Annotated in this window: 52 protein-coding genes, 1 tRNA gene and 1 pseudogene (2 of these 54 running past the window's edge); 29 read left to right on the plus strand and 25 right to left on the minus strand. The window is 71.0% G+C overall.

Annotation, left to right across the window (positions count from 1 at the left end; all coding sequences use genetic code 11):
• A protein-coding gene (locus ACGFZA_RS23280) for a D-alanyl-D-alanine carboxypeptidase family protein (protein WP_393681611.1) crosses the window boundary here: on the plus strand, window positions 1–32 show its 3' portion. The gene continues 868 nt to the left of window position 1, outside the view; the window shows 32 of its 900 coding nt (coding positions 869–900); the start codon falls outside the window, past its left edge; its stop codon occupies window positions 30–32.
• A 203-nt stretch (window positions 33–235) separates the two neighbouring features.
• On the opposite strand, the gene ACGFZA_RS23285 is transcribed toward ACGFZA_RS23280, so the two are convergent.
• The gene (locus ACGFZA_RS23285; RefSeq protein ID WP_393681613.1) at window positions 236–886 is read right to left on the minus strand and encodes a TetR/AcrR family transcriptional regulator; all 651 of its coding nucleotides are present in this window, start codon (window positions 884–886) and stop codon (window positions 236–238) included.
• A 141-nt stretch (window positions 887–1,027) separates the two neighbouring features.
• Between ACGFZA_RS23285 and ACGFZA_RS23290 the strand changes: the two genes are divergently transcribed.
• Together ACGFZA_RS23290 and ACGFZA_RS23295 are read left to right on the plus strand one after the other, a co-directional pair.
• Window positions 1,028–1,861: an SDR family NAD(P)-dependent oxidoreductase gene (locus ACGFZA_RS23290; protein WP_393681615.1), complete on the plus strand. Its 834-nt coding sequence runs from the start codon at window positions 1,028–1,030 to the stop codon at window positions 1,859–1,861.
• A complete protein-coding gene (locus ACGFZA_RS23295) occupies window positions 1,858–2,796 on the plus strand; it encodes an EamA family transporter (RefSeq protein WP_393681617.1) in 939 nt (312 codons plus the stop codon). Before ACGFZA_RS23290 ends, ACGFZA_RS23295 begins: the two co-directional genes overlap by 4 nt.
• Here ACGFZA_RS23295 and ACGFZA_RS23300 read toward each other — a convergent pair.
• The 3 genes and pseudogenes from ACGFZA_RS23300 to ACGFZA_RS23310 all read right to left on the minus strand — a co-directional run.
• Window positions 2,770–3,981: a serine hydrolase domain-containing protein gene (locus ACGFZA_RS23300; RefSeq protein WP_393681619.1), complete on the minus strand. Its 1,212-nt coding sequence runs from the start codon at window positions 3,979–3,981 to the stop codon at window positions 2,770–2,772. The two genes, ACGFZA_RS23295 and ACGFZA_RS23300, sit on opposite strands and share 27 nt — an antisense overlap.
• 206 nt (window positions 3,982–4,187) lie before the next feature.
• Entirely contained in the window at window positions 4,188–4,856 is a 669-nt protein-coding gene (locus tag ACGFZA_RS23305) for a DUF4232 domain-containing protein (protein ID WP_393681621.1), read from the minus strand.
• Between the two features lie 315 nt (window positions 4,857–5,171).
• Window positions 5,172–5,550 (minus strand): annotated as a pseudogene (locus ACGFZA_RS23310) (S41 family peptidase); the annotation flags it as partial.
• A 210-nt stretch (window positions 5,551–5,760) separates the two neighbouring features.
• On the opposite strand from ACGFZA_RS23310, the gene ACGFZA_RS23315 reads away from it, so the two are divergent.
• Window positions 5,761–6,804 (plus strand): SGNH/GDSL hydrolase family protein, encoded by a 1,044-nt coding sequence (locus tag ACGFZA_RS23315; RefSeq protein ID WP_393681623.1) that lies wholly within the window; start codon window positions 5,761–5,763, stop codon window positions 6,802–6,804.
• 194 nt (window positions 6,805–6,998) lie between these two features.
• Here ACGFZA_RS23315 and ACGFZA_RS23320 read toward each other — a convergent pair whose 3' ends face one another.
• Window positions 6,999–7,556, minus strand: coding sequence for a hypothetical protein (locus ACGFZA_RS23320; protein ID WP_393681625.1), 558 nt, complete (start codon window positions 7,554–7,556; stop codon window positions 6,999–7,001).
• A gap of 196 nt (window positions 7,557–7,752) precedes the next feature.
• Here ACGFZA_RS23320 and ACGFZA_RS23325 point away from each other — a divergent pair, with 196 nt between their 5' ends.
• From ACGFZA_RS23325 to ACGFZA_RS23335, 3 genes are all read left to right on the plus strand, one after another.
• Complete coding sequence (locus ACGFZA_RS23325) at window positions 7,753–8,517, plus strand: DUF4097 family beta strand repeat-containing protein (RefSeq protein WP_393681627.1); 765 nt, start codon at window positions 7,753–7,755, stop codon at window positions 8,515–8,517.
• Window positions 8,518–8,589: 72 nt separating this feature from the next.
• The gene (locus tag ACGFZA_RS23330) at window positions 8,590–8,946 is read left to right on the plus strand and encodes a MerR family transcriptional regulator (protein ID WP_385277869.1); all 357 of its coding nucleotides are present in this window, start codon (window positions 8,590–8,592) and stop codon (window positions 8,944–8,946) included.
• 46 nt (window positions 8,947–8,992) lie between these two features.
• Window positions 8,993–10,006, plus strand: coding sequence for an NADPH:quinone oxidoreductase family protein (locus tag ACGFZA_RS23335; protein ID WP_393681629.1), 1,014 nt, complete (start codon window positions 8,993–8,995; stop codon window positions 10,004–10,006).
• Between the two features lie 266 nt (window positions 10,007–10,272).
• Here the strand turns inward: ACGFZA_RS23335 and ACGFZA_RS23340 are convergent, their stop codons facing one another.
• The 3 genes from ACGFZA_RS23340 to pdhA (ACGFZA_RS23350) are packed head-to-tail and all read right to left on the minus strand — an operon-like array spanning window position 10,273 to window position 13,866.
• Window positions 10,273–11,709: a dihydrolipoamide acetyltransferase family protein gene (locus ACGFZA_RS23340; protein ID WP_393681631.1), complete on the minus strand. Its 1,437-nt coding sequence runs from the start codon at window positions 11,707–11,709 to the stop codon at window positions 10,273–10,275.
• 10 nt (window positions 11,710–11,719) lie between these two features.
• Window positions 11,720–12,700 (minus strand): alpha-ketoacid dehydrogenase subunit beta, encoded by a 981-nt coding sequence (locus ACGFZA_RS23345; RefSeq protein WP_385277863.1) that lies wholly within the window; start codon window positions 12,698–12,700, stop codon window positions 11,720–11,722.
• 2 nt (window positions 12,701–12,702) lie between these two features.
• Window positions 12,703–13,866, minus strand: coding sequence for a pyruvate dehydrogenase (acetyl-transferring) E1 component subunit alpha (pdhA, locus tag ACGFZA_RS23350; RefSeq protein WP_385277861.1), 1,164 nt, complete (start codon window positions 13,864–13,866; stop codon window positions 12,703–12,705).
• Window positions 13,867–14,206: 340 nt separating this feature from the next.
• Here pdhA (ACGFZA_RS23350) and ACGFZA_RS23355 point away from each other — a divergent pair, with 340 nt between their 5' ends.
• From ACGFZA_RS23355 to ACGFZA_RS23365, 3 genes are all read left to right on the plus strand, one after another.
• Window positions 14,207–14,866: a response regulator gene (locus ACGFZA_RS23355; protein ID WP_385277859.1), complete on the plus strand. Its 660-nt coding sequence runs from the start codon at window positions 14,207–14,209 to the stop codon at window positions 14,864–14,866.
• Between the two features lie 99 nt (window positions 14,867–14,965).
• The gene (locus ACGFZA_RS23360; protein WP_385277856.1) at window positions 14,966–15,394 is read left to right on the plus strand and encodes a pyridoxamine 5'-phosphate oxidase family protein; all 429 of its coding nucleotides are present in this window, start codon (window positions 14,966–14,968) and stop codon (window positions 15,392–15,394) included.
• A 63-nt stretch (window positions 15,395–15,457) separates the two neighbouring features.
• Window positions 15,458–16,459 (plus strand): phosphotransferase enzyme family protein, encoded by a 1,002-nt coding sequence (locus tag ACGFZA_RS23365; RefSeq protein WP_385277854.1) that lies wholly within the window; start codon window positions 15,458–15,460, stop codon window positions 16,457–16,459.
• A gap of 3 nt (window positions 16,460–16,462) precedes the next feature.
• On the opposite strand, the gene ACGFZA_RS23370 is transcribed toward ACGFZA_RS23365, so the two are convergent.
• Window positions 16,463–18,073, minus strand: coding sequence for a protein kinase (locus ACGFZA_RS23370; RefSeq protein WP_385277852.1), 1,611 nt, complete (start codon window positions 18,071–18,073; stop codon window positions 16,463–16,465).
• 295 nt (window positions 18,074–18,368) lie between these two features.
• On the opposite strand from ACGFZA_RS23370, the gene ACGFZA_RS23375 reads away from it, so the two are divergent.
• The 6 genes from ACGFZA_RS23375 (at window position 18,369) to ACGFZA_RS23400 (ending at window position 26,139) form a co-directional block, all read left to right on the plus strand.
• Complete coding sequence (locus tag ACGFZA_RS23375) at window positions 18,369–20,021, plus strand: protein kinase (protein ID WP_393681636.1); 1,653 nt, start codon at window positions 18,369–18,371, stop codon at window positions 20,019–20,021.
• Window positions 20,022–20,532: 511 nt separating this feature from the next.
• On the plus strand, window positions 20,533–21,063 hold the full coding sequence (locus ACGFZA_RS23380; RefSeq protein WP_393681638.1) for a hypothetical protein: 531 nt from the start codon (window positions 20,533–20,535) through the stop codon (window positions 21,061–21,063).
• 85 nt (window positions 21,064–21,148) lie between these two features.
• On the plus strand, window positions 21,149–21,760 hold the full coding sequence (locus ACGFZA_RS23385) for a PadR family transcriptional regulator (protein ID WP_393681640.1): 612 nt from the start codon (window positions 21,149–21,151) through the stop codon (window positions 21,758–21,760).
• Between the two features lie 85 nt (window positions 21,761–21,845).
• The gene (locus tag ACGFZA_RS23390; protein WP_393681642.1) at window positions 21,846–22,619 is read left to right on the plus strand and encodes an ABC transporter ATP-binding protein; all 774 of its coding nucleotides are present in this window, start codon (window positions 21,846–21,848) and stop codon (window positions 22,617–22,619) included.
• Window positions 22,616–25,459: an FtsX-like permease family protein gene (locus ACGFZA_RS23395; RefSeq protein ID WP_393681644.1), complete on the plus strand. Its 2,844-nt coding sequence runs from the start codon at window positions 22,616–22,618 to the stop codon at window positions 25,457–25,459. Before ACGFZA_RS23390 ends, ACGFZA_RS23395 begins: the two co-directional genes overlap by 4 nt.
• A gap of 131 nt (window positions 25,460–25,590) precedes the next feature.
• Entirely contained in the window at window positions 25,591–26,139 is a 549-nt protein-coding gene (locus ACGFZA_RS23400; RefSeq protein WP_148019789.1) for a bacterial proteasome activator family protein, read from the plus strand.
• Between the two features lie 169 nt (window positions 26,140–26,308).
• Here the strand turns inward: ACGFZA_RS23400 and ACGFZA_RS23405 are convergent, their stop codons facing one another.
• From ACGFZA_RS23405 to pdhA (ACGFZA_RS23435), 7 genes are all read right to left on the minus strand, one after another.
• A complete protein-coding gene (locus ACGFZA_RS23405; RefSeq protein ID WP_385277840.1) occupies window positions 26,309–27,298 on the minus strand; it encodes an NAD(P)H-quinone oxidoreductase in 990 nt (329 codons plus the stop codon).
• Between the two features lie 130 nt (window positions 27,299–27,428).
• Complete coding sequence (locus ACGFZA_RS23410) at window positions 27,429–28,502, minus strand: potassium channel family protein (protein ID WP_385278015.1); 1,074 nt, start codon at window positions 28,500–28,502, stop codon at window positions 27,429–27,431.
• A 20-nt stretch (window positions 28,503–28,522) separates the two neighbouring features.
• Complete coding sequence (locus tag ACGFZA_RS23415) at window positions 28,523–30,157, minus strand: molybdopterin-binding protein (RefSeq protein ID WP_393681913.1); 1,635 nt, start codon at window positions 30,155–30,157, stop codon at window positions 28,523–28,525.
• Between the two features lie 302 nt (window positions 30,158–30,459).
• Window positions 30,460–31,308: an NTP transferase domain-containing protein gene (locus ACGFZA_RS23420; RefSeq protein WP_385277838.1), complete on the minus strand. Its 849-nt coding sequence runs from the start codon at window positions 31,306–31,308 to the stop codon at window positions 30,460–30,462.
• Between the two features lie 142 nt (window positions 31,309–31,450).
• A complete protein-coding gene (locus ACGFZA_RS23425; protein ID WP_393681648.1) occupies window positions 31,451–32,953 on the minus strand; it encodes a dihydrolipoamide acetyltransferase family protein in 1,503 nt (500 codons plus the stop codon).
• Window positions 32,953–33,984, minus strand: coding sequence for an alpha-ketoacid dehydrogenase subunit beta (locus ACGFZA_RS23430; RefSeq protein WP_385277834.1), 1,032 nt, complete (start codon window positions 33,982–33,984; stop codon window positions 32,953–32,955). The genes ACGFZA_RS23425 and ACGFZA_RS23430 overlap by 1 nt, the downstream gene beginning before the upstream one ends.
• Window positions 33,981–35,153 (minus strand): pyruvate dehydrogenase (acetyl-transferring) E1 component subunit alpha, encoded by a 1,173-nt coding sequence (pdhA, locus tag ACGFZA_RS23435; RefSeq protein ID WP_393681651.1) that lies wholly within the window; start codon window positions 35,151–35,153, stop codon window positions 33,981–33,983. The genes ACGFZA_RS23430 and pdhA (ACGFZA_RS23435) overlap by 4 nt, the downstream gene beginning before the upstream one ends.
• A gap of 264 nt (window positions 35,154–35,417) precedes the next feature.
• Here pdhA (ACGFZA_RS23435) and ACGFZA_RS23440 point away from each other — a divergent pair, with 264 nt between their 5' ends.
• Window positions 35,418–35,924 carry an Lrp/AsnC family transcriptional regulator gene (locus tag ACGFZA_RS23440; RefSeq protein ID WP_393681915.1) on the plus strand — a complete coding sequence of 169 codons (507 nt, stop codon included), beginning with the start codon at window positions 35,418–35,420 and terminating at the stop codon, window positions 35,922–35,924.
• A gap of 30 nt (window positions 35,925–35,954) precedes the next feature.
• Here ACGFZA_RS23440 and ACGFZA_RS23445 read toward each other — a convergent pair whose 3' ends face one another.
• Window positions 35,955–36,548, minus strand: a complete 594-nt coding sequence (locus ACGFZA_RS23445; protein WP_385277830.1) for a TetR/AcrR family transcriptional regulator — start codon at window positions 36,546–36,548, stop codon at window positions 35,955–35,957.
• Window positions 36,549–36,699: 151 nt separating this feature from the next.
• On the opposite strand from ACGFZA_RS23445, the gene paaN reads away from it, so the two are divergent.
• Complete coding sequence (gene paaN, locus ACGFZA_RS23450; RefSeq protein WP_393681653.1) at window positions 36,700–38,400, plus strand: phenylacetic acid degradation protein PaaN; 1,701 nt, start codon at window positions 36,700–36,702, stop codon at window positions 38,398–38,400.
• Between the two features lie 275 nt (window positions 38,401–38,675).
• On the opposite strand, the gene ACGFZA_RS23455 is transcribed toward paaN, so the two are convergent.
• Genes ACGFZA_RS23455 through ACGFZA_RS23465 form a run of 3 tightly spaced genes read right to left on the minus strand, consistent with a single transcriptional unit; the run spans window position 38,676 to window position 41,682 of the window.
• The gene (locus ACGFZA_RS23455) at window positions 38,676–39,422 is read right to left on the minus strand and encodes a TrmH family RNA methyltransferase (RefSeq protein ID WP_385277826.1); all 747 of its coding nucleotides are present in this window, start codon (window positions 39,420–39,422) and stop codon (window positions 38,676–38,678) included.
• Window positions 39,419–40,684 (minus strand): HTTM domain-containing protein, encoded by a 1,266-nt coding sequence (locus ACGFZA_RS23460; protein WP_393681656.1) that lies wholly within the window; start codon window positions 40,682–40,684, stop codon window positions 39,419–39,421. The genes ACGFZA_RS23455 and ACGFZA_RS23460 overlap by 4 nt, the downstream gene beginning before the upstream one ends.
• Complete coding sequence (locus ACGFZA_RS23465; RefSeq protein ID WP_393681658.1) at window positions 40,681–41,682, minus strand: DUF5819 family protein; 1,002 nt, start codon at window positions 41,680–41,682, stop codon at window positions 40,681–40,683. Before ACGFZA_RS23465 ends, ACGFZA_RS23460 begins: the two co-directional genes overlap by 4 nt.
• A gap of 114 nt (window positions 41,683–41,796) precedes the next feature.
• Here ACGFZA_RS23465 and paaA point away from each other — a divergent pair, with 114 nt between their 5' ends.
• From paaA to ACGFZA_RS23495, 6 genes are all read left to right on the plus strand, one after another.
• On the plus strand, window positions 41,797–42,801 hold the full coding sequence (paaA, locus tag ACGFZA_RS23470; protein ID WP_385277822.1) for a 1,2-phenylacetyl-CoA epoxidase subunit PaaA: 1,005 nt from the start codon (window positions 41,797–41,799) through the stop codon (window positions 42,799–42,801).
• Window positions 42,798–43,088, plus strand: coding sequence for a 1,2-phenylacetyl-CoA epoxidase subunit PaaB (gene paaB, locus ACGFZA_RS23475; protein WP_393681660.1), 291 nt, complete (start codon window positions 42,798–42,800; stop codon window positions 43,086–43,088). The genes paaA and paaB overlap by 4 nt, the downstream gene beginning before the upstream one ends.
• Window positions 43,085–43,786: a 1,2-phenylacetyl-CoA epoxidase subunit PaaC gene (gene paaC, locus ACGFZA_RS23480; RefSeq protein ID WP_385277818.1), complete on the plus strand. Its 702-nt coding sequence runs from the start codon at window positions 43,085–43,087 to the stop codon at window positions 43,784–43,786. Before paaB ends, paaC begins: the two co-directional genes overlap by 4 nt.
• Window positions 43,780–44,286: a 1,2-phenylacetyl-CoA epoxidase subunit PaaD gene (gene paaD / locus ACGFZA_RS23485; protein WP_393681663.1), complete on the plus strand. Its 507-nt coding sequence runs from the start codon at window positions 43,780–43,782 to the stop codon at window positions 44,284–44,286. The genes paaC and paaD overlap by 7 nt, the downstream gene beginning before the upstream one ends.
• Window positions 44,287–45,345, plus strand: coding sequence for a 2Fe-2S iron-sulfur cluster-binding protein (locus ACGFZA_RS23490; protein ID WP_385277814.1), 1,059 nt, complete (start codon window positions 44,287–44,289; stop codon window positions 45,343–45,345). It begins immediately after the preceding gene.
• A gap of 312 nt (window positions 45,346–45,657) precedes the next feature.
• Window positions 45,658–46,815, plus strand: coding sequence for an acyl-CoA dehydrogenase family protein (locus ACGFZA_RS23495; RefSeq protein WP_393681666.1), 1,158 nt, complete (start codon window positions 45,658–45,660; stop codon window positions 46,813–46,815).
• 203 nt (window positions 46,816–47,018) lie between these two features.
• Here ACGFZA_RS23495 and ACGFZA_RS23500 read toward each other — a convergent pair whose 3' ends face one another.
• The 4 genes from ACGFZA_RS23500 to ACGFZA_RS23515 all read right to left on the minus strand — a co-directional run bounded on the left by ACGFZA_RS23500 (window position 47,019) and on the right by ACGFZA_RS23515 (window position 50,446).
• Complete coding sequence (locus tag ACGFZA_RS23500) at window positions 47,019–47,363, minus strand: rhodanese-like domain-containing protein (RefSeq protein WP_385277810.1); 345 nt, start codon at window positions 47,361–47,363, stop codon at window positions 47,019–47,021.
• A 46-nt stretch (window positions 47,364–47,409) separates the two neighbouring features.
• Window positions 47,410–48,369 carry a J domain-containing protein gene (locus ACGFZA_RS23505; protein ID WP_393681668.1) on the minus strand — a complete coding sequence of 320 codons (960 nt, stop codon included), beginning with the start codon at window positions 48,367–48,369 and terminating at the stop codon, window positions 47,410–47,412.
• A 161-nt stretch (window positions 48,370–48,530) separates the two neighbouring features.
• Entirely contained in the window at window positions 48,531–49,982 is a 1,452-nt protein-coding gene (locus ACGFZA_RS23510; protein ID WP_393681670.1) for a DUF2252 domain-containing protein, read from the minus strand.
• 116 nt (window positions 49,983–50,098) lie between these two features.
• Window positions 50,099–50,446 carry a winged helix-turn-helix transcriptional regulator gene (locus tag ACGFZA_RS23515; RefSeq protein ID WP_385277804.1) on the minus strand — a complete coding sequence of 116 codons (348 nt, stop codon included), beginning with the start codon at window positions 50,444–50,446 and terminating at the stop codon, window positions 50,099–50,101.
• 124 nt (window positions 50,447–50,570) lie between these two features.
• Here ACGFZA_RS23515 and ACGFZA_RS23520 point away from each other — a divergent pair, with 124 nt between their 5' ends.
• Entirely contained in the window at window positions 50,571–51,182 is a 612-nt protein-coding gene (locus ACGFZA_RS23520) for an FMN-dependent NADH-azoreductase (protein ID WP_385277802.1), read from the plus strand.
• 321 nt (window positions 51,183–51,503) lie between these two features.
• On the opposite strand, the gene ACGFZA_RS23525 is transcribed toward ACGFZA_RS23520, so the two are convergent.
• A tRNA-Leu gene (locus tag ACGFZA_RS23525) sits at window positions 51,504–51,586 on the minus strand.
• 314 nt (window positions 51,587–51,900) lie between these two features.
• Here ACGFZA_RS23525 and ACGFZA_RS23530 point away from each other — a divergent pair.
• From ACGFZA_RS23530 to ACGFZA_RS23545, 4 genes are all read left to right on the plus strand, one after another.
• The gene (locus ACGFZA_RS23530) at window positions 51,901–52,824 is read left to right on the plus strand and encodes an FhaA domain-containing protein (RefSeq protein WP_393681673.1); all 924 of its coding nucleotides are present in this window, start codon (window positions 51,901–51,903) and stop codon (window positions 52,822–52,824) included.
• A 10-nt stretch (window positions 52,825–52,834) separates the two neighbouring features.
• Window positions 52,835–53,350, plus strand: a complete 516-nt coding sequence (locus tag ACGFZA_RS23535; RefSeq protein WP_148019768.1) for an FHA domain-containing protein — start codon at window positions 52,835–52,837, stop codon at window positions 53,348–53,350.
• A 129-nt stretch (window positions 53,351–53,479) separates the two neighbouring features.
• Complete coding sequence (locus tag ACGFZA_RS23540) at window positions 53,480–54,976, plus strand: PP2C family protein-serine/threonine phosphatase (RefSeq protein ID WP_385277798.1); 1,497 nt, start codon at window positions 53,480–53,482, stop codon at window positions 54,974–54,976.
• Window positions 54,977–54,998: 22 nt separating this feature from the next.
• On the plus strand, window positions 54,999–55,771 hold the 5' portion of the coding sequence (locus ACGFZA_RS23545; protein WP_385277796.1) for an FtsW/RodA/SpoVE family cell cycle protein. Its footprint extends 640 nt past the window's final position; only the first 773 of its 1,413 coding nucleotides appear in the window; the start codon lies at window positions 54,999–55,001; the stop codon falls past the right edge of the window.

The following is a 55,771-nucleotide window of genomic DNA, read 5'->3' on the forward strand; positions in this document are numbered from 1 at the left end:
AGAAGCTCATGGACTACGGCTTCAAGAAGTAGCCCTGCGGCACGACGGTGCCCGGCGCGTGCGGCCTCGCATGCGCCGGGCACTTTCGCGTTCCCGGACGGGGCGACCGCGCAAGCGCCCGGCACCGCCGCTCAGCCACCCGAGGCCCGTCCCGTGCAGCCCCCGGCCCGACCCGTCGAGGCCCGGCCCGTCGAGGCACCGGCCCTGCCGGTGAAGCCTCCCGGCCGCTCCCGGTTCAGGCGCGCGGGCCCGCGCCGTGCAGCAAGGTGTCGATGATCCGCGCAGCGAGCGCGTCCGGGTCGGAACCGCCCCCGCCCGGACCGCCCGCGTCCGGACCGCCCCCGTCCGGACCGCCCCCGTCGGATCCGTCCGGGCCGGGGCCTTCCGCGCCGCCGCGCAGGGACTCCCCGATGAGCGCGTAGTAGACCCGGCGCACCCACTCCAGGTCGGCCGCCGCGTCGATGACGTTTTCCGCCTGGGCCCGCCGCAGCACGGCGACGCAGCGGCGGTCGATGTCCTGCTGGAGGACGGCGGCCTCGCTGTCCGGATCCGCCGGCAACCCCAGGGCGAACGCCCAGGCGCCCTTGACCTGAAGCACGTTGGCCGTGATCCGGTGCATCGCCACCAGCGGCGGCGCGGTGTCCGGACGGCCGTCGTCCACCGCCTGGGCGAGCTGGCGGGCCGCGGACAACGCCAGCGCCTCGATCAGCGACTGCCGATTGGCGAACCGGCGGTGGATCGTCGTCCTGGCCACTCCCGCCGCCGCGGCGATCTGCTCCATGGACGCGCCGGGGTCCTCGGCGAGCACCCGCTCGGCCGCTTCCAGGACCGCACGCACGCTGCGCTCCGCGTCCGCCCTCAGCGGTCGTGCCGCCACGTCGCCCATTACGCCTCCTACTCGACCACTTGTCCTGCAACACAGTACATCCAGGATGCGATCTCAGCCTTAATTGCATCATTGATGTTGCCTTTCATCCAGTTACTAGTACTGTCACGTCCTACTTGCCACCGATCAAAGGAGGAACTCATGCACAGCACCGCCCTCATCACCGGAGCGTCGTCCGGCCTCGGCGCGGAGTTCGCCGAGCAGCTGGCCGCCCGGGGGCACGACGTGATCCTGGTGGCGCGGTCCGGCGAACGGCTCGTCGCGCTCGCCGAGCGCCTGATCGTCCAGCACGGGGTCCGCGCCCACGTGCTGGTCCAGGACCTCGCCGAGCCGGACGCGGCCCGCCACATCGCCGACGAGCTGACGGACCGCGGTCTCGGCGTCGACCTGCTGGTCAACAACGCCGGCTTCGGCACCTGCGGCCGGTTCGAGGACATCGCCTGGACCCGCGACCACGACCAGCTCATGGTCAACGTCGTCGCCCTGGTCGATCTCACCCACCTTCTACTGCCCGGCATGCTGGAGCGCGGCGGCGGCGCGGTCGTCAACGTCGCCTCCAACGCCGCCTTCCAGCCGTCCCCGTACTTCGCCGTCTACAGCGCTTCCAAGGCCTTCGTGCTCAACTTCGGCCTCGCCCTGCGCCAGGAGTACCGCCGACGCGGCATCCGCGTGCTCACCCTGTGCCCCGGACCGGTCGAGACGGCCTTCTTCGAGACCATCGGCACCCGCAAGGCCGCCGTCACCGGTTCCATGACCACCCCGGAGCCCGTCGTACGCGCCGCCCTGCGCGCCCTGGACCGCGACCGCGGCTATGTCGCCCCCGGCTTCGGCAACGCCCTCGGCGCCCACCTGACACCCCGGCGCCCCCGCACCGTGGTCGCCGCCCTCGCCGAACGCGTCACCCGCAGGGTCCTCACCGCCCCGTCGGCCGCACCCCCGGCCGCCGCCCCGACGCGGCGGGAGCACGCAGCATGAGATCCGCCTCCGTCGGCGCCGCATCGGCCATGCTGCTCGTCGGCACCTCGACGGCCGTGTCCGCCACCATCGCCGACTACCCGGTCTTAGCGGGACAGGCCCTGCGCTACGCGCTCGCCGCGGCGATTCTGCTCCTCGTCGTACGCCACCAGCGCCTGCCCCGCGTCCGCCTGACAGCACGTGACCTCGCGCTCCTGGCCGCGCTGTCCGCCACCGGCCTGGCCGGCTTCAATCTCTTCCTCGTCGCAGCCACCCGGCACGCCGGTCCCGCGATGATCGGCACGGTGGTCGGAGCCGTCCCCCTCGTCCTCGCCCTCGTCGGGCCCTTGACGGAGCGCCGCCGCCCGGCCCCGCACACCGTCGGCGCCGCGCTCGTGGTCGCCCTCGGCGCAGCCGTCGCCGCCGGACTCGGTTCGGGCAGCCCCGCGGGCCTCCTGCTGTCCCTGGGCGCACTCGTCTGCGAGGTGGCCTTCTCCCTGCTCGCCATCCCGCTGCTGCCCAGGATCGGTCCCCTGCGGGTCGCCGCCTATCCCGCCGCGCTGTCCGTGCCCCTGCTGCTGGCCGCGAGCCTCGCCCTGGAAGGTCCCGGCGCCCTGCGGCTGCCCGCACCCGGTGAGGCCGCGGCCTTCACCTACCTCGGCGCGATCGTCACCGCGGCCGCGTTCTTCCTCTGGTACGACGCGCTGCGCCGCCTCGGCGCCGACCGTGCGGGCCTCTTCGCCGGCCTCGTACCCGTGGGCGCTCTGCTCACCACCGTCGCCCTCGGCCTCGGCCGGGCGGGCCCCGCCGACGTCATCGGTGCGCTGCTCGTCACCGCGGGCGTCGTCCTCGGTCTCCGGCAGCCCGACCGCGACCGCCGAGGACCTCGCCGCCCCCGGGGCGCTCCCGGCGAACCGGCGGACGGCGGATCACCGCGGACGCCGCAGAACGCCTGACGCCCGGTCCGCGGACGCCGCAGAGCGCCTGCCGGGGGCGGCATCCCCGCACAGTTCCTGGTCCACGAGCGTCCTCATGGCCTGCTGCGTGTCCGGGCCGCCGTCACTCGTGGCGTACACCACGGCCGTCCTGGCCCCGTCCCGGGTGATGCCGGCCCAGGTGCGATAGCCGAGCAGTTCGCCCGGGTGACCGAAGTACGTTCCGCCGCAGGACAACGGGATCTCACCCAGCCCGAGTCCGTACCTGACGCCCATCCCGGGTGCGGACACCGTGGCCGTCATCTCGGCCAGCTCCGACGGTTCCAGCAGCCGCCCGCCGAGCAGTGCGGTGTAGAACCGGCTCAGATCGTGCGTCGTGCTGATCACCGCGCCGGATCCGACGGCCATGCTCGTGTTGAGCGCCGTGACGTCGGTTCCGGTGCCGGTTCCGGTGCCGAACGTGGCGTAGGACCGGGCATGGGGGCCCGGAATGAAGGGCGACGTCCCGGGCGTGCTGGTACCGCTCAGTCCCAGCGGACGAATGATCCGGTCCTTCACCTCCCGGTCCCAGCTCCGGCCGGTCACCTCTCGGATGATCATCGCGGCGAGGATGTAGTTGGTGTTGGAGTACGACCACGCGGCCTCGGTCGGCACGGCGCCCGATCGCCGCATCGCAAGCCCCACCAGCTCCCGGGGTGTGTACGTACGGAACCGCTCGGCCCGATACCCGTCGGCGCTGCCCAACGCGGCGATCTCCGGCAGTACTTCGGGGATTCCACTGGTGTGCTGCAACAGTTGCCGCACAGTGACGGAACTGCCGTCGGGGCCGCCGTCGCCCCCCACCACTCCCGGCAGCCACCGCTCGACGGTGTCCTCCAGGGACATGCGCCCCTCGCCGACCAGTTGCAGCACGACCGTGGCGGTGAACGTCTTCGTGGCGCTGCCGATCCGGAACCTTCCGCCCGGAGGCATCGGCTTCCTGGTGCCTTTCTCTGCCACCCCGGCCCGCGCGACGGCCCGCGTACCCGGTGACGTCACCTCGGCGGACGCACCGACCACCCCGGTGTCATGGATCGCGTCCACCCGCCGCTGGAGCGGATCGGCGTGCGGCGCGGACGCGGCACCTGCCGGGCCGCCCGATGGGGCGAGGAGGAGCGCGGCCAGGCCGGTCAGGACGAGCAGCCGTCGCCTTGGTAACACCTGCATGAGGGGCCCCGTTTCCGCCCTCGGCCCGCCGCCCTTCAGCGCCCGGATCATCCGAGGGACGCGCCCATCCCACCAGGAAGGAGGCGGCCGGCCCATCCTGCCCGCCCCCGTCGTGGGGAGGCGCTGGCATCAAGGCCGCCCCGGGGGCTGTCCCTCCGGGGAAGCGACCCGGGGCCTGCCTCCCGCCCGTGCCCGAACCGGCCGGATCAGCCGCCCTGACCGGCGCTGCCGATCGGTCCCACCAGCACCTGGGGGCCGGAGCCGTCCGAGGCGGGCAGCGAGCTGTTGCCCGGCCAGTCGAGGGTGACCGACTTCGTCTCGTTCGGCGGGGTCACCACCAGGCCCGTGATGCGGACCCCGGAGCCACCCGACTCGTTGAGCGGGTAGCTGACGTAGAAGTCGATCTCCTTGCCGTTCTTGAGGGTGTACGGGTCGCCGGGCTCGCCCTTGCGCGTGGCGGAGATGGTCCCCGCGTTGGTCTTCAGGTCGACTCCCGCGAACCCGGAGATCACGCAGTCGGCACCGCTGCCGTTCGTCAGCCCCACCACGACGCTGCCCTCGGGGTCGCCCTCGATGAAGCCGTCCTGCGCGGTGATCTTCAGTCCGTCGGTGGTGCACTTGGGGGTCGCGCCGCTGTCTCCGGAGCCCGAGCCGGAGTCGGCCGGGGCCGCCGTGCCCTTGCCGTCGGAGCCCTTCCCGCTGTCCTGATCCGTACCGCCCGAGCCCGAACCGCCGCCCGAGGAGGACGCGGCGGAGGCCGAGGACGCGGACGACGGGTCAGTCGCCCCCGCAGCATCGTCGTCGTTCTGGCAGGCGGTGAGCGAGAGACCGGCGGCAACGACCAGGGCGGCGAAGGTGAGCCTGTGAGCGCGCATCATTTCTTCCTCAGCATCGGTGGAACAGGACCGGCCGCTCCGTACGGGTCGGGCACGAGCGAGCGCTTCTGCTCAACATGACCGGAGGGCCCGCCGCACCGTTCCTCCGAACCACCGCCTAAGACATGCCTGTTACACGCACCGACTGCCGAAACGCCCCTCCGCTCGGGGTGCGGCGGACCGGAACCCGCCGCCAGGCCTGCCGGGAGGGCCCTTCCCGGCAGGGTTCCGCGCTCATGCGCGGCTGCCGCCCGGTGGGACAGACCCGTAACCCGACACACCGGACGGGCGCGTGGCGTCCCGCGACGGCTTCTGCTCCCGGAGCACCGCGACGGCCGCGTCGAAGGCCGGGTCGCGGTCCGCCGCGAACTCCTCCTCGGTGAAGACCGGTGTACGGATGTGGGGCGGGATGCCCGCGCCGTTCGAAGGTCTGTCCTCGGCGGGTGAGGAACTCCTCGTTCGGGAGCCAGACCGCCATGCCGCCCGGCAGCGTGCGGTCCACGGTGTCGGAGAAGACGCCCTGCGTGTTCTCCCCGATGCGGACGGCCCCGCCGGGCCGGTCGATGAGGGCCTGGGTGAACGTCTCGCCCGCACTGAACGTCGTCGCGGCCGTCAGCACGGCGACCGGACCGCCGTAGCGGGGGACCCCGCGAGCGGGCTCCACCCGGACGGGCTGCGGCCGGGTGGAGCGGGTGCGCTCGCCGTAGGCGGTGTATCTCGGCAGCCGCGCCTCTTCGACACCCGCGGTGAGCAGGCGGGACGACCCGCGCGGCGGGGCTGACCAAGATCGCCCGGTTGCGCTTCACTGCCGCTGGACCATTACCGTCCGTTCATGAATGAATACCTAGCGTTACGTTCTTCTCTCACCCCCTCTTCTCGTGGGCCTCGCCGAAAGGGCACAGCCATGTCTTCTGCCATGCGTAAGACGACGACCACTCCCAGGGCGCGGCGGCTGGCCGCCGCCACGATCGCGCTCGGCAGCTGCCTCGCGCTCGCCGTGCCGGCGGGAGGTGCCGCCGCGGCGCCGGCCGACCCGGTGCCGACCGTCTTCTTCGGTGACTCCTACACCGCCAACTTCGGCATCGCGCCCGTGAACAACCAGGACAGCGAGAGGGGCTGGTGCTTCCAGGCGAAGGAGAACTACCCCGCCGTCGCCACCCGGAGCCTGGCCGACAAGGACATCACGCTCGACGTCCAGGCGGACGTCTCCTGCGGAGGCGCCCTCCTCCATCACTTCTGGGAGAAGCAGGAGCTGCCCTTCGGCGCCGGGACGCTCCCGGCGCAGCAGGACGCGCTCAAGCAGGACACCCAGCTGACGGTGGGAAGCCTGGGCGGCAACACGCTGGGCTTCAACCGCATCCTGAAGCAGTGCTCCGACGAGCTCCGGCAGCCCTCTCTGCTGCCGGGAGACCCGGTGGACGGGGACGAGCCGGCCGCCACGTGCGGTGAGTTCTTCGAGGCCGGGGGCGGAAAGCAGTGGCTGGACGGCCAGTTCGAGCGGGTCGGTTGGGAGCTGGAGGAGCTGCTCGACCGCATCGGCTACTTCGCCCCCGACGCGAAGCGTGTCCTGGTCGGCTACCCCAGGCTCGTGCCCGAGGACACCACCAAGTGCCAGACCACGGCTCCCGGCCAGACGCGGCTGCCGTTCGCCGACATCCCTCAGGATGCCCTGCCGGTCCTGGACCAGATCCAGAAGCGGCTGAACGACACCATGAAGAAGGCCGCCGCCGACGCCGAAGGCGGCGCCGACTTCGTCGACCTCTACGCCAGCACCGGTGCCAACACGGCGTGCGACGGCGCCGACCGCGGCATCGGCGGCCTGCTGGAGGAATCCCAGCTCGAACTCCTCGGCACCAAGATCCCCTGGTACGCGCACCCCAACGCGAAGGGCCGCGACATCCAGGCCAAGCAGGTGGCCTCCAAGATCGAAGAAGTCCTCAACCGCTGACCGGCACACAACCGCGCTCCCTGCATGCACGAAGCCCCAGGACCCGCCATCGGCCTGGGGCTTCGCAACACGGCCGACTCCAGGAGACTTGCCCCACCGATCTCGCTACGGCCCGCGTGAAAGCTCTCGTCCCGGGCTGCCTGGCAGCCAGGGGCGGCTCGGCCGTCAGTGGTGTCGCAGCCCCTCGTCGTCGCTCAGGGTCGCCATCGTGGGGCCTCGTCGTCCGGCGTGTCCGGGGCGGCGAAGTGGAACGGAACCGAGAGGTGCTCGGCAAAGGCACGACCGGCCCGCTCGGCGGCCACGGCTACGGGATGGCGCGGATCGGGATCTCCCTGTTCGCTGACGTACCGCTGAGCTGCCGACCAGTAGACGGTGGCCATCGGAACCTCTTCCGCCGGGTCTGCGGTGATGGCCAGCAGGCGCACGAACCAGTCGTGGACGGTGTCCCCGTCCCAGATCGCCTCGATCGCCACGATGCGGCCCGCACATCCCGCCGCCCGGCAGACCAGCGATTCCAGGTCGAGAGGACTCTCCGGTTCCCGGGCCACCCGGTCGCCGTAGTGGCGACAGCGATCGTTGGCGATCAGCTGAGCGGTACCGACCCCTATGCCATGGGGAACGCGGCCGATGTCGGTGATGATCTTCACCGCCATCAGCAGGGAGCCCTTGAGGACGTACCCGTCGATCTCGTCGCGGATCCCGGCGGGAAGACTCTCCCACCAGTCGCTCCTGGCAGCCTCGTTCATGTCCATGGAGAGCCCCCCGCGCCCTTGAAAGCCCCGCCGACGGAGCCTCCCGCCACTGTAGGCGCCCGCGGGCCCGGCAGCGGCGACGGCCGGATGGCTCCCCGGTGAACTCCCGCTCCCGGGGCACACGCGTTCCATGACGTCTTCATGGAACACAGCGAGCCGCCGCGGTGCCCGGCCGGGCCCCCTGCACGCCGGACGCGTGATCCTTGCGGGATGCACGCTGCTTCCGCTGCTGGCCCTGACGGCCTGCGGTCACGGCGGTGCGGACCGGTCACTGCCCGGGACGCCGCACGGCGCACACGGGGAGGGATTCCGGACAGCCTCCCTCACCGGCGGCAGCCGTCTCGTCATCACCACCCAGGGCGGCGTGCGGGTCGTCGGGACGGACGACGACCACGTGACGGTGGACGAGTCCGTCCTCGCCCGCGGTGACGGGAGCGGGAGTACGTACACCCTCGATCTGCCCTGCGACGAGGGTGATGACCGGGCCAGGGAGAACTGCGGGGGCATGCCTCTCGTACGCGTGCCGAGCGGCCTCACGCTCACCGTACGGGCGCGCAACGCCGGAATCGATGTGAGCGAGGTGCGGGGTGCGCTGAGCCTGAGCACCGTCAACGGCGACGTCACCGTGCAGGACTCGGGCGCGAAGAGCGCCCGCCAGCACCTCATGACCCGGAACGGGTCCGTCCGCGCGACCGGCCTCAAGGGGTTCGGCGTCGACGCCGGGACGGTCAACGGCGACGTCGATCTGCAGTGCGCCACCTCGCCCGGCACGCTCGACGGCGTGACCCGCAACGGGTCCGTGCGCGTGACCCTGCCGTCCGACGCGCCCGCGTACGCGACCGATGCGCGCACCGTCAACGGTCGTTCGACTCTGAACGTCCCGGTGGCCAAGGTCTCGGACCACACGCACCGGCTGACCCTGCGGACCGTCAACGGCGACACCGAGGCCCGCCGGGGTTAGGGCCTCTCGTCTGATGCAGGGCTGCGGATGCAGGCTGGAAGACAACGGTGCTCCCGGACGTTGGCTGCAGGTATGAGAATCAGTCAAGCTTCCAGAGTGAGCGGTGTGAGCGCGAGATCGTTACGGCACTACGAGGACAAGGGCTTGATCGTCTCCGGCCGTTTCAGCAACGGGTTCCGCGACTACTGCCAGTCCACCATCGACCGGGTCCTCGTGATCCGCTCGCTGCTGGAGTCCGGGCTGCCCGTGAGGTTGATCAAGGATGTCCTGCCCGGCCTCACCGACGGATCACCTGCCGGCGCCGACGCGGGGTTCCTGCACGAGGTCCAGAATCATCGCGACCGGCTGGCTGCCCGCATCGCCGTACTCAACGGTCAGCTGACAGCGCTCGACACCTACCTCCACGAGACCCGCGGCACTGATCTCTGACCGCCACTTGACCTTGACACAAGTGTCAGCCTTCTACGTTCGGTGCATGGAGACCAACGAGCAGGACATCGCCGGGCAGACGGTACGGGCCCTTGTCCAGCGGTCACACCTGGGACCGAAGGACCTGGCCCTCGTGACCGATCAGCAGCGCCCTTCTCCGGGACCGGGTGAGTACCTGATCCGGGTCGGTGCCGCCGGGGTCAACTTCGCTGACGTGATGCAGACGCACGGCACCTACGGAGGAGGCCCGCAGGCGCCCTATGTGGCGGGCTTCGAGGCCGCCGGCGAGATCGTGGCGGCCGGCCCGGACGTCGACAGCCCCCTTCCCCCGGGCACCCACGTGGTCGGAGCCGGCCCGGGTGCCTTCGCGCAGTACATGACGATGCCGGCCGCAGGGGTACTGCCCGTGCCCTCCGGCTGGAGCGATGCCGAGGCGCTCGGCATGGTGCTGAACTGGGCCACCGCCTTGGCAGCACTGAAGCCCCTGGGCGAGGTCGAGGCGGGCGAGGTGGTCCTCGTCCATGCCGCGGCCGGAGGCGTGGGGCAGGCCGCCGTCCGCCTCGCCCGCCACTACGGGGCGCGCGTGATCGCCACCGCGTCACCCGAGAAGCACGACACCGTCAGGGCGCTCGGCGCCGATGAAGTCCTGGACAGCCGGAGCCCCGACCTGGCGCAGGAGATCACCCGCCTGACCGGCGGGGTCGATCTGGTCCTGGAATCAGTGGGACAGGCCACGTTCAGGACCAGCCTGTCGGTGACCAGACCCTTCACCGGACGCATCGTGGTGTTCGGCGCGGCATCAGGCGACACCACCCTGAGCACGCACGATCTGATCTTTACCCATCAGGTCCAGGTCAAGGGGCTGCACATCGGTGCACTGGCGGCCGCGGCCCCGTCCCTGTACCGGTCGTTGCTCGTCGAGGTCGAGGCGCTCATCGCCCACGGCGTGTACCCGCCCGGCACCCCGCAGGTTCACCCCCTGGCCGAGGGAGCCCGGCTCCTGGAGCAACTCGAAGCCGGCCGGACCCAGGGCAAACTCGCCCTCGATCCCTGGCGTTAGGAACGCCAGTGCTCGGCATCTCCCGTGTCTGCCGCTCCCCAAGGGGTATCGGCTGCCGGCAGCGGACCGGTCATCCGCCGCCCCAGAGCCTCCTCGAAGGCATCACACGCGGCGGGGCGACGTGAAGTACGCAGCCGTCGGGCCACGTGGAGTCGCGGACGGCGGTGGTACGGGGCCGCGCCCGGGCAACCGCACGGCCCCGGACATGCCGGTGGGCCCGCGCGCACATCCCGCGGGCCCACCTCACACACGTACCGCCGGGGCGACTACGCCCAGGTGATCAGCCGCTTCGGCTGTTCCAGGATCGCGGCGACGTCCGCCAGGAACCTGGAGCCCAGCTCGCCGTCGATCAGGCGGTGGTCGAACGACAGGGCAAGCGTGGTCACCTGACGGGCCTTCACCTTGCCCTTGTGGACCCAGGGCTGGAGCTTGATCGCGCCGACCGCGAGGATCGCGGACTCGCCCGGGTTCAGGATCGGCGTGCCCGTGTCGACGCCGAAGACGCCGACGTTGGTGATGGTCACCGTGCCGCCCGCCATCGCGGCGGGGGACGTCTTGCCCTCGCGGGCCGTGGAGACCAGCTCGCCCAGGGACGCGGCCAGCTGCGGCAGCGTCTGGTCGTGCGCGTCCTTGACGTTCGGCACGATCAGTCCGCGCGGGGTCGCGGCGGCGATGCCCAGGTTGACGTAGTGCTTCAGCACGATCTCCTGGTTCACCTCGTCCCAGGCGGCGTTGACCTCGGGGTTCCGCTTGATCGCGACGAGGAGGGCCTTGGCGATGATCAGGAGCGGGTTGACCCGCACCCCGGCCATGTCCTTGTCTTCCTTGAGCTCCGCCACGAGCTTCATCGTGCGGGTCACGTCGACGGTCACGAACTCCGTGACGTGCGGCGCCGTGAAGGCGCTGCCGACCATGGCCTGCGCGATGGCCTTCCGTACGCCCTTGACGGGGATACGCGTCTCGCGCGCACCCGCCGGGGCCGCCGCGACCGGAGCCGCAGCGGGGGCCGGAGCCGGGGCCTCGGTCCGGGCCGGTGCCGGGGCGGGCGCCGGCTGCGCGGCCGCGTGCACGTCCTCGCGGGTGACGACGCCGCCCTCACCGGTCGGGGTGACCGTCGCCAGGTCGATGCCCAGGTCCTTGGCGAGCTTGCGCACCGGCGGCTTGGCGAGCGGCCGGGCCTCGGCGACCGCGGCGGGACCGTGGCCGTTCATCTCGCCCTGGATCGCGGCAGCCGCCGGGGACACAGCCGCGGGGGCGGCCTCCGTCCCCTTGCGGGCGCGCCGCTTGGTGGAGGACTCGGCGACGCCGTAGCCCACCAGCACGGGCTGGCGGCCCTTCGGTGCCTCGGGCTCGGGCTCGGGTTCGGCCTCCGGCTCCGCGGCGGGCACGGGCTCGGCTGCCGCCGCAGCGGGTGCCTCGTCGCCGGAACCCGGCGCCACGTCCACCGCGATGATCACCTCGCCGACGTCGACGGTCGTGCCCTCGGGGAAGCGCAGCTCGTGCACCACCCCGTCGAACGGGATGGGCAGCTCCACGGCCGCCTTGGCCGTCTCGACCTCGCAGACGACCTGGCCGTCGGTGACGGTGTCACCCGGCTGGACGAACCACTTGAGGATCTCGGCCTCGGTCAGTCCCTCGCCCACGTCGGGCATCTTGAACTCACGGAAGCGAGCAGCGTTGGAAGTGTCGGTCATCGTTGTCACGCCCCAGTCCTCAGTACGCCAGCGAGCGGTCGACGGCGTCGAGCACGCGGTCGAGACCCGGCAGGTACTCGTCCTCGAGCCGGGCCGGCGGATACGGGACGTGGTAGCCGCCGACCCTCAGCACGGGTGCCTCCAGGTGGTAGAAGCACCGCTCCGTGATGCGAGCGGCGATCTCCGCGCCGGAGCCGTAGAACACCGGTGCCTCGTGGACCACGACCAGCCTGCGGGTCTTCTCGACCGAGGCCTGGATGGCGTCGAAGTCGATCGGGGACATCGAGCGCAGGTCCACGACCTCGATCGACTTGCCCTCCTCCTCGGCTGCCGCGGCGGCCTCCAGGCAGACCTTCACCATCGGGCCGTAGGCCGCGAGTGTGAGGTCCGTGCCGGTACGGGCGACGGCAGCCCGGTGCAGCTGCCCCGGGATGGACTCGGTGTCGAGCTCGCTCTTGTCCCAGTAGCGGCGCTTCGGCTCGAAGAAGATGATCGGGTCGTCGCTCTGGACGGCCTGCTGCATCATCCAGTAGGCGTCGGACGCGTTGGAGGGCGAGACCACCTTCAGTCCCGCGACGTGCGCGAACAGTGCCTCGGGCGACTCGCTGTGGTGCTCGACGGCGCCGATGCCGCCGCCGTACGGAATCCGCACGACGACCGGCAGCTTGATCTTGCCGAGCGAACGGGCGTGCATCTTCGCGAGCTGCGTGACGATCTGGTCGTACGCGGGGAAGACGAAGCCGTCGAACTGGATCTCCACGATGGGCCGGTAGCCGCGCAGGGCCAGGCCGATCGCCGTGCCGACGATGCCGGACTCGGCGAGCGGGGTGTCGATCACCCGGTCCTCGCCGAAGTCCTTCTGGAGTCCGTCGGTGATCCGGAAGACCCCGCCCAGCTTGCCGACGTCCTCACCCATGATGAGGACCTTGGGGTCGGTGTCGAGAGCCTTGCGCAGCGACTCGTTGAGCGCCTTCGCGATGGACATCTTTTCCATGGCCATGGCTACTTGCCCTCCTCGGCGAACGATGCCTGGTAGGCGGCGAACTGGGCACGCTCCTCGTCGACGAGCGCGCTCCCGTCGGCGTAGGCGTGCTCGAAGATCGCCATCCGGTCGGGTTGCGGCATGGACCGCACGACGTCGCGGACCCGCTTGCCGAGGGTCTCGCTCTCCTCGTCGAGAGCGGTGAAGAACGCCTCGTCGGCGATGCCCTCGTTCTCCAGGTAGGTGCGCAGGCGCAGGATCGGGTCCTTGGCCTCCCAGGCGACGCGCTCCTCGTCGGCCCGGTACTTCGTCGGGTCGTCGGAGGTGGTGTGCGCGCCCATCCGGTAGGTGAACGCCTCGACGAGGGTCGGCCCCTCGCCCTGGCGGGCCCGCTCCAGGGCCGCCTTGGTGACGGCCAGACAGGCCAGGACGTCGTTGCCGTCGACCCGGACGCCGGGGAAGCCGAAGCCCTGGGCGCGCTGGTAGAGGGGCACCCGGGTCTGCTTCTCGGTGGGCTCGGAGATCGCCCACTGGTTGTTCTGGCAGAAGAACACCACGGGGGCGTTGTAGACCGCGGAGAAGGTGAACGCCTCGGCGACGTCGCCCTGGCTGGAGGCGCCGTCACCGAAGTACGCGATCACGGCCGAGTCCGCGCCGTCCTTGGCCACGCCCATGGCGTAGCCGGTGGCGTGCAGGGTCTGCGAGCCGATGACGATCGTGTAGAGGTGGAAGTTGTTGGTGTTCGGGTCCCAGCCTCCGTGGTTCACACCGCGGAACATCCCGAGCAGATTGGTCGGGTCGACCCCGCGGCACCAGGCGACGCCGTGCTCGCGGTAGGTCGGGAAGACGTAGTCGTCGTCGCGCAGCGCCCGGCCGGAGCCGATCTGCGCGGCCTCCTGGCCCAGCAGCGAGGCCCACAGGCCCAGCTCGCCCTGGCGCTGCAGCGCGGTGGCCTCGGCGTCGAAACGGCGGGTCAGGACCATGTCCCGGTACAGACCGCGCAGCTCGTCCTCGGTCAGGTCGATCGAGTAGTCCGGGTGCTCCACGCGCTCGCCCTCGGGCGTCAGCAGCTGTACGAGCTCGGGTCCGGAACTCTGTGATGTCTTCGCGGGCGTCTTCGCGGCGCTGGTCCGCTTGCTGCTGCGTCGCGGTTTACGCGCGGCAGCAGTGCTCTCCACGGTCACGTGCGTGCTCCTCCGTCGGTCCGGCCCCCGGGGTCTGCCGGGAAACCAGTGCGGCTCGCCTGTGTCCGTACCCGTGCACGGGGTGGGTGCCGCTCGGTCCGGGAAACAGGCGTGACAGGTGCCCCGGCGAGCGCCCTGTAAAAGGCACGTTACCCAGTGCCTCGCGTAACTGCGAAACCCTATCTGACCTGCGATTTTGCTTGGATATCCAAGTAAATCGAAGAATTCGGGAACTCTCGCTGGTCACAGCACTGGTAACAGCCTTGCAGGCCGCCGGAACAACGGCACGTTATCCCGCCCGACAGCGGCAGGGAAGAGGGGAGTGTGTGAGACTGCGTTTGTGCGCAAAGAAGGAAAAATCACTGTTTTTCTGCTGGATGACCACGAAGTCGTCCGGCGCGGAGTCCACGAGCTCCTCTCGGTCGAGGACGACATCGAAGTGGTCGGAGAGGCCGGTACGGCAGCGGACGCGCTGGTGCGGATCCCCGCGACGCGGCCCGATGTCGCCGTCCTCGACGTACGGCTGCCGGACGGCAGCGGAGTGGAGGTCTGCCGCGAGATCCGTTCCCAGGACGAGTCCATCCACTGCCTGATGCTGACCTCGTACGCCGACGACGAGGCACTTTTCGACGCGATCATGGCGGGCGCCGCCGGATATGTGCTCAAGGCGATCCGCGGCAATGAACTGCTGAATGCGGTACGGGACGTGGCGGCCGGGAAATCGCTGCTCGACCCGGTGGCCACCGCGCGGGTGCTGGAACGGCTGCGCGACGGAAAGAGGGGCCGCGACGACGACAAACTCGCGGGTCTCACCGATCAGGAGCGCAAGATCCTTGACCTGATCGGCGAGGGGCTGACGAACCGGGTGATCGGGGAGCGGCTCCACCTCGCCGAGAAGACGATCAAGAACTACGTCTCCAGCCTGCTGTCCAAGCTGGGCATGGAACGGCGCTCGCAGGCCGCCGCCTATGTGGCGCGGCTCCAGGCCGAGAGGCGCTGAGCGGGAGGTCCGCGGGACCCGGGTTCAGGACTTTGGTCCCGGCCCACCCGGGGCCCCGGCCTCTTATTCCGTCCACACAGGTGACGGACAGTGGAGGGCATGTCCTCCGAGGAACTCCACGCGATCCAGCTGCTCGGCCGGGTCCCCTACGGCCGGCTGGCGACGAGTATGCGAGCCCTCCCGATCCTGACGGTGGCCCGGCACATCGTCGCCGACGGCCGGGTCGTCCTGCGCATGCACAGCGGTCTCGGCTACCACGACGCCTGCGACGGCACGGTCGTGGCGTACGGGGCGGACAACTACAACGCCGCCACCTCCGCCGGCAGCCGCGATCTGTGGTCCGTGCAGTTCACCGGGCCCGCGCAGATCGTCGAGCCGACCTGCGCCCAGCGCGAGCTCTTCGGCCCCGCCCCGGTCGAGGTCAACGGGGAACCGTTCGAACCGGCCTACCTCGGGCTCGATCCGCACTTCGTCACTGTGCACACTCTGGACTTCCACGCAACTCCGCAGATCCGCAACGCAGCGTGATCTAACATCTGGCGAGTGCCGCGCTCATATGTAACCTTCCCGCCTGTTCCCCCGGTCGGGGAGGTGCTGAGCCGCTACCCGGACGCCGGAGAGCCGCTCACCTGCAAACCACTCGCCCAGGGCCTGCTCAACCACGGTTACCGGGTGTCCACGACCCGCGGTTCCTACTTCCTCAAGCACCATCTGGACGACTCCACCGGCGACCGCGCCACGATCGTCCGCCAGCACCGGGCCACCCAGCGGCTCCAGTCACTCGGCGTGCCCGTCGCACCGCCCGTCGTGGACAGCCACGGGGGCACCGTCACCGAGATCGGCGGCCGCTGCTACGCCCTGCACCCCTGGGTCGACGGACTGCACCGGGCAGGCGCCCAGCTCACCGTCGCCCAGTCCTTACGTCTCGGGGCGCTGCTCGGAGCCGTACACACCGGTCTTGAGCAGGTGATGGACGCGGGAGCCGGGACGGGGACCGGGGCCGCCGGTCGGCCCGGTCACGCGAGCCCCGACCCCTGCGACACGTTCACGCTGATCGACGAGCTGCTGGTCGCGGCGCGCGGCCGCCGGCCCCGGGACTCCTTCGACGAACTGGCCGAGCACCGGCTCCTGGAGCGGCGCACCCTGCTGGAACAGCACGCGGACCGCCGTCCGCCCACCCCGGACGGTCCGGCGACCGGCTGGGTGCACGGGGACTTCCACCCGCTCAACGTGCTCTACCGGGGCGCCGACCCCGTGGCGATCCTGGACTGGGACCGGCTGGGGGTGCAGCCGCGCGCGGAGGAGGCGGTACGGGCCGCCGCGATCTTCTTCGTGCAGCCGGCCGGGGAGCTGGAACTGGGGAAGGTGCGGGCGTACGCGCGCGCCTACCGGCGGGCGGCCGGTGCGGGGCCGGACGAACTGGCCGCGGCGGTGCACCGGGTGTGGTGGGAGCGGCTCAACGACTTCTGGATACTGCACTGGCGCTACTGCCTGAACGACAGCAGGGCCGACCCGCAGTTCCCTGCGGTGTCGGCCCTGGCGGTCTGGTGGACCCGTGAGTACGCCGCGGTGCTCGACGCGTTCACGGGGTGAGGGTCATCCGGCCGTCGTGCCGGTGCCCTCGGTCGCTCCCGCGGCGGTGTTTCCGGCGTCCGCACCGGCATCCGCGCCCGCGTCCGCGCCACCGTCGGTCGTGCCCGGCCCGGTCGTCGGGTCGGTCGGGGGCGGGGACTCGTTGCCCGTACCCCCGTTGTCCGTGCCCCCGTCCACCGTCGTGCCCTCCGTGTCCGTCTCCGTCGGAGTGGTGGTGGGCGTCGGCTCGGTCGTCTCGCTCGGGGTGAACGACGGGGTGTACGAGGGCTGATCGGGCGTCTCCTGCTGATCGCCCGTGGAGTTCCCCGGCTGTTCGGTGTCCTGCGTCGTCTCCTCGTCGGTCGGCGACGCCGACGTCTTCGTCGGGGAGGGCGAGGTGGACGTCGAGGCGGGCGGCGTCTCGGGCTTCCCGCCGTTGTCCTGCGCCGCGTTGACCGCGATGGCGACACCCGCGCCGATCGCGATCAGCGCGAGCACGATGAACAGCCACATCTTGCCGCGGCCACCACCGCCCTGCCGGGTGCTGCCGCCGTCGTAACCCCCGTCGTCCGGGTTCATCGGCGGCAGGATCGGGCCCTGCGAGGTGTCGCCGTACTGCTGGTAGCCGCCCATCGCGCGGGTGGAGCCGGTCATGCCCCGGGGCGGGGTGCCCGGGCCGTCGTTCAGCACGACCGGGCCGGTGTTCCACGTACCGGTGTGACCGCCCTGCACCTGGAGCATCTGCAGGCTGTACTGAACCAGTCCGCGCATCTCCTCGGCGCTCTGGAACCGGTCGTCCGGGTCCTTCGCGAGCGAGCGCATGACGAGCCCGTCGAGCTCCGGCGGCACCGCCCCCTGCGAGACCTCCGACGGCGGGACCGGAGTGTCCTGAACGTGCTGGTACACAACGGAAAGCGGCGTCTCACCGGTGAACGGGGGCCGCAGCGCGAGCAGTTCGTAGAGCAGACAGCCGGTGGCGTACAGGTCGGAGCGGTGGTCGACGGCCTTGCCCAGCGCCTGCTCGGGGGAGAGGTACTGCGGCGTTCCCATGACCATGCCGGTCTGGGTCATCGTCGACTGCGCGCCGTGCAGCGCACGGGCGATGCCGAAGTCCATCACCTTGACCGCGCCGGAGTGCGTGATGATCACGTTGGCCGGCTTGATGTCCCGGTGCACGATCCCGTGCTGGTGCGAGTAGGCCAACGCCTCCAGCACCCCGGAGACGATGATCAACGCCTGCTCCGGAGGCGGGGCCTCCGCGTTGAGCAGCAGGTCGCGGATGGTGCGGCCCTCGACGAGCTCCATGACGATGTACGGGACGGTCTGACCGGCCACGGTGTCCTCGCCGGAGTCGTACACCGCCACCACCGCATGGTGGTTGAGGCCGGCGACCGACTGCGCCTCACGCGTGAACCGGGCCTTGGAGACCGGGTCCTCGGCAAGATCGGAGCGCAGCAGCTTCACCGCGACCGTACGTCCCAGCCGGACGTCCTCGGCCGCGAAGACCTCGGCCATGCCGCCCCGGCCCAGGCGGCCGGTCAGCCGGTAGCGTCCGTCGCCGACGACACCGCCGATGCCCCAGGAATCGGTGCCATCCGGAACTCCGCCGCCGTTTGCTTCGGGTTCGGGTGCCATCAGTCCTCGCCGTCGTTTCTGTCCGCGCGTCCGCGGGTTCTCACGGTGCCTTGCTGCATTGCCACGTCACGCTACAGCCTTCGTCGGACACACCGTTTCCGAGAGGGACGGGTCATCCAACCGGCTGGCGCGCCCTGCACGCAAATTCCATGCGGTTCCTGTAACGCTTCCGAGACGCTTCTTGTGCGTAGGGTCACGGAACGGGCACCTGGCTTGACGTGTCGTACCCCTCGGGCAGACTTGGCCAGTAATACGGATCTTCGCGCGGTCGCGCGGCCCTAGGGGGAAGTAAGTCATGAGCCAGGACGGCGCACAGGGTGCCCAGGGTCGCTACGCGGGCGGTTCGGTCGCCGGCGGCCGCTACCAGCTGCGCGACCTGCTGGGCGAAGGCGGGATGGCCTCCGTATATCTGGCTTACGACTCCGCTCTCGACCGCCAGGTCGCGATCAAGACGCTCCACACGGAGCTCGGCCGCGAGCAGTCGTTCCGCGAGCGCTTCCGGCGCGAGGCGCAGGCGGTCGCCAAGCTCCAGCACACCAACATCGTCTCCGTCTTCGACACCGGCGAGGACGAGCTCGGCGGCGCGCTGATGCCGTACATCGTCATGGAGTACGTCGAGGGGCAGCCGCTCGGCTCCGTCCTCCAGGCGGACATCCGCAACTACGGCGCGATGCCCGCCGACAAGGCGCTCAAGGTGACGGCCGACGTGCTGGCCGCCCTGGACACCAGCCACGAGATGGGCCTGGTCCACCGCGACATCAAGCCCGGCAACGTGATGGTGACCAAGCGCGGCATCGTGAAGGTCATGGACTTCGGCATCGCCCGCGCCATGCAGTCGGGCGTCACGTCGATGACGCAGACCGGCATGGTCGTCGGCACCCCGCAGTACCTCTCCCCCGAACAGGCCCTGGGCCGTGGCGTGGACGCCCGCTCCGACCTGTACTCCGTCGGCATCATGCTGTTCCAGCTGCTGACCGGCCGCATCCCCTTCGACGCGGACTCCCCGCTCGCCATCGCGTACGCGCACGTGCAGGAGGAGCCGGTCGCCCCGTCCACCATCAACCGGTCGCTCACCCCGGCGATGGACGCCCTCGTCGCCCGCGCCCTGAAGAAGAACCCCAACGAGCGCTTCCCGAGCGCCGCCGCGATGCAGGACGAGATCGCGCGCGTGCTGAGCGCGAGCGGGCAGACGGGCGCCCCCGTGATCGTCAGCGGCGCGGGCACACCGGCGAACAGCGGCTCCGGGGTCGGCTCGGCCGTCTTCCCGCCGGTCGACCAGTCCACCCCGGCGCCGAACGTGCAGACGCCGTACCAGCCGGGCCCCTACCAGTCGCAGCAGCAGCCCGGTCCCTACGGCGCGCCGACCCCGGCACCCGCCCCGGCACCGTCGTACGGCTATCCGCAGTCGGCTCCCGCGTACCAGACACCGGCGGCGATGTCGCCGATGCAGCAGCAGACCCCGCCGCCGTACACGGTCTCGCCGCAGACGCACGCCCCGTCCTCGGGCGGCGGCTCCAAGCGGAACATGCCGGTGATCGTCGGCTCGATCGTGGTCGCCCTGATCGCGATCGGCGGCCTGATCACGGCGCTCGCGCTCAACGACGACGACCCGGGCAAGGGCGGCACCGAGGCCACGTCGAGCGAGTCCCCCTCCGGCGACCACAAGGATCCGGAGCGGAACCGGACGATAGACACCGACAAGTGCACAGACGCGTACGAGGACGACGACGACCCGAACAAGGTCGACGCCCCGAGCTTCCTCTACAAGGACATCCTCTCGGCCCGTGCCTGCGCGGACGCCGCGGGCTGGACCATCAAGCAGATCAAGGTCCCGGGGAACGCGTACGCGGAGGACCAGGTCATCGACCAGTTCCCCACGTCCGGAACCGCGGTGCCCAAGGTGGGCGCCCACTTCGAGCTGCGCATCGCGACGGGCGACCCGGCGTAGCGGGTCCTGCGGCCTCGGCGTCACGGGTCCTGGTCCTGGGGCCTCGACGTCACGGGTCCTGATCCTGCGGCCTCGGCATGCGTCGCCGTCCGGCTGCCGTCCTCCGCCGTCCGTCCGCCGTCTCTCCGACGTCCGTCCGCCGTCCTCCGCCGCCCGTGCACCATCCGTCCGCATCACCTGAGATGCCGGACATACCGTCACATGTGACGCTGGCGTCATGGCTTCAGGACACCTCGCCTCACGGCCCTCAAGGTGCGTGGCCTGCCTGGCACTGACGGCAGCCGCTGCACTGGGGGCCATGACGGGCGCGGAGACCGCCCATGCCGGCCCTTCCCTTGCGCAGCGGCCCGGCGCGTCCGTGACGCCGAGGGCGCCCCTCCCTTCCGGATCAGCGGCCGGGACACCCGCCGGGTCGGCCACCGGGTCGCCGGCCGGCCCGGCAGTCGTCGGTCCGCCGTCCGTGCCGCTCGTGCCCCCCGTGCCGTCCGCGCCGCCGTACGTGGCGCCGTCGGTGGCCCCGTCTGAGGCCCCGTCCGCCACGCGGCCCGCTGCGCAGTCGGGGGCGTCCGTCACCCCCTCGGCGGCGCCCGCGCGCCCCGCGCCCCTGGCGCCCTCCTCCAAGGCCTCCCTCCCGGGTTCCGCGTCCCCGTCCGCCTCCCTCTCGTCCTCCGCCTCCGCATCTCCTTCGCCGAGCGCCGGATCGCCGCGTCCGGACAACGTCGGGGCGCCGCTGGCCGGGTGGCCCGCCGGAGCGGGGCGGCCGCGGCCGGGGAGGACGCTGACGCCCGAGGAGCTCGCGCGGGCCGACGCCCTCGACGAGGCCCAGGACCAGGCCGAGAAGGAACCTCCGGCGACACAGCCCGCCGCCCATCCGGCCCTCACTCCGGAGACCGGCGCGTCCCCCGGAGCAGGCCGGATGTCTCAGCAGGCCCTTGAGGGGCCGGCCGTCGAGCAGGTCCAGCAGGTGTCGCTCGGCGCCGGAATCGCCCTGGTCGGACTGGGAATCGGCTTCCTCGCCTTCCGCATGCGCCGCTCCGGCTGAGGACCGCACGGCGGAGGGGAGACACGCCCCGGCGGGAGTCCACAGGAACTTGCATTCACCAACATACTCGGTATACATACTCAGTATGTCGATCCGCCACGGGCTGCTGGCCCTCCTGGAACGAGGGCCTCGGTACGGCTCTCAGCTCCGCACCGAATTCGAGTCGCGCACCGGCTCCACCTGGCCGCTCAACGTCGGGCAGGTGTACACGACGCTGAGCAGGCTGGAGCGCGACAACCTGGTCGTCCAGGACGGCGAGGACGACCAGGGGCACGCTCTCTACTCGATCAGCGACGACGGACGGGCCGAGCTGCGCACCTGGTTCGAGACGCCGGTCGACCGGAGCAGCCCGCCCCGCGACGAACTGGCCATCAAGCTCGCCATGGCCGTCGGCGCTCCCGGAGTCGACATCCGGGCCGTCATCCAGTCCCAGCGCCACCACACCGTGAAGGCGATGCAGGACTACACCCGCCTCAAGGCGCAGGCACTCACCGACGCGCCCTCCAACCGCGACGAGGTCGCCTGGCTGCTCGTACTGGAACAGCTGATCTTCCAGGCCGAGGCCGAGGCCCGCTGGCTGGACCACTGCGAGTCCCGGCTGGTCCGGCTCGCCGAGGCCGCCGCCACGGAGCCGGAGGCGACCGGGCCCCCGCGCAGCGGAGCCCGCGCCGCCTCCCGGCCCCGCGCACGCCGCTGAGCCGGCGGCCCACCGCCGCCCGGTCACGGCCCGGGTGACCGCCGCACACCGACCACAGAACCGTTCCGAGGGGGAACCCACCGTCATGTCCCCGCACATCCCAACCCCGTCACCGGCCGCTCCGCCCCTGCCGGTGGATGCTCCGGTGCTCGAACTCCGTGACCTCACCCGCACCCATGGCACCGGCATCGCGGAGGTGCACGCCCTGCGCGGGATCAACCTTGCGGTGCACCCCGGTGAGCTCGTCGCCGTGATGGGCCCGTCCGGCTCGGGCAAGTCCACCCTGCTGACCCTCGCCGGCGGTCTCGACACCGCGACCGGCGGCCAGATCATCATCGAGGGACAGGACATCTCCACGCTGGGCCGCAAGGGCATCGCCGCCCTGCGCCGCCGCAGCGTCGGGTACGTCTTCCAGGACTACAACCTGATCCCCGCGCTGACCGCCGCCGAGAACGTCGCCCTGCCGCGCGAACTCGACGGCGTCTCGGTCCGCAAGGCCCGCAAGGAGGCGCTCAGCGCGTTGGAGGAGATGAACCTCCTCGAAGTCGCCGACCGTTTCCCGGACGAGATGTCCGGCGGCCAGCAGCAGCGCGTCGCGATCGCCCGCGCGCTGGTGGGGGACCGGCGCCTGGTACTCGCCGACGAACCGACCGGCGCCCTCGACTCCGAGACCGGCGAGACCGTCCTCGCGCTGCTGCGCCACCGCTGCGACCAGGGCGCCGCCGGGGTGATGGTGACGCACGAACCGCGGTACGCCGCCTGGGCGGACCGGGTGGTCTTCCTGCGGGACGGTTCGATCGTCGACCAGACCCTGGCAGTCGGCGCCGATTCGCTCCTGGCCGCCGGGAGCGCCGAGTGAGCCCCTTCACGGGGTGGCGCGCCGCCCTCCGGATAGCCCGCCGCGACGCCCTGCGGGCGAAGGGCCGCAGCGCCCTGGTGGTCGCGATGATCGCGCTTCCGGTACTCGGGGTGACGGCCGCGGACGTCACGTACCGCAGTGTCGACAACACCGAGGCCGAGCAGCTGACGGCGCGGATGGGATCGGCCGACGCGCTCTTCAGCGACCCGGGCATGGGGCCGCTGCAGCAGATGCCCGACGGGAACGCGTACGACATCGCCGGTGACGCGGCGCCCGAAGGGGACCTCCCGCCGATCGACATGCGCACCGCATTGCCCGAGGGTGCCCGGGCGGTCAGCATCCGGTCCGTGCCCGCGAGCGTCACGACCGCGTACGGGCTCACCAACACCGAGATCGTGGAGTTCCGGGCCTCGGACCCGATGGCCCGGGGCATGGTCGACCTGGTCGAGGGCGAGTTCCCGGGCGGCACCGGTGAGATGGCGGCCACGAAGCCGTTCCTGGATTCATCGGGGCTGCACATCGGCTCCCGCACCACGGTGAAGAGCGCCGGGCGGACGTACACCATCACCGGCGTGATCGAGCAGCACGACGATCTGGCGGCGCGGAAGCTGTACGCCGATCCGGGTGCCGTCATCGCCCCTTGGCAAGCCGCGTCCGACAAGGACAAGAAGGTGCTGCCGCCCAACACCGGCTCGACCGAGTGGCTGGTCAAGGGGCCCGGCGGGGCCGGAGTCGGCTGGGGCGACGTGCTCGCGGCCAACAAGGCCGGCGCCCTCGTCGTGTCCCGGCAGCTGGTCCTGGACCCGCCGCCGGACTCCGAGGTCCCGATGGCGCGGTCGATGAGCGACTACGGCTCGAACGACTCCGCCGAGGCGAGCGCTGCCGTCGTCACCGTGGTCGCCATGGCGCTCCTGGAGATCGTCCTGCTCGCCGGACCGGCCTTCGCCGTCGGCGCGCGTCGCTCACGCCGTCAGCTGGGCCTCGTCGGCACCTGCGGGGGCGACCGGCGCCACGTACGTGCCATCGTGCTCTCCGGCGGGCTGGTACTGGGCGCCATCGGGGCGGTGACCGGTGTCGCGGCAGGGCTGCTGCTCACGGTCGTGTTCCGGCCGCTGATCGAGGAATGGGCCGGCCAGCGCTTCGGCTCCCTGGTCCTGAAGCCCACGGAACTCCTCGTCATCGCGGCGCTCGGTCTGGTCACCGGGCTCCTCGCGGCGTTCGCCCCGGCGATCGTGGCCGCCCGGCAGTCCGTACTGGAATCACTGACCGGCCGGCGCGGTGTGCGCCGCAGCTCCCGGGTGCTGCCCACCGTGGGCGGCTGTGTGCTGGCCCTCGGTATCGCCGTCGCCGTCTACGGCGGCACCAGCGGCGAGTCCACGCTGGTCGCCGGCGGTTCGGTCGTCGCCGAACTCGGTCTGCTGGCCTGCATTCCGTTGATCGTCGGCCTGCTGGGCCGGCTCGGCCGCAGGCTGCCGCTCTCGCCGCGGATGGCGCTGCGCGACGCCGCCCGCAACCGCGGCCGCACCGCTCCGGCGGTCGCCGCCGTGATGGCGGCCGTCGCGGGCTCGGTCGCCATCGCGACGTACATGTCCAGCAGCCTGGCCGAGTCCGACCAGGACTACACACCCATGCTGGCGCAGGGGACGATGGTCCTGTCGGCCACCGACGCCGAGTCGGCCGAGCGGCTGCCGCTGGCCCGCGCGTCCGTCGAGCAGAACATGGCGGTGTCCGGCGGTCACGCCGACTTCTCCCGGGTCTGGGCGGGCAGCGACTGCAACGTCTACTACGAGGACGAGGACAGCTGCGGCAGCATGGAGCTGGTGAAGCCCACCGGCAAGGGCCACACCTGCCCGCTCAACACGAAGGGCGCCAAGGAACTCGCCGCACGGCTCTCCGCGGAGGAACACCGGCGGATGATGCGCTCCCCCGCCTGCATGGACGAGTACACCTCCTCGGGCAGTTTCAGCTCGGAGTCCAACAACATCGTGGTGGGCGGCCCCGAACTGCTCCGCACCTACGCGAAGCTCGACGACCCCGCGGCCACCGAAGCGCTGAAGGCCGGCACCCCCGTCCTGCTGAACCGGGCGTACGCGAAGAACGGCGAGATCACCCTCAAGGCCGTCCACACGTACAACGCCAAGGACAAGACGAACCGCAAGCTGCACCCGGGTCCGGCCCGCACGTCCACGGACCGGATCAAGGTGTACGTCGCGGACGCCGAGTACGCCGCCACTCCCGGCATCCGCATGATCCTTCCCCAGCGGGCCGCCGAGCGGCTCGGCCTGCACACCGAGGCGTCGGGCAGTGTGTACGCCGTCCCCCACCCGCCATCGGACGCCGAGGAGCAGCGCGTCTCGGCGGCCATCGACCAGGCCGGCGGCGGGCTCTGGCTCCAGACCGAGCACATCCCCGGTGACCGGGAGAGCGTCATTCTCCTGATCCTCACCCTGTTCGCCGGCGTGGTGACCCTGGGTGCGGCGGCCATCGCCACGGGTCTCGCCAAAGCCGACGCGGAGGCCGACCTCACCACGCTGAGCGCGGTCGGCGCACCCCCGCGGGTCCGGCGGACGCTTTCCGGCTTCCAGTGCCTGGTGGTGGCGCTCACCGGAGTGCTGCTGGGCACCGCGGCAGGGCTGATTCCGGCAGTGGCACTGCGTCTGGTCGACCTGCGCAACGCGATGGACGCGATGCGGAAGGAGCCTATGGAGTCCGCCTTCACACCGATCGTGCTGCCCTGGGCGACCATCGGGCTGCTCGCCGTGGTCGTCCCGCTGCTGGCCGGGGTGCTGGCGGCGGCGCTCACCCGCTCCCGGCTGACCCTGTCCCGGCGCGCCGGGTGAACCGGCACAGGGCCGCCTCGGCCGCCTGACCGGCCGCTTCGACGCACATTCGGTGCCCTCGGAAACGGTGGATCATCCGTTTCCGGGGGCACCACAGTGTTGTACGGCACGTGTGCGAGACAATGGGCGGCATGGAGATGCCGAGGAATGAACGGTCGCAGGAGCACCCCCAGGTCCTCGTGGTGGGGCAGGACGGAATGGCGATCGGCGGCGGTGGCACTGACGACGAGTCGCGGGAGGTCCCGGTGACGGAGATGGTCGAACAGCCCGCGAAGGTCATGCGCATCGGCAGCATGATCAAGCAACTCCTGGAGGAGGTCAGGGCGGCTCCCCTCGACGAGGCGAGCCGAGTGCGCCTGAAGGAGATCCACGCCAGCTCGGTCAAGGAGCTCGAGGACGGCCTCGCGCCGGAGCTGGTGGAGGAACTGGAGCGGCTCTCCCTGCCGTTCACCGAGGAGTCGGTACCCTCCGAGGCGGAACTCCGGATCGCGCAGGCCCAGTTGGTCGGCTGGCTGGAAGGCCTCTTCCACGGCATCCAGACGGCGTTGTTCGCCCAGCAGATGGCCGCCCGGGCGCAGCTGGAGCAGATGCGCCGCGCGCTGCCTCCCGGCAGCGGCCACGAGGAGGAGGACGGCGGCGCGGACCCGCACGGACCACTGCGCTCCGGCCCGTACCTGTAACCCTGCGCCGGTCCCGTACACCCCATAGGTCCACCCGATCCCGCGCGGAGGGCCCGGCACACGAGGTTCGTGTGCCGGGCCCTCCGCGTGTGCCCGGGCGCTGCGCTCGTCCGGGACCCTTCGCGGGTCCGGACCCTGCGCGTCCGGAGATCGACCGGGTGTGTCCTGATCAGGCGGCTGTGGGTGCCTGGAGGAGGACCTTGCCGACGTGGGTGCTGGACTCCATCACCCGGTGGGCCTCTGCCGCGTCCTGCATCGGAAGGGTGCGGTCCACGACCGGGCGGACGACGCCGTCGGCGATCAGTGGCCACACGTGCTCGCGCACGGCGGCCACGATCGCGGCCTTCTCGGCGAGCGGGCGACCGCGCAGCGACGTGGCGGTGACGGCGGCCCGCTTGCTCAGCAGGGCGCCGAGGTTCAGTTCTCCCTTGGCCCCGCCCTGCAGACCGATGATCGCGAGCCGTCCGTTGACGGCGAGCGCCCGCACGTTGCGGTCCAGGTACTTCGCACCGACGATGTCGAGGATGACATCCGCGCCCGTCCCCTCGGTCGCCTTGCGGAGTTCCTCGACGAAGTCCTGTTCCCGGTAGTCGATGAGGATGTCGGCGCCGAGTTCCGCACAGCGGGCCAGCTTCTCCGGACCACCGGCGGTCACGGCGACCCGGGCACCGACCGCCTTGGCGAGCTGGATCGCCATGGTGCCGATGCCGCTGGATCCGCCGTGCACCAACAGCGTCTCGGCAGGCCGCAGATGGGCCACCATGAACACGTTGGACCAGACGGTGGCCGTCACTTCGGGCAGCGCCGCGGCGTACGTGAGGTCCAGGCCGTCCGGTACGGGGAGCAGCTGCCCGACCGGGACGGCGACCTTCTCCGCATAGCCGCCGCCCGCGAGGAGCGCGCACACCTCGTCACCGACCGACCAGCCGACGACACCGGGGCCGATGGCCGAGATGCGGCCCGCGCACTCCAGACCCGGGTAGGGGGACGCTCCGGGAGGCGGGTTGTAGAAGCCCTGCCGCTGGAGTACATCGGCCCGGTTGACCGCGCTGGACACGACATCGACGAGGACCTCGCCCTCGCCGGGTACGGGATCGGGCACCTCGGCCCAGACGAGCGCCTCGGGGCCACCGGGTTCGGGGATCGTGATCGCATGCATGGCCGCGAGGCTACTCCGTGGCGGGTGGACGGCCGCGATGCGCGCCTGGGCGGCGCGCAACGACCGTGGTTCCGCCTGCGTCCCCGGGCGGCGGGACGGCGCGGAAGCAACCCCTGACGGCTCGCTTCGCTCAGGCTCGCGGGGCCGCCTGCGGCGGGTGGTTCAGGGGCGGCTCGTTGGAGGCGCGCACGATGGTGATCAGCCGATCCGTCAGCTGCAACGGACTGGCCGCCGGATCGTCGTACCCCAGAAGCCGGTGGCCGCGCAGGACGCTGACCACGAGGTCGTCGGTCTCCCGGACGCTCTTTCCCACCTCGGCCTTTATCACCGGCCGCTCGACGAGATCGAGCCCGCTGCCCTGCTGGATCAGGTCCTCCATCACCGTGCCCGCACTGGGGCTGAGCACGGAGAGCCCCAGCAGCCGGCCCGCGGCGCTGGCGCTGGTGATGACCGCGTCGGCGCCGGACTGCCGCAGCAGGGGAGCGTTCTCCTCCTCGCGCACCGCGGCCACGATCTTCGCTCCCCGGTTGAGCTGACGCGCGGTCAGCGCGACCAGCACCGCCGTGTCGTCGCGCTGGGTGGCGATGATGACCTGACGCGCCTTCTGGAGCTCGGCCCGCAGCAGCACATCGCTGCGGGTGGCGTCCCCGAGCACCCCGGTGAAGCCCTCGGCATTGGCGATCTCTATCACCTTGGACGCCGGGTCGACGATGACGATCTGGTCCTTCCGCAACCCGGTGGCGCAGAGGGTCTGGATCGCAGAACGGCCCTTTGTACCGAAGCCGACGACGACAGTGTGGTCACGCAAGTTGGTTCTCCAACGCTTCAGCCGGAAGTCCTCGCGGGTCCGTTCCGTGAGGACCTCAAGGGTGGTGCCGACCAGGATGATGAGGAAGAGCACGCGCAGCGGTGTCACGAGCACCACGTTGATGAGCCGGGCACCGTCGCTGTACGGGGTGATGTCGCCGTACCCGGTGGTGGAGAGCGTGACCGTCGCGTAGTACACCGCGTCCAGCAGGTCGACCTTGCCGTCGGCGGCGTCGTGGTAGCCGCCGCGGTCGACCCAGACGATCAGCACCGTCACGGCGAGCACCGCCAGAGCCATCATCAGCCGCTTGGCGACCTGCCGAGCCGGTCCGTCGACGACCCTGCGCGGGAGCATCACCCGGGTGGGGACGACATGCTCGTCGGCATGCCTGGCCATCGCGTCATGGCCGGGAAGTTTCACGTGAAACACCCTTCAGTCCACGGCGTCGCCGGGGCCCACGGTAGATCGAGGATCTCCACCTCGGTGCCGGACCGTACCCCGCCCGGCTCCACAACGGCCAGCCCGTCCGCGGCGGCGACGCCGCGCAGCATGGCGGGACCGTTGTAATGCAGGGGTACGACGTGATCAGCAACCCCACCGGTTCCCAAGCTGTCCCGGCGAGCTGACGAACCGGAGGCCGGTCCTGGCGCGCCGGCTGTGCGATGGACCACGGGGACCAGGCGGGTGTCATGCGGGTGGCCGTGCACGTCGTCGCGTATGGCCACCCGGTAGGGGTCCTCGGGAGTGCGGCCCGCCAGCCCGCGGAGCAGCGGCTCGGCCAGGGTGAGCAGCCCGGAGATCGCGGCCAGCGGGTTGCCGGGCAGTCCGACCACATACGGGCCTGCGGGTCCGAGCCGGGCCAGCAGCATGGGGTGGCCGGGGCGCACGGCCACTCCGTCGACGAGGAGCTCGGCACCGATCCGGGCAAGGACGGGGTGCACATGGTCGACGGGTCCGGCCGCGGTACCGCCGGTGGTGACGATCAGGTCCGCCTCGGATCCGGTGAGTGCCTGCTGAAGAGCCTCCGCGTCGTCGCCGAGGCGGCGCGGGGCAGAGACCTCGGCGCCCAGTGCGCGCAGCCAGGGGCCGATCATCGGGCCGAGAGCGTCCCGGATCAGCCCGTCGTACGGCAGCCCGGCCGTCAGGAGTTCGTCGCCCAGGACGAGGACATCGACGCGTGGGCGAGGCCGGGCCGGGAGCTCGTCGTACCCGGCGGCTGCGGCCAGTCCGAGGACGGCGGGCGTCACCAGTGTCCCGGCCGGGAGGAGTTGGTCGCCCGAGCGGCATTCCTGTCCGCGCGGCCGGATGTCCTGCCCGGGGTCCACCTGCCGCTGGGCGCGCAGCAGCCCCTTGGCCTCGTCGGCGTGGGCGTGTTCGCTGCGGATGACAGCGGTGACGTCCGCCGGAATCCGGGCTCCTGTGGCGATGCGGACGGCCTCGCCGTCGGGAAGCGGGGCGGGGGTCGCGTGGCCGGCGAGGATTCCCTCGTTCTCCCGGATGGTCCACGGCCCCGGTCCTGCGACGGCCCAGCCGTCCATGGCGGAGGTGTCGAAGGACGGCAGATCGGTGAGAGCGGCGAGCGGCTCGGCAAGCACCTGCCCGAGCGCCTGGTCGAGAGGAAGCCGCACCGTACTCGGAGTGACCCGCCGCCCGGCCCTGGCGGCGACGGCGCGCGCCTCATCCCACGGAGTGGCGCGGGTGTGCGGCCGTCGGCGGGGGGCCGACAGGTCCCGGTCCGGCCCGAGGGCGGGCTCGACCGCGCCGGGGGAATCCGGTCCGGGGGAATCCGGTCCGGCGGAATCCGAGCCGGGGGCGTTCGCTCCGGCGGAGTTCGAGCCGGTGCGGTGGGCGGGAGCGGTGGAACTCGCCCGGCGAGGGGATGCGATGGGGTCCGGGTGACGCGAGGAGACGGCTGGACCGGTCCGGGACGAGTCCGGGGCCGGGCCTTCGGACCCCTCCCGGGAGGGGTCCGAAGGCTGAATGCCATGCGAGGCCGAATCCGCGGGCTGGGGGCGACGCGAGCCCGGGTCCGAGGGCTGGGGTCGATTCAGGGACCGGTCAGCGTCCGAGCCCGGGTCCGAGGCACCGGGATCGAACCCGGGGTCTCCCCAGGCGCCTGCGCGCGCTTCTTCCCTCAGGTCCGTCTCTTGGGTCGCGCCCGGATCCGGACCCGGACCTGTCCCGGGGGCCGCCCGCGAGGGACCGGTCCCGGGGGCCGCCCGGGCGTCGGCCTCCTGGCCTGTTCCCGGCGGCGCCTGTCGGCCGACGAGGGCGAGGGCCTGCGCCACGGCGCGCTCCTCGTCGGCCTCGGCCTCGGCGGCCCTGTTCCGTTCGGCGCCGCCGCTGTGGCCCGTCATGGCGTCTCGGTCTCGTCCGCCCACCGGAGGGCGAGCGCGGCAGCCTTCCGGGCGGCCTCGGCCACTGCCTCCGGGCCGCCACCGTCGCCGCTCGCCTTCGCCGCCGCGTAGCCGACCAGGAAGGTCGTCAGGGGCGCGGCAGGGCGGGCGACACCGTGGGCGGCGTCACGGGCGAGGTCGAGCAGGACGGCGGTGTCGACGTCGAGTTCGATGCCCAGTTCGTTCTTGACTGCGGTGATCCATTCGTCCAGCACGGTCCCATGCTCCCTGATCCGGGCCCGGGCCGAAGCGATGTCCTCCCAGGTGTCGCAGTCGAACGAGGCGAGCGGGTCCGCCGCCACTCTGGACAACGTCAGTTCGTGGGTGAGCAACCGCAGGGGCAGGCCGGCCAGACCGCCGTGCTCGGTGGCGATGAGCGCCAGTTCGCGGCGCAACGGCTCCGCCCGGTAGACGGCTACCAGCGGCTGGTCCCGGCCGTCCCGGTCGGTACAGACAGCGCCCTCGGCATCCCGCCGGCCGGCCGCTTCCAGCAACGAGCCGACCGTGTCCGCCCCCAGGAACGGAAGATCGGCGGAGAGCACGAGTACGCGCTCCGCCGTCGTGTGCCGCACTCCCGCACCGAGCGCGGCCAACGGGCCGCCGCCCTGAGGCTCTTCGCGCGTCCAGGTCACCGCACGCGTGGTGGGCCGCCTTCCGCCCACCACCACGGTGGTCCCGGCACCGGCGCAGGCGCCGAGCACCCGGTCGAGCAGCGCGCGGCCGCCGACCCGGACCCCGGGCTTGTCGGCGCCGCCGAGCCGCTTGGCGGCCCCTCCGGCGAGAACGATGGCGTCATACGCGGTCATGCCCCGAGTATGCGTGCCGCACCGTCCGGTGGATCCTCCCCGTCCACGATCCCGTGGATCAACGCAGGAAGAGAACCGGACGGAACGGGACGGGCTGTACCGGCGCGCCGCGAACGGGCCCCGGACCGCCCGGCCGCGCGCGCTACAACGTCCGCAGCAGCACCGCCGGCTGTTCCACGCAATCGGCGACGTAGCGCAGGAAGCCTCCCGCCGTACCGCCGTCGCAGACCCGGTGGTCGAAGGTCAGCGAGAGCTGGACGACCCGTCGCACGGCCAGCTCGCCCTCGTGCACCCACGGCTTGGGGACGATCCGGCCGACGCCGAGCATCGCCGCCTCCGGGTGGTTGATGATCGGGGTCGACCCGTCGACCCCGAACACCCCGTAGTTGTTCAGCGTGAACGTGCCGCCGGTCAGCTCCGCCGGCTTCAGCGTCCCCGTCCTCGCCGCCTCGGTCAGCCGGGCGATCTCCGCCCCGATCGACTCCACGTTGCGCGCCTGCGCGTCCCGGACGACCGGGACGACCAGCCCGCGTTCGGTCTGGGCCGCGAACCCGAGGTGGACCTCCGGCAGCCGGACGATCTCGCGCGCCTCCACGTCCACCGTGGAGTTGAGCTCTGGATAGCGGGCCAGGGCCGCCGTGCAGATACGGGCAAGGAGCGCGAGCACCGACACCTTCGGGCCCGCGCCGGAACCGCCGACGTTGTTCATCGCGGCCCGGGCCGCCATCAGCTCGGTGGCGTCGGCGTCCACCCAGCACGTGGCGTCGGGGATCTCGCGCCGACTGCGCGCCAGTTTGTCGGCGACCGCGCCCCGTACACCGCGCAACGGAATCCGTTCGCCCGCAGCAGGTACGGACGACCCACCGGGCACCGCGGTCCGCCCGACCTGCGCCGCGGTCCGTGCCGTCGGCGTCGCGGCCGACGTGCCCCCCGGCGTGCCCACCGATCCGACAGCCGTGTCCGCAGCCGCCGACCGAATGGCGGACTCGACATCGGCCCGCAGGATCAGCCCGTCGGGCCCCGATCCCGCGAGCTGCCGCAGATCGAGGTCGTTCTGCCGCGCGAGTTTGCGCACCAGCGGGGAGACGACGGCGACCGGCCCCCGTACACCGTCCGCACCCCGGCCGGAGACGACAGCGTCACCGGGAGCCGCAGCGGCGGGGGCAACGACGGCTCCGTTTCCGACCCCATCGGCGGGGGCGACGACGGCTCCGGCCGCGGTGGCGGTGGAGGCGCCAGCCCCGGGCGCGGCCGGGGCTGAGAGCCCCTCCGGCCGGACCCGCCGGCGTCGCACCGGAGGCGCCCCGGTGCCGTACCCCACCAGCACGTTCCCGGACCCGGACGGTTCCGCCCCGGCAACTCCCGCCCCAGAACCGGCGCCGGTCGAGGACGGTTCCACACTGCCCACCGCGACGGTCAGCAGCGGTGCTCCGACGGGGAGTTCAGCGCCCTCCTCCCCGAACCGTGCGGTCACCACGCCCCCGTACGGGCACGGCACCTCCACCATCGCCTTGGCCGTCTCGACCTCGACGACCGGCTGGTCGATGACGACGACGTCGCCGACCTCCACCAGCCAGCGCACGATCTCCGCCTCGGTCAGCCCCTCGCCGAGATCCGGAAGCTTGAACTCATATACCTGAGGCATCAGTTGTCCGCCTCCCACTGCAGTCGTGCGACGGCGTCGAGGACCCGGTCCACACCCGGCAGATGGTGGCGCTCCTGCATCGGCGGCGGGTACGGGATGTCGAAGCCGGCGACGCGCAGCACCGGCGCCTCCAGATGGTGGAAGCAGCGCTCGGTGATCCGGGCAGCGATCTCGCCGCCCGGGCCGCCGAAGCCGGTGGACTCATGGACGACGACCGCGCGCCCGGTGCGCCGCACGGATGCGGCGACGGTCTCGTCGTCGAACGGCACCAGCGACCGCAGGTCGACGACTTCGAGGTCCCAGCCCTCCTCGACGGCTGCCTCCGCGGCCTCCATGCAGACCGGCAGCGACGGACCGTACGTGATCAGCGTCGCGCTGCGTCCGGGACGGCGCACGACGGCCCGCCCGATGGGCTCGACGGCGGCCGGTGCCTGCGGCGACCAGTCCGCCTTCGACCAGTAGAGCCGTTTGGGCTCCAGGAAGACCACCGGGTCGTCGGACGCGATCGAGGCCCGCAGCAGTCCGTACGCGTCCTCGACCGTGGCGGGCGTGACGACGTGGAGACCCGGGGTCGCCATGTAGTACGCCTCCGAGGAGTCGCTGTGGTGCTCGACGCCGCCGATTCCGCCGCCGTAGGGGACCCGGACCGTGATCGGCAGCGGCATCGCGCCCCCGGTCCGGTTCCGCATCTTGGCGACATGGCTGATGAGCTGCTCGAACGCCGGATAGGCGAAGGCGTCGAACTGCATCTCCACGACGGGCCGGAGCCCGTACATCGCCATGCCGACGGCCGCCCCGAGGATCCCGGCCTCGGCGAGCGGGGTGTCGGTGCACCGCTCGTCGCCGAACTCCTTCGCCAGGCCGTCGGTGATCCGGAAGACCCCGCCGAGCGTGCCGACGTCCTCACCGAGGACATGCACGGAGGGATCCTCGGCCATCGAGTCGCGCAGCGCGCGCCCGAGAGCCTGCGCCATGGTGGCGGGCTTGGCCTTCGCCGTCCGCTCCCGGGCCGTGGCCGCTGCGGTGGTCATCGCCCTGAACCCCTGTCGTCCGTGCCGGGCCGGTCCGGCTGGTCCTGCTCCGCGTCCAGCTCGACCCGAAGGCGGGCCGCCTGCTCGCGCAGTTGCGTGGTCTGCTCCGCGTAGACATGGGCGAAGAGATCCATCGGGTCGAGCACGGGGTCCGCGTTCATCCGGTCCCGCAGCTCTGCCGCCATCCGCTCCGCGGCCACACGCGCCTCCTCGATGCCGTCGTCGCCGAGCAGCCCGCGCCCGGTCAGCTCCCGCTCCAGGATCCGGACCGGATCGTGGGCCCGCCAGATCTCGACCTCGCTGTCGACGCGGTACCGCGTCGCGTCGTCGGCGTTCGTGTGCGCGTCCATGCGGTAGGTGACCGCCTCCACGAGCGTCGGACCGCCGCCGCTCCTGGCCCGCGCCACCGCCTCCGAGAGCACCTGGTGCATGGCGGCCACGTCGTTGCCGTCGACCAGCCGGCCGGGCATGCCGTACCCCACGGCCTTGTGGGCCAGGGACGGTGCCGCGGTCTGCTTGGCCAGGGGTACGGAGATGGCGAAGCCGTTGTTCTGCACGAGGAAGACGACCGGGGCCCGCCAGACGGCCGCGAAGTTCAGCGCCTCGTGGAAATCGCCCTCGCTGGTGCCACCGTCACCGACCATGGCGAGCGCCACCACGTCGTCCCCCTTGAGCCGCGCCGCGTGGGCCAGACCCACGGCATGCGGCAGCTGGGTGGCGAGGGGGGTGCACAGGGGCGCGATGCGGTGCTCGCGCGGGTCGTACCCGGTGTGCCGGTCGCCGCGCAGCAGGGTCAGGGCCTCGACCGGGTCCAGTCCCCGCGCCACGGCCGCGAGGGTGTCGCGATAGCTGGGAAAGAGCCAGTCCCGCTCCTCCAGCACCAGGGCGGCCGCGACCTCGCAGGCCTCCTGCCCGGTGCTCGACGGATAGACGGCGAGCCGGCCCTGCTTGGTGAGGGCGGTCGCCTGTGCGTTGTAGCGCCGGCCGCGCACGAGCTCGGCGTAGAGCCGCAGCAGCAGCTCGGGGTCTGCGTCGGCCACGGCATCCGTACCGAGCACGCGGTACGGCTCGGGGTCCGGGAGCAGGGGCGCGGGATCGGTGAGCGGCTTCCAGGCCGGGGGCGGCGTGGGCCGGTAGGCGGCCGCGCCGGGCAGCTCTTGGACCGTCATGACAGGCACCTCCTGGCGTCGAGGGGTATCGAGCGGCATCTGGCGGTGTCGGGGGGTGCCCCGATACCGAGGGGTGTCGAGATATGCCGAAATATCGAGAGCCGTGCGAGGCGCGAGTGTGGCGCGCCTCACCTACCGATTGTTCGGTCGCGAGCGCATTTTGGCTACAGGCACCGTCAGCCTGTGGACAAACGGTTCTCCACAGCCTGGGATGGGCACAGGTCGTCCAGGACGGGAAGGCACGGGAACATGGCAGCTGAACAAATGGCCGACGGGATCGAGGAGCCCGGCCGGATTCCCCCGGCACGCCCGCTCGACGCCATCGACGACGCCATCCTCCGACTGCTCCAGACGGACGGACGCGCCTCGATACGGTCGGTGGCCGACCGCGTCCATGTATCGCGCGCCAACGCCTACGCCCGGATCAACCGGCTCATCGACGACGGCGTGATCCGCGGCTTCACCGCGCGGGTGAACCATGAGCGGGCGGGCCAGGGAGCCTCCGCGTACATCACACTCAAGATCGTCCAGAATTCCTGGCGCACCGTGCGCGAACAGCTCCAGGCCCTGCCCGGAGCGACGCACATCGCACTGGTCAGCGGCGATTTCGATGTGCTGCTGCTGGTGCACACCCCGGACAACCGGTCGCTGCGCGAACTGGTCCTGACGAGAATCCAGGCCATTCCGGAGGTGCTCTCCACCCGCACGCTGCTCGTGTTCGAGGAGACGGACCTGGCACCGGGCTCCGACCGGCCCACGGAACTCACCTGAGCCTGGACGCCCCGCCGGCAGGGCGCTGGATCAGCGGCTGGACTTCATGCCTTCGAAAGCCAGCTGTACGACCGTGTCGGCGAGCCGCTCCCCCTCGGCACCACCGTCCGAAAGCGGCCGGAACCACTCCACCAGCGAGTTGACCATCCCGAACAGCAACCGCGTCGCCAGCCGTATGTCCACGTCGGAGCGGAGGTCACCGTCCGCGACCGCCGCCTTGAGCAGATCGGCCACGCGCTGGTCGAACTCACGCCGCCGCTCCAGGGCCCAGCGCTCGGTCTTCGTGTTGCCCCGCACCCGCAGCAGCAGCGTGACATAGGGGAGCTCGGCTATCAGCACCTCGACGGTGCGGCGCGTGACGTACTCGACGCGCTCGATCGCACGGCCCCGCGTCGCGCCGGACTCGTCGAGGATGCCGAAGAGCCCGTCCAGCGCCCGGGTGACCGCACGCCGCAGCAGCTCTTCCTTGCCGGCGACATGGTGGTAGATGGACGACTTGGAGATACCGGCCGCCTTCGACAGGTGCTCCATCGACGTGCCGTCGTAACCGCGCTCGTTGAAGACACGGACGGCAACGGTGAGCAGAGTCTCCGGGGTGTACGTGTCCCGCTTGGCCGTGGTCATGCCCGCGATCCTCCCCTACGAGTGGGATCGACCGGCAAATGGGGGCGGTCTTGTCCACAGGTTTGGCAGGCCCTCTTGTCCCGACCGATCGTTCGGTTACTCTAACTCTGTCCGCCCGTCCCTGCCCAGCTCGATGAGGAGTTGGTCCGTCATGGCCGCCGAGCTCTCCCCGCACCTGCTGTCCGAGAGGCACCGCCCCACGCTGGACCGGACCCTCGAAGCGATCCGTACACGCGACTACTGGTCCCCGCACCCCGAGCACCCGAAGGCGTACGGCGAGGGCGGCGCACCCGGCAGTGTGGGTGCCGCCGAGGGCAAGGCAGCCTTCGACGCCGTGCTGCACACCCGCCTCGACCTGGGCCAGCCCGGGACCGACGGGTGGACGGGCGGCGAGACCTCTCCGTACGGTCCGGAGCTGGCCGTCGAGTATCCGCACGCCGACCTCGACGTGCTGCTCCCCGCGATGCGCGCGGGTATCCCCGCCTGGCGCGAGGCCGGACCGGAGATCAGGGCTCTGGTCTGCCTGGAGATCCTGGCGCGGATCAGCGCCCGCACCCATGAGTTCGGCCACGCGGTGATGCACACCAGCGGCCAGGCCTTCATGATGGCCTTCCAGGCCGGCGGCCCGCATGCCCAGGACCGCGGTCTGGAGGCGGTGGCGTATGCGTACGAGGAACAGATGCGCGCACCCCGGAGCGCCGACTGGTCCAAGCCGCAGGGCAAGCGCGACCCGCTCGACCTGCACAAGACGTTCACCGCGGCAGGACGCGGCATCTCGCTGCTGATCGGCTGCAACACCTTTCCCACGTGGAACGGCTACCCGGGCCTCTTCGCCTCCCTCGCCACCGGCAATCCGGTGCTGGTCAAACCGCACCCCCGAGCGGTGCTCCCGCTGGCCCTCACCGTCCAGCTGGCGCGCGAGGTGCTCGCCGAAGCAGGCTTCGACCCCAACCTGGTCGCGCTGGCAGCCGAGCGGCCGGGCGAGGGCATCGCCAAGACGCTGGCGGTCCGCCCGGAGATCAGGATCATCGACTACACCGGCTCCACCGAATTCGGTGACTGGCTGGAGGCCAACGCCCGCCAGGCGCAGGTGTACACGGAGAAGGCCGGAGTCAACACGATCGTCGTCGACGCCACGGACGACTACCGCGGCATGCTGTCCAACCTGGCGTTCTCGCTCTCCCTCTACAGCGGCCAGATGTGCACCACTCCGCAGAACCTCCTGATCCCCCGGGACGGCATCACCACGGACGTCGGCGACAAGTCCTACGACGACGTGGTGACCGATATCGCCGCCGCCGTCACCGGACTCCTGGGTGACGACGCCCGGGCGAACGGCCTGCTGGGCGCCCTGGTCAACCCGTCGGTGGAGGCTCGCCTGGAGGCGGCCGCACAGCTGGGCGAAGTCGCTCTGCCCTCGCGGGCGGTGGCCAACCCGGACTTCCCGGAAGCGGTCGTCCGTACGCCACTGATCGTCAAGCTCGACGGCAGCAAGCCGGACGACGAGGCCCCGTATCTGTCGGAGTGCTTCGGCCCGGTCTCGTTCGCGGTGGCGGTCGATTCGACGGGGGACGCGCTGGACCTGCTGCGCCGCACCATCCGCGACAAGGGAGCGATGACGGTCGGCGCGTACACCACCTCACCGGAGGTGGAGCGCGCGGTGGAGGACGTCTGCCTGGACGAGTCGGCCCAGCTCTCCCTGAATCTGACCGGCGGCGTGTACGTCAACCAGACGGCGGCGTTCTCCGATTTCCACGGCTCGGGAGGAAACCCGGCGGCCAACGCGGCGCTGTGCGACGGCGCCTTCGTGGCCAACCGCTTCCGCACCATGGAAGTCCGCCGCCAGCGCTGAGACGCCAAGCCCCCGCACACCCCGCCGGGCCCGCGCCAGCCCGGCGGGTTCGTCCGAGCCCCACGGGCCCCGTTGGCAGCCCACCGGCCTGGCCCAAGCCCCAACGGGGCCGCCTTGCGGCTCCCCCGAACCCCTTTCCGGCCTCTCCGGCGTCGGAGGAGCGGGGTCCGGGGCGGAGCCCCGGTTACGGGAAGGGACGGGTGGGGGAACAGGCCCGTCGCAGGCCCGTCACCCCGCCCTCCGCCTGACTCAAGCCCAGGCCCAGCCCCACCGGCCTAGAACCCCGCCCCGCCGGCCTCACCACCGGCCGCCGGAATATCCGCGTACCGCTGCACCCACGCATGCATCGCAATCGCCGCCGCAGCCCCCGCATTGATCGATCGCGTCGACCCGAACTGTGCGATCGAGCACACCATCGATGCGTGTGTGCGGGCCTCCTCGGTCAGACCCGGCCCCTCCTGCCCGAACAGCAGCACACACCGCCGCGGCAGCTCGGTCCGCTCCAGCGGCACCGCGCCCGGCAGATTGTCGATGCCGATGATCGGCAGCCCTTCGGCCGCCGCCCAGGCGGTCAGATCGGCGGTGTCCGGGTGATGCCGGACATGCTGGTAGCGGTCGGTGACCATCGCACCGCGACGGTTCCACCGCCGCCGCCCCACGATGTGGATCTCCTTGGCGAGGAAGGCGTTCGCGGTGCGCACCACCGAACCGATATTGAAGTCGTGGCCCCAGTTCTCCACCGCCACGTGAAAGTCGTGCCGCCGCAGATCGAGATCGGCGACGATCGCCTCCCGGGTCCAGTAACGGTACGCATCGCCCACGTTGCGCCGGTCGCCGTGGGCGAGCAGCTCGGGGTCGTACCGCTCGCCCACGGGCCAGGGCAGTGGATGCGGTCCGACGCCGATCTCCGTCCCGAACCCCTCGTCGTACTGCGCCGGCTCGCCCGTCGCCGACTCCACGGACGGTTCGGCCGCCCCGCCCGCACCATCGGTGCTGCCTGTACTGCCTGTCTCGCTGCTCACCCGACGAGCGTATGGCCCCCGCCTTCGCGGTGCTGCCCTGCCTCCCGGTCCTCGGAGCCGGCAACGGCATCCACGCCGGCGCCCTCGGCCACACCCGCACCGTCCCGCGGCCCCGGCACCTCGCCGCGCCGCCGGAACAGCAGATCCCGGCCGAGGGCGGCCTTGCCTCCGAGCCACACCAGAAAGACGGTCGGCAGGAAGACGGCGTCCGCGGCGATCATGGCCATCGAGAAGAAGGGGAGCCCCAGCAGCAGGGCGATACCGAGATGCTCGCAGATCATCGCGACGAGCAACACGTTCTTTACGCGCCGGTTGAACAGGGTGAACGGGAAGGCGACCTGCACGATGACGGTGATGTACGTCAGCACCATCACCATCACGCCGCTCGACGCGAGAAGGTCCGAGAGGCCGGGCCAGGGCGTGAAGTAGTCAAGGTTGAGCGGGTAGTACAGCGCGGTCCCGTCCTGCCAGCGCGAACCCTGGATCTTGTACCAGCCCGCAGTCGCGTAGATCAGACAGACCTCGGCCATGATCACGACGAGTGTGGCGTTGTGAGCGAGGTTGGCGATGACGTCGAGCAGAGTGCGCGCCTCGCTGTGCGGCGCGTACCGGTTCACGGCCCACCAGGCGCCGTGGCCGATCCACAGGACCCAGAAGAAGACCGGCAGCCAGGCGGTCCCGCCCAGGCTCCCCGTCACCGTGGCACCGCAGAGGACCGCGCCGGAGGCCACCCACAGAAGCGGACCGGTCACCGCGTCCGTGCCGGGGTGCGCGCCGGCCTTGCGCCGCGCACGGCGGGCGTCCAGGGACCAGACCTGTCCGCACCGGGTCAGGACCAGGTAGATCGCCATGAGGTGGATGACGTTGTCGCCGCCGTCGCCCATGAAGATGCTGCGGTTCTGCAGGGAGAGCACGCCGACCATGAAGAGGACGGACACGGCCCGGGTGTGCCAGCCCACCATCAGCAGCGCGGAGGCGACCAGCGCCAGCGCGTACACGATCTCGAACCAGATGGCGCTGTCCGACCACATCAGCGTGGTGAAGGCCTGGTTGCCGGAGATGAGCTGCTGCGCCATGTCCCAGCGCCACGGGGCCTCGGGGCCGTACATCTCGCTCCGGTGCGGAATCTCCCGCAGCAGGAACAGGAGGTACGTGGCGGAGAAGCCGATCCGGATGACAGCGCTCTGGTGCTGCCCCAGGGATGCGGCGGTGATGCGCTGGATACCGCGGGCGAGCGCGCGGTCGTGGCCGACTGTGCTCACTGGTCCGCCTCCTCGGAGTCGGCCGAGCCCTCGGGGAGGTCGGCCGGGGTGACGGTCCACCAGGGCAGTACCCGGTAGGACGGCTTGGTACTGATCTTCTCGTTGCTCCAGGCGGGGGCCGCGACCGACCGGACCTCGGACCGGACCTGGATCCTCAGGATGTCGCCGCCGTAGTCGTGCTCACTGAGGCGCAGCATCACGATGCGCCGGACGTACTGCTCGGAAAGTCTGCCGCGCAGGCCATTGGCCCGGTTCTGGCTGTCGTGCGAGCCGATGTAGAAGTCCCAGCCCCGGCGGAGTTCGTTCTGCTGGACGTGGCTGGGCAGCAGATTGCCGCGTATCGCCTTGCCGTCCTCGCCGGAGAGGCTCATCCAGGGGGTGGTCCGCCGCTTGTCGGGGCCGGATATCTCGGCGCGCACGTGCACGGCGATGTTCTGCTGCAGAGGGTTGGGGGCGAAGAGCTTCCAGTTCTGCTCGAACTCGGGGTAGATCCATTGGTCGACCGCCTCGCCGTGCTGTTTGGTCACCGTGTTGGACGGGGCGACGTGCAGGAAGACCATGGCCAGCTGGATGCAGGCGATCAGCCCGATCACCGACAGCGCCACAGCGGCGGCTACCTGGTACGGATACGAGAGCCCGGCCATCCCGACGCGCGGCGGCTCGGCACCGGCGAGGGGGCCGGGATCGGGGCGGGGGCCGGGATCGGCGATCGCGCCCGGATGCTTGCGAGGGCCCGGATCTTCGAGGGGGTCCGGATCTGTGAGGCGGTCCGGACCCGTGCGAGGGCCTGGATCGGTGCGGGGGTCCGGATCGGCGATGCGGTCCGGATCTGTGCGAGGGCCCGGACCGTCGGCGCGAGGATCTGCGTCCGAGCGCAGGCCCGGATCGGTACGGGGCTCGGGAACGGTCCGCGCATCGGGGCCGGCTACGGCCTCACCCGCACTGCTGACACCCTCACCGACACCCTCGCCGACGCCCTTGTCGTCGTACGAATTCATCCCGCCCCGATCCCCGTCGATCCCGGTCAGTTATCCACAGGGTTGACACCCTACGGGCCTCAGACTCACCATTGAAGACATTGAACCGAACGATCGGTCGGTAGGGAGTCCGGGATGGCGTCAGTGACTGCGGGCCAGACAGCGCAGGCGACAGCAGGCAGTACCGATGGGGCGGACGGCGCCTTGGAGGCGGCCTTCGACGCCGCCGTGGCGGCCGACGAGCGCATCGAGCCTCGCGACTGGATGCCCGACGCCTACCGCGCCTCGCTGGTCAGGCAAATGGCCCAGCACGCGCACTCCGAAATCATCGGCATGCAGCCGGAGGCCAACTGGATCACCCGCGCCCCCTCGCTGCGCCGCAAGGCCATCCTCATGGCCAAGGTGCAGGACGAGGCAGGGCACGGGCTTTATCTGTACAGCGCGGCCGAGACCCTCGGCACGAGCCGCGAGGAGCTGCTCGACAAGCTGCACGCGGGCCGCCAGCGGTACTCATCGATCTTCAACTACCCGACCCTGACCTGGGCGGACGTCGGTGCCATCGGCTGGCTCGTGGACGGCGCGGCCATCACCAACCAGGTCCCTCTCTGCCGCTGCTCCTACGGCCCCTACGCCCGGGCCATGGTCCGTATCTGCAAGGAGGAGTCCTTCCACCAGCGCCAGGGCTACGAGCTGCTGCTCGCCCTCGGCCACGGGACACCGGCGCAGCGCGAGATGGCCCAGGACGCCGTGAACCGGTGGTGGTGGCCGTCCCTGATGATGTTCGGCCCACCTGACGACGCCTCGTCGCATTCGGCGCAGTCGATGACCTGGAAGATCAAGCGGCATTCCAACGACGAGCTGCGGCAGCGCTTCGTGGACATCTGCGTGCCGCAGGCCGAGGTCCTGGGCCTCACCCTCCCCGACCCGGACCTCCGGTGGAACGAGGAGCGCGGTCAGCACGACTTCGGGGCGATCGACTGGACGGAGTTCCAGGAGGTCCTGAAGGGCAACGGACCGTGCAACGAACAGCGCCTCACCCAGCGCCGCCAGGCACACGAGGAAGGCGCCTGGGTCCGGGACGCAGCCGCCGCATACGCACAGAAGCACACGGACGTACCGAACGGGGAGGCAACAGCATGAGCAACTCGACCGACTGGCCGTTGTGGGAGGTGTTCGTGCGCTCGCGGCGCGGGCTCGCCCACACCCATGCCGGCAGCCTGCACGCCCCGGACGCCGAGATGGCCCTGCGCAACGCACGCGATCTGTACACACGCCGCTCCGAAGGTGTCTCCCTCTGGGTGGTGCCGTCCAGCCAGATCACGGCGTCCTCGCCGGACGAGAGGGACACGTTCTTCGAACCGGCGGGTGACAAGCCCTACCGGCACCCGACCTTCTACGCGATCCCGGACGGAGTGAAGCACCTGTGAACGCGGCCCTCGCGCTCGGCGACGACGCGCTGGTGCTCTCGCACCGGCTGGGGGAGTGGGCGGGCCATGCCCCCGTGCTGGAGGAGGAGCTCGCCCTCGCCAACATCGCCCTGGACCTCCTGGGCCAGGCCCGGATCCTGCTCTCCCTGACCGGTGACGAGGACGAGCTGGCATACCTGCGCGAGGAACGCGCCTTTCGCAACGTCCAGTTGGTCGAGCAGCCGAACGGCGACTTCGCCCACACCATCGCCCGTCAGCTGTACTTCTCGGTCTACCAGCACGGCCTGTACGAGCAGCTGTCGGCCGGCGAGGGCGAGTTCGCCGGGCTGGCGGCCAAGGCCGTCAAGGAGGTCGCCTACCACCGGGACCATGCCGAGCAGTGGACCCTGCGCCTCGGTGACGGCACGGCCGAGAGCCACGAGCGCATGCAGCGCGCGGTGGACGCCCTGTGGCGCTACACCGGCGAGCTGTTCCAGCCCGTCGAGGGCGTGGACGTGGACTGGCAGGCACTGCACCACAGCTGGCTGGACTCCCTCACCACCGTGCTGGAACGGGCCACGCTGACCGTGCCGGCCGGGCCGCAGTCCGGCGCCTGGACGGCCGGAGCCGGCCGGCAGGGCATCCACACGGAGCCCTTCGGCCGGATGATCGCCGAGATGCAGCATCTGCACCGCAGCCACCCGGGGGCGTCATGGTGACCTGGACGTCCCTGGAGGAGGACCTTCGCATCCTGGCGGGCGCCGTTCCCGATCCGGAGCTGCCCGTACTGACCCTGGGGGAGCTGGGCGTGCTCCGGGGCGTGGAGGTGCTCGCACCGGGCCGCGTCACGGTCCGGCTCACCCCGACCTACACCGGCTGCCCCGCGATAGAGGCCATGTCCACCGACATCGAGCGCGTGCTGTACGACCACGGCATGACCGAGGTCTCCGTGGTCACCGTCCTCTCCCCGGCCTGGTCCACGGAAGACATCAGCGCGGAAGGGCGGCGCAAGCTCGCCGAGTTCGGCATCGCGCCCCCGCGGCCCCACACGGCCGCGACCCCCGCCGACGGACCCGTGCCCCTCACTCTGTCGGTGCGCTGCCCGCACTGCGGATCGACCGACACGGAGCTGCTGAGCCGGTTCTCGTCGACTGCCTGCAAGGCACTGCGCCGCTGTGTGTCGTGCCGCGACCCGTTCGATCACTTCAAGGAGTTGTAGATGTTCCATCCGCTCCGGGTCAGCGCGATCGAGCGGCTCACGGACGATTCGGTGGCCGTCACCTTCGCCGTGCCGCCCCGGCTTCGCGAGACCTTCCGCCACAAGCCCGGCCAGCACCTCAATGTCCGTTACACCGTCGGCGGCGAGGAGATCCGGCGCTCGTACTCGATCTGCGCACCGGCCACCGAGCAGCCGGCCGACCCGGCCCTGCGGGTGGGGATCCGGCTCGTCGACGGCGGCGCGTTCTCCACGTACGCGCTCAAGGAGCTGGCGGTCGGTGACCAGGTGGAGGCCATGCCCCCGATGGGCCGCTTCGTGATCGCCCCGCGGGCCGGGCAGTTCGCGGCGATCGTCGGCGGAAGCGGCATCACCCCGGTCCTGTCCATCGCGGCGACCCTGCTGGCCAGGGAGTCCGATGCCTCGTTCTGCCTGATCCGGAGCGACCGGAGCGCGGCGTCGACGATGTTCCTGGACGAGGTCGCCGACCTCAAGGACCGCTATCCGGACCGGTTCCAGCTGGTCACCGCGCTCTCCCGGGAGGAACAGCAGGCAGGGCTCCCCTCGGGCCGTCTCGATCGGGAAAGGCTCACGGGCCTGCTTCCGGCACTGCTTCCGGTGACGGAGGTCGAGGGCTGGTATCTGTGCGGTCCGCTCGGCCTGGTCCGGGCCGCCGAGGGCGCGCTGCACGGTCTGGGCGTCGACCGGGCCCGCATCCACCAGGAGATCTTTCACGTCGAGGACAGCCCCGGGGCATCCACCCGGCCACGGGCCGCGGCTTCCACCCACAGCACGCTCACGGCGACCCTGGACGGCCGCTCGGGCACATGGCCGGTACAGGAGGGCGAGTCGTTGCTGGAGACGGTGCTGCGCAGCCGTTCCGACGCTCCGTACGCCTGCAAGGGCGGGGTGTGCGGGACCTGCCGGGCCTTCCTGGTCTCGGGCGAGGTGCGGATGGACCGCAACTTCGCGCTGGAGCCGGAGGAGACGGACGCGGGGTATGTGCTGGCCTGCCAGTCCCATCCGGTGACCGGGGAAGTGAATCTCGACTTCGACCGCTGACCGCCGACCGCAGACCGGTGACCGGTCACGGCGGCGGCGCACCCGGCGGCATGGGGCAGGCTCCGCACGCCCCACCGGACCCGCCGCGCACCCCACCGGACCCGCCCCTCACCCAAAGGCCCCCGCCCCTCGCACTCTGTCCGCTCCCTCCGTCCTCGGCCGTTCGCACCCCAACCCCGCCCTCCACGCACCGCGCACCGCGCCGCGCCCCGCACGGACTGTTCCCTTCTTGTAGAACCTGTTCTATCTTGACGCTCCGTCAGGTCCGAACACGGCTCATACGGCTACAGCAGTTCGCGGGAGGCCAGGACAGTGGACTTCACCTGCACCGAGGAACAGCAGGCGGCCGTCGAGGCGGCACAGGCGGTCTTCTCGGGCGTCACGCTCGATGCTGTGCCCAGCCCCGCACTCGTACCCGGGGCGGTGGCCGAGGACATCGACCGGCCACTGTGGGCCGCTCTCGCCACCGGAGACCTGCTGAGCCTGACGCTGGCTCCGGAGTACGGCGGGGCGGGCCTCGACCTGGTCGCTCTCTGCCTGGTGCTGCGTGAGTCCGCGAAGGTGCTCGCACGGGTGCCGCTGCTGGAGACTTGCGCGGTCGCGATGGCGCTGCAGCGTCATGGCGACCGTGGCCTGGCGGCCGAACTGCTGCCACGCATCGGCCGGGGAGAGCTGGTCCTCACGGCCGGCGCCAACGGCCGCACCGGCCACGATCCGGCTGAACTCGCGGTCACCGCACGGCCGGACGACGCCAGCGGCATCGCCACCGCCGGGACGGACTGGGTACTCGACGGCGTGCAGTCGGGGGTGCCGTGGGCACAGGCAGCGGACTGGATCGCGGTGCCCGCCCACGCCGGGGACGGCCGGGCCGTGCTTGCTCTGGTCCGCCCGGGCGACGACGGCGTCACCATCGCCGAGCAGGTCTCCACCAACGGCGAACTCCTCGGCGAGGTAAGGCTGGACGCGGTTCGGATCGAGGGCCGCAGGCTGATCGACAACGCGGATGCCTGGGAGTGGCTGCGCTCCGTCCTCACCGTGGGAACGTGCGCGCTCGCGCTGGGTCTCGGTGAGGCCGTACTGACCATGACGAGCCAGTACACCGGCAAACGCGAACAGTTCGGCTTCCCCGTGGCGACCTTCCAGGCCGTGGCCGTGCAGGCGGCCGACCGCTACATCGATCTGCGGGCCATGGAGGTGACCCTCTGGCAGGCGGCCTGGCGGATCGCCGTCGGCGGGACCGGCGTACTGCCACCGGCAGGCGATGTCGCGGTGGCGAAGATCTGGGCGTCCGACGGGGTCCGCCGTGTCGTACAGACGGCACAGCACCTGCACGGCGGCTTCGGCGCGGACACCGACTACCCCTTGCACCGCTTCCACGCGTGGGCGAAGCAGATCGAGCTCTCACTCGGTCCGGCAGCAGCCCATGAAGAGGCCCTGGGCGACCTGCTGGCCGCCCACCCCCTCGACTGACGCCGCCACCGCCACCGCCACCGCCACCGCCGCCCACGAACGCGCGTGCCCCGGGACTGCCCATCCACCCGGCCGGACGACAAAGCCCGGGCCTCTCATTGAGGGCCCGGGCCTGCCGAACGGCAAACAGCGAACGCTGAACAGCTACAGCTACAGCCGACGTGCAACAGCGAACGGCGAACGTCCGACAGCGAACAGCGAGGTCAGACGACGAATGCGGGGGCGCCGTTGTCGGTGACCATCGGACGCCCAGCGGCGTCCCAGGCGAGCATGCCGCCGTCGATGTTCACGGCATCGATGCCCTGCTGAACCAGGTACTGGGTGACCTGCGCGGACCGGCCGCCGACCCGGCACATCACGTGCACGCGCCGGCCGTCCTCCGCCGCTTCGGTCAGCTCACCGAAGCGGCCCACGAAGTCACTCATCGGAATGTGCAGGGCGCCGTCGACATGCCCGGCCGCCCATTCGTCGTCCTCCCGGACGTCCAGCACGAAGCCGTCCGCCGGCACCGCCGTGACGTCGACCGCCGGAAGCGGGGCGAAATTCATGGGTCATGCCTTCTCTCGTAAATGCGCACCGAAGTCACCGGAAACGCTACTGCACCAAGCCCGCCAGCTCGGTCTCACGCTGTGAGACCTCGCCCAGCAACTGCTCGGCGATCTCTTCCAGCAGGTGATCCGGATCGTCCGGCGCCATCCGCAGCATGGCGCCGATCGCGCTCTGCTCCAGCTCCTGGGCGAGCACGGTCAGCAGTTCCTTGCGCTGGGTCAGCCAGTTCAGACGGGCGTAGAGCTCGTCGGCCTCGCTGAGCTCCGCCTCGGGCAGGACCGGCCCGGCCGCCCACTCCTGGGCCAGCTCCTTGAGCAGCTCCTCGTCCCCACGCCCGTACGCGGCGTTGACGCGGGTGATGAACTCGTCCCGGCGGGCCCGTTCCTTCTCGTCCTGGGCCAGATCCGGATGAGCCTTGCGTGCCAGTTCGCGGTAGAGCTTGCGCGCCTCGTCGGTCGGCCGGACCCGCTTCGGCGGCCGGACCGGCTGCTCCGTCAGCATGGCCGCCGCCTCGGGGGACAGCCCGTCGGAGTCGATCCAGTCGTGGAACAGCTCGTCGATCCCCGGCATCGGCATCACGATCGACCGCGCGTCCTGCGCCTTGCGCAGATCCTCGGGATCGCCCGTTCTGGCGGCCCGCGCCTCCGCGATCTGCGCGTCGAGCTCGTCGAGCCGTGCGTACATCGGTCCGAGCCGCTGGTGGTGCAGCCGGGAGAAGTTCTCGACCTCGACCCGGAACGTCTCGACCGCGATCTCGAACTCGATCAGAGCCTGCTCAGCCACCCGCACGGCATGGGCCAGCCGCGCCTCGGGACGCGCCTGCTCAGTGGTCTCGCAGACCGCGGGCGCACCGGCGTCCGCATCGGCTGCGGCGTCTCCCGCAGCCCCCGTGGGGCCGTCCGCGGGCTCCTCGGCAGGGGAGCCGGGCTGCTCGTCCTGCAGGGCGTCGTCCTGCCGGGCATCGTCGTTCCGGGTGGTCGGTACCCCGGGGGCTTCGTGGGTCACCCGTCCAGCGTATGGCCACAGCCCGCCTGCCGAGGACGCGCGGTCGGCGCAGCCGACATCGCGCCCCGGCACAGCCGCCTCACTGCAGCCATCGCGCCCCCGCACAGCGGGCACCACGACAGGATTCGCACCCCCGGCGCAGCGGGCACCACGGACAGCCGTCACACCCCCCGCTCAGCGGCTATCCGTCCTGCGTCGACGGCCTGCACCAGTTCCGCATGGTCCGCCTCGGTGCGGTCCGCATACGTCACCGCGAACGCCGCCACCGCCTCGTCCAGCTCGTCGTTCTTCCCGCAGTACCCCGCGATGAGCCGTGGATCGGCGCTGTGCGCATGAGCCCGCGCCAGCAGCGCACCGGTCATCCGGCCGTAGTCGTCGACCTGGTCGGCCGCCAGCGCCGCCGGGTCGACGCTGCCCTTGCGGTTCCTGAACTGACGCACCTGGAAGGGCCGGCCCTCCACGGTCGCCCAGCCCAGCAGGATGTCGCTGACGACCTGCATCCGCTTCTGCCCGAGCACCACCCGGCGCCCCTCGTGCCCCACCTCCGGCACGTCGAAGCCCACAGCCGGCAGGTAGGGCGCCAGCACCGACGGCCTTGCCTCCTTCACCTGCAGAACCAGCGGCTCACCCCGGTGATCCAGCAGCAGCACCACGTACGACCGGGTGCCCACACTCCCCGTGCCGACCACCCGGAACGCCACATCGTGGATCGCGTACCGGGCCAGCAGTGGCACCCGGTCCTCCGAGACGGTGCTCAGGTAGTCGCCCAGCCCCGCCGCCACGGCTGCGGCCTCCGCGTCCGGCACCCGGCGCAGCACCGGCGGCGCGTCGACGAACCGGCGCCCGCCGTCCCCGGAATCCTCCGTGGACTTCGCGGCGAAGCGGGCGCTGGTGTTGTTGCGCGCCTTCTCCGACACCCTCTCCAGGGTGCCGAGCAGATCCCGCGCGTCCGTGTGCGAGACCAGTTCCTCGTCCGCGATGGCGTTCCACGCGTCGAGCGCGGGCAGCCGTGCCAGTAGCCGCATGGTCCGCCGGTACGCGCCCACCGTGTCGTACGCACCCCGGCGGCAGGTGTCCTCGTCCGCACCGGCCTCACGGCCCGCGAGCACCAGCGAGGTGGCGAGACGCTTGAGGTCCCACTCCCAGGGGCCGGCCACGGTCTCGTCGAAGTCGTTCAGATCGATGACCAGGCTGCCCCGGGCATCGCCGTAGAGCCCGAAATTGGCCGCGTGCGCGTCACCGCAGAGCTGGGCGGCCACCCCGGTGACGGGCGTCCCCACCAGGTCGTGGGCCATCAGGCCGGCCGAACCCCGCAGAAAGGCGAAGGGCGTGGCGGCCATCCGTCCTACCCGTATCGGTGTGAGACCCGGCACCCGGCCCTGATTCGACTCCTCGACCGCCCGCACCGCGTCGGGCCGCCCCGCAGGCAGATCCAGGGAGCTGTGGGCGGAGCGGGGCACGTGCAGCCGCAGGGCCTTGCCCGCAGCCCTCGGCGACAGCGGGGCGCTCCGGCCCTCCGGGTCCGCGCGCCGGGCGAACCCGGGCACGACCGGAATGCGCCAGCCGTCCTGCACGGCCCGCTGTACCGGCACGGTCACTTCGATCTCGCTCATGGCGCGCAGCCTCCCCCGACCGCACCCGGCGCCGCCGTCGGCGTCCGGCGTCCCGGTCCAGCATCAACTGCCGGAGACGGTACCGCCGGTCGCCGATCCCCCGCCCGGGACTCCGGTCAACAGCCTCCGAGGTCGTTCCGGAGGTGGGTTTCGGCCCATCGCCCCAGCTCCTTGAGCGCGGGCTCCATCGCCGCACCGGCCTGCGTCAGGCGGTACGAGACCCGCAGCGGCGGCCCCTCGTCGACCTCGCGGACCACCAGCCCCGCAGCCCCCAGCTCGCTCAGCCGGTCCGAGAGCATGCGCTCGCTGATGCCCGGAATGGCACGGCGCAGGTCGGCGAAGTGCACCGGCTGCTGCATCAGTACGGAAACGATCGGCCCCGTCCAGCGCTTGCCGAACAGCTCGAAAACGCGGCTGATCCCCACGTCCACCCGTCTGCACGCCTGCTCGCTGTGATCCGCCATGGACCCAGGGTACTGCGTGAGCGTGAGGGACTTACTATTTGTAAGCCCCTATGTTATTACTAGGTACCTACGAAATATTGGGCCGTGTATCGACCCACCCCTCACCGAACCGTGGAGACCTCTCATGGCCACCCTCCTGCACCTTGATTCCGCCGTCTTCCCCCAGGGCTCCGCGTCGCGCGAGGTCACCGCCACCTTCGTGCAGACCTGGCTGGAGCAGCACCCCGACGGAAAGGTCGTCTACCGCGACCTCGCCGCCGAGCCCCTGCCGCACCTGGACGCCGCCGCGGCCGCGGCCGGTGCCGAGCACCCGCTGCGCGGTGAGCTCGCCGCTGAACTCGCCGCCGCGGACGCGGTCCTGATCGGCGCCCCGATGTACAACTTCACGATTCCGTCGACGCTCAAGGCATGGCTCGACCACGTGATCATCGTCGGCCACAACGCCGGCCCCGACAGTCCGGTGGCCGGCACCCCGATCACCGTCGTCGCCAGCCGTGGCGGCTCGTATGCCGCGGGCACCCCGCGCGAGGACGCCGAGTTCGTGCAGAACTACCTGGCGACGCTGTTGACCTCCATGTTCGCCGCCGAGGTCGACTTCATCGTCCCGGAGCTCACTCTGGCCCACACCAATCCGCAGATGGCCGAGCTCATCCCGCTCGCCGACACCTCCCGCGCGAAGGCGCTCACTGACGCCGCGGAGAAGGCCAAGGCCCTCGCTTCCCGCCTCGCCGCCTGAAACCGCCGCATCCCTCCTGAGAACGGCTGAGACAGACAGGGAAGACAAGAAGGGCCGGGGCTCGCTAGCCCCGGCCCTTCTCGCGCAGCAGGCCCCCGCTCCCGCTCCCGGAAGCCTGAGGCACCGAGAGCCCGCGGAGTCGGGACCCGAGGAGCCAGGAACCCGAGGAACCGAAACCTCACAGGCCCGAAAGCCCACAGGGCCGCGAGCCCGAGAGAGCCAGAATCGGACGTTTCACGTGAAACCAAACCGACCAGGCGCCCGCCAAGCCCCAAACTGAAGAAGCCCCACAGGCCATTGGCCTGTGGGGCTTCTTACTTGTGCGCGAGGGGGGATTTGAACCCCCACGTCCCTAAGGACACTGGCACCTGAAGCCAGCGCGTCTGCCGTTCCGCCACTCGCGCATGAGTGGTGTTTCCAGACTCTCACTTGTTCGGTGAGCGCCTGGCGACAAACGGAAGATTAGCACGCTGGACAGGGTGGATTCACATCCGTTTGTTTCGCGGGACGTGCGAGGGGAACCGGGAACCCGCAGCCCCATCCCCCCACTCCTCCTGAGTGCACCCAAGGTGCGGGACACTGTCAGGAGGCCCCCTCTACGATCCATGTGAGGGGGGACACTCATCCACAGTGCAGACAAGGGGAACCAGCCGATTTCCCGACGCGTGGATACGATCAGTAAGCAGTACAGGGACGACGACACCGGAGGAGGTGCCCCATGGGAGTCATGAAGCGTTTCGAGCAGCGTCTCGAAGGTCTGGTCAACGGCACCTTCGCCAAGGTCTTCAAGTCCGAGGTCCAGCCGGTCGAGATCGCAGGTGCCCTTCAGCGGGAGTGCGACAACAACGCCACCATCTGGAACCGCGAGCGGACCGTCGTCCCCAACGACTTCATCGTCGAGCTCAGCGCCCCCGACTACGAGCGTCTCAGCCCGTACTCCGGCCAGCTGGGCGACGAGCTCTCCGGTCTGGTCAGGGACTACGCCAAGCAGCAGCGGTACACCTTCATGGGGCCCATCAAGGTCCACCTGGAAAAGGCGGACGACCTCGACACCGGGCTCTACCGGGTGCGCAGCCGCACCCTGGCGTCGAGTTCGTCACAGCAGGAGCAGCCCGGCCAGCCTGGCCAGCCTGGCCAGCACGGCCAGCACGGCCAGCAGGGATTCCCGAACCACCCGGGACAGCAGGCAGCACCGCCCGCCCGCCCCGGGCACGGGCGGCCCCAGGCGCCCGGCGGCTACGGCTACCCGCCCAACTCTCCCCCGCCCATGCCCGCGGCCCCGCCGCCGGGCGCCAGGCATGGCGGAGCCCCCGGGCCCGACCGGCGTCCGCCGGCCACCCCCAGCCCCCTGCCGAACACGCAGGTGCGACGCTGGATCGAGATCAACGGCACACGTCATCAGATCTCCCGGCCGACGCTGGTGATGGGACGCAGTACCGACGCCGACGTGCGGATCGACGACCCCGGCGTATCCCGCCGGCACTGTGAGATCAGGACCGGAACGCCCTCGACGATCCAGGATCTCGGGTCTACCAACGGCATCGTGGTAGACGGGCAGCACACAACCCGCGCTACGCTCCGCGACGGCTCGCGGATCGTCGTGGGCAGCACCACCATCGTTTACCGGCAAGCCGAAGGGTGAAGCGGGGGCAATGTCAGAGCTGACCCTTACGGTCATGCGGCTAGGATTCCTGGCTGTTCTGTGGCTGTTCGTGATCGTGGCCGTCCAGGTCATTCGAAGTGACCTGTTCGGAACGCGCGTCACGCAGCGCGGCTCACGCCGCACTGCTACCGACGCGCGGCCTCCACAGGCACGCCAAACCGCTGCGGCACCGCCGCAGCAACGCCAGCAACCCGGCCGCCAGCGCCGGGGCGCACCGACCAAACTGGTCGTGTCCGAGGGGACGCTCACCGGCACCACGGTGGCGCTCCAGGGCCAGACCATCACGCTGGGCCGGGCCCATGATTCAACGATCGTGCTGGACGACGACTACGCGTCCAGCAGGCATGCCAGGATCTACCCCGACCGTGACGGCCAGTGGATCGTCGAGGATCTCGGGTCCACCAACGGCACGTACCTGGACCGGACCCGTCTCACCACCCCGACGCCTGTTCCGCTGGGCGCGCCGATCCGGATCGGCAAGACCGTCATCGAGCTGCGGAAGTAGTACGACAATGAGCGATCGGAGCGAGCGAGCCGCGGCGGCCCGGGCATCGGACCCGGCCAGGCTCCCGACCGGAGGGTGGGCAGTGTGGCTCGAGACCGGTTGTACCCCGAACCGACGGGCGAGGTGCGCATGAGTCTTTCCCTGCGCTTCGCCGCCGGATCGCACAAGGGCATGATCCGCGAGGGCAACGAGGACTCCGGCTACGCCGGACCTCGCTTGCTCGCCATCGCCGACGGTATGGGCGGCCAGGCAGCCGGTGAGGTCGCCAGCTCCGAGGTGATCTCCACGCTCGTCCAGCTCGACGACGACGTGCCCGGCTCCGACATCCTCACTTCGCTCGGTACGGCGGTCCAGCGGGCCAACGACCAGCTGCGCATGATGGTCGAGGAGGACCCCCAGCTGGAGGGCATGGGCACCACGCTCACCGCGCTCCTGTGGACGGGCCAGCGCCTCGGCCTCGTACACGTCGGCGACTCGCGCGCCTACCTGCTGCGGGACGGCGTCCTGACGCAGATCACGCAGGACCACACCTGGGTCCAGCGGCTGGTCGACGAGGGCCGGATCACCGAGGAGGAGGCCACCACCCACCCGCAGCGCTCCCTGCTGATGCGCGCGCTGGGCAGTGGTGACCACGTCGAACCCGATCTCTCCATCCGTGAGGTCCGGGTCGGCGACCGCTATCTGATCTGCTCCGACGGGCTCTCCGGCGTCGTCTCCCACCAGACCATGGAGGAGACGCTCGCCAGTTACCAGGGCCCGCAGGAGACCATCCAGGACCTCATCCAGCTCGCCCTGCGCGGCGGCGGTCCGGACAACATCACCTGCATCGTCGCCGACGTCCTCGATGTCGACAGCAACGACACCATGGCCGGTCAGCTCAACGACACCCCGGTCATCGTCGGAGCCGTCGCGGAGAACCAGGCCGCCCAGCTGAACGACGGCGGCGCCATGGAGACCCCCGCCGGACGGGCGGCCGGCCTCGGCCGCCCCGTCCCGCCGCCCGCGGGCGGCTTCGGCCCTCCCGGCAGCGGTGACGACGTCGGCTACGACGGGATGCCGGACGGGGCCTTCGGGTCCTACTCCGACGACGACTTCGTCAAGCCCGGCGGCCGCAAGTGGCTCAAGCGCTCCCTGTACATCGTGCTCGCCCTGGCGGTCATCGGCGGCGGCCTGTACGGCGGCTACCGCTGGACCCAGACCCAGTACTTCGTCGGCGCGAAGAACGACAACGTCGCGCTGTACCGGGGCATCAGCCAGGACCTCGCGTGGGTCTCGCTCTCGAAGGTCGAGAAGGACCACCCCGAGATCGAACTCAAGTACCTCCCGCCCTACCAGCGCAAGCGGGTCGAGGCCACCATCGCCGAGGGCAGCCTGGCCGACGCCCGTGAGAAGGTCACCGAGCTCGCCACCCAGGCCACCGCCTGCAAGAAGGACGCACAGCGCCGCGCAGCCGAGAAGAACGCCCCCAGCGACGAGGGCCAGGCCGGCGGTACGGACACGGACGCCACCAAGACGTCCACCACGTCCGGCACCACCAAGACCAAGCAGACTTCAGCGACTCCCACTCCCGGTCCCAGCCTCTCGGAGGAAGAGAAAAAGCTGGTCCCGCAGTGCGGTAAGCAGTAAGCCGTAGGGGGCCTTCAGCACCATGAGCGTTGTCACCAACACGACCACGATCGGCGCGATCGACGCACCGAGCCGGCGCAACACCGAACTGATGATGATGGTCTTCGCCATCGCCATCTCGGTGTTCGCCTATGCCAACGTGGGGCTCGCGATCGACGGCTCGCTGCCTTCCGGCATGTTCGGATACAGCCTCGGCCTGATCCTGCTCGGCGGCGTGGCCCACCTCGTGGTGCGCAAGTTCGCCCGGTACGCGGACCCGCTGCTGCTGCCGCTGGCCACGCTGCTCAATGGCCTGGGCCTGGTGCTGATCTGGCGGCTGGACCAGTCGGAGCGTCTGATCCAGCGGGCCGAGAACATGTTCGGGGCGTACACCCCGGACGCCCCGAAGCAGCTGATGTACTCGGCGATCGGCGTAGCGCTGATGGTCGGGGTGCTGGTGGTCCTCAAAGACCACCGCATCCTCCAGCGGTACACCTACATCTCCATGGTCGTGGCCCTGATCCTGCTGATCATGCCGATGTTCTTCCCCGCGGTGAACGGCGCGAAGATCTGGGTCAGCCTGGGCCCCTTCTCCATCCAGCCCGGCGAGTTCGCGAAGATCATCATCGCGGTCTTCTTCTCCGGCTACCTCATGGTGAAGCGTGATGCCCTGGCCCTGGCCAGCCGTCGCTTCATGGGGATGTACCTGCCGCGCGGACGAGACCTCGGCCCGATCCTCGTCATCTGGGCGCTGTCGATCCTGATCCTGGTCTTCGAGACCGACCTCGGCACGTCCCTGCTGTTCTTCGGCCTCTT

It is taken from the genome of Streptomyces sp. NPDC048211 (assembly GCF_043202315.1).
GTDB lineage: Bacteria > Actinomycetota > Actinomycetes > Streptomycetales > Streptomycetaceae > Streptomyces.

Excerpts from the sequence above, each read along its gene's own strand:
- ACGFZA_RS23540 (WP_385277798.1), top strand. The coding sequence starts at position 53,480 with ATGAGTCTTTCCCTGCGCTTCGCCGCCGGATCGCACAAGGGCATGATC.
- ACGFZA_RS23410 (WP_385278015.1), bottom strand. The coding sequence starts at position 28,502 with ATGGCCAGGCATGCCGACGAGCATGTCGTCCCCACCCGGGTGATGCTC.
- ACGFZA_RS23520 (WP_385277802.1), top strand. The coding sequence starts at position 50,571 with ATGGCCACCCTCCTGCACCTTGATTCCGCCGTCTTCCCCCAGGGCTCC.
- ACGFZA_RS23345 (WP_385277863.1), bottom strand. The coding sequence starts at position 12,700 with ATGGCCATGGAAAAGATGTCCATCGCGAAGGCGCTCAACGAGTCGCTG.
- ACGFZA_RS23300 (WP_393681619.1), bottom strand. The coding sequence starts at position 3,981 with ATGCAGGTGTTACCAAGGCGACGGCTGCTCGTCCTGACCGGCCTGGCC.
- ACGFZA_RS23385 (WP_393681640.1), top strand. The coding sequence starts at position 21,149 with ATGTCGATCCGCCACGGGCTGCTGGCCCTCCTGGAACGAGGGCCTCGG.
- ACGFZA_RS23445 (WP_385277830.1), bottom strand. The coding sequence starts at position 36,548 with ATGACCACGGCCAAGCGGGACACGTACACCCCGGAGACTCTGCTCACC.
- ACGFZA_RS23290 (WP_393681615.1), top strand. The coding sequence starts at position 1,028 with ATGCACAGCACCGCCCTCATCACCGGAGCGTCGTCCGGCCTCGGCGCG.
- ACGFZA_RS23405 (WP_385277840.1), bottom strand. The coding sequence starts at position 27,298 with ATGCATGCGATCACGATCCCCGAACCCGGTGGCCCCGAGGCGCTCGTC.
- ACGFZA_RS23360 (WP_385277856.1), top strand. The coding sequence starts at position 14,966 with ATGTCCTCCGAGGAACTCCACGCGATCCAGCTGCTCGGCCGGGTCCCC.
- ACGFZA_RS23490 (WP_385277814.1), top strand. The coding sequence starts at position 44,287 with ATGTTCCATCCGCTCCGGGTCAGCGCGATCGAGCGGCTCACGGACGAT.
- paaN (WP_393681653.1), top strand. The coding sequence starts at position 36,700 with ATGGCCGCCGAGCTCTCCCCGCACCTGCTGTCCGAGAGGCACCGCCCC.
- ACGFZA_RS23305 (WP_393681621.1), bottom strand. The coding sequence starts at position 4,856 with ATGCGCGCTCACAGGCTCACCTTCGCCGCCCTGGTCGTTGCCGCCGGT.
- ACGFZA_RS23400 (WP_148019789.1), top strand. The coding sequence starts at position 25,591 with ATGGAGATGCCGAGGAATGAACGGTCGCAGGAGCACCCCCAGGTCCTC.
- ACGFZA_RS23320 (WP_393681625.1), bottom strand. The coding sequence starts at position 7,556 with ATGGACATGAACGAGGCTGCCAGGAGCGACTGGTGGGAGAGTCTTCCC.
- ACGFZA_RS23335 (WP_393681629.1), top strand. The coding sequence starts at position 8,993 with ATGGAGACCAACGAGCAGGACATCGCCGGGCAGACGGTACGGGCCCTT.
- ACGFZA_RS23530 (WP_393681673.1), top strand. The coding sequence starts at position 51,901 with ATGGGAGTCATGAAGCGTTTCGAGCAGCGTCTCGAAGGTCTGGTCAAC.
- ACGFZA_RS23535 (WP_148019768.1), top strand. The coding sequence starts at position 52,835 with ATGTCAGAGCTGACCCTTACGGTCATGCGGCTAGGATTCCTGGCTGTT.
- ACGFZA_RS23420 (WP_385277838.1), bottom strand. The coding sequence starts at position 31,308 with ATGACCGCGTATGACGCCATCGTTCTCGCCGGAGGGGCCGCCAAGCGG.
- paaD (WP_393681663.1), top strand. The coding sequence starts at position 43,780 with ATGGTGACCTGGACGTCCCTGGAGGAGGACCTTCGCATCCTGGCGGGC.
- ACGFZA_RS23370 (WP_385277852.1), bottom strand. The coding sequence starts at position 18,073 with ATGGCACCCGAACCCGAAGCAAACGGCGGCGGAGTTCCGGATGGCACC.
- ACGFZA_RS23330 (WP_385277869.1), top strand. The coding sequence starts at position 8,590 with ATGAGAATCAGTCAAGCTTCCAGAGTGAGCGGTGTGAGCGCGAGATCG.
- ACGFZA_RS23315 (WP_393681623.1), top strand. The coding sequence starts at position 5,761 with ATGTCTTCTGCCATGCGTAAGACGACGACCACTCCCAGGGCGCGGCGG.
- ACGFZA_RS23465 (WP_393681658.1), bottom strand. The coding sequence starts at position 41,682 with ATGAATTCGTACGACGACAAGGGCGTCGGCGAGGGTGTCGGTGAGGGT.
- ACGFZA_RS23375 (WP_393681636.1), top strand. The coding sequence starts at position 18,369 with ATGAGCCAGGACGGCGCACAGGGTGCCCAGGGTCGCTACGCGGGCGGT.
- paaA (WP_385277822.1), top strand. The coding sequence starts at position 41,797 with ATGGCGTCAGTGACTGCGGGCCAGACAGCGCAGGCGACAGCAGGCAGT.
- ACGFZA_RS23430 (WP_385277834.1), bottom strand. The coding sequence starts at position 33,984 with ATGACCACCGCAGCGGCCACGGCCCGGGAGCGGACGGCGAAGGCCAAG.
- ACGFZA_RS23500 (WP_385277810.1), bottom strand. The coding sequence starts at position 47,363 with ATGAATTTCGCCCCGCTTCCGGCGGTCGACGTCACGGCGGTGCCGGCG.
- pdhA (WP_393681651.1), bottom strand. The coding sequence starts at position 35,153 with ATGACGGTCCAAGAGCTGCCCGGCGCGGCCGCCTACCGGCCCACGCCG.
- paaB (WP_393681660.1), top strand. The coding sequence starts at position 42,798 with ATGAGCAACTCGACCGACTGGCCGTTGTGGGAGGTGTTCGTGCGCTCG.
- ACGFZA_RS23390 (WP_393681642.1), top strand. The coding sequence starts at position 21,846 with ATGTCCCCGCACATCCCAACCCCGTCACCGGCCGCTCCGCCCCTGCCG.
- ACGFZA_RS23295 (WP_393681617.1), top strand. The coding sequence starts at position 1,858 with ATGAGATCCGCCTCCGTCGGCGCCGCATCGGCCATGCTGCTCGTCGGC.
- ACGFZA_RS23510 (WP_393681670.1), bottom strand. The coding sequence starts at position 49,982 with ATGAGCGAGATCGAAGTGACCGTGCCGGTACAGCGGGCCGTGCAGGAC.
- ACGFZA_RS23440 (WP_393681915.1), top strand. The coding sequence starts at position 35,418 with ATGGCCGACGGGATCGAGGAGCCCGGCCGGATTCCCCCGGCACGCCCG.
- ACGFZA_RS23425 (WP_393681648.1), bottom strand. The coding sequence starts at position 32,953 with ATGCCTCAGGTATATGAGTTCAAGCTTCCGGATCTCGGCGAGGGGCTG.
- ACGFZA_RS23285 (WP_393681613.1), bottom strand. The coding sequence starts at position 886 with ATGGGCGACGTGGCGGCACGACCGCTGAGGGCGGACGCGGAGCGCAGC.
- ACGFZA_RS23515 (WP_385277804.1), bottom strand. The coding sequence starts at position 50,446 with ATGGCGGATCACAGCGAGCAGGCGTGCAGACGGGTGGACGTGGGGATC.